The sequence below is a fragment of the Pseudomonas sp. SDO5532_S415 genome, from assembly GCF_054071155.1.
This window is the reverse complement of the sequence record NZ_JBSVWS010000005.1, coordinates 57,672-99,941: the sequence shown is the minus strand read 5'-3', so window position 1 is coordinate 99,941 and position 42,270 is coordinate 57,672. Positions and strand designations below refer to the sequence as shown.

The window sequence follows — 42,270 nt, the reverse complement described above, 5'->3', positions numbered from 1 at the left end:
ACATTTGATCCAGGCTGCCCACAAAGGGTGTGATCACTGAAAACCCACTGTGGGAGCGAGCCTGCTCGCGAAGGGGCCGGGACAGGCACAAGGGGTCTCCAGTCTGCAGAAACAACAAGACCCGCATCAATGCGGGCCTTGTGTTGAACCGGTGTGGATTTAGAAGCGGAACACTTCCATATCCGTACGAATCGGTGCAGCCATCGGAATCTTCGGCTGCTTTTCCGCTTCCGCCGCAGGCGCCACAGGCTTGGCTGCCGGCTTTTTAGGAGCTTCGGCGATGGGCGGTTGATTGGCCAGCGGCTTGAGCGCCACCGACAGCTGTTCGGCGAGTTTCTGCAACAGCACACCCTGAGCCTGAACCTGAGCGGCCGTGGTGCCGGCGTGTTGTTCCTGCAGATGAATGATGCGGTTGTCGCGCACCTGACCACGGCGGTCGATCAGGCGCCATTGCGCATCGAGGATCGCCGGTTGTTTTTCACCCGAATCCAGACGAGTGATGGTCAGCAGCACTTGAACATCCGGTGTGAAGCCAACGGTTGCCGGCGCCAACACCACGCGCTGGCTGTCCAGGTGACCGGCGACCTGACGCAGCAACAGCTGATCGATGTCCGAAGACAGGCTACCGGCCCAACGACCGTCGACCGAGGCTTGCAGGCTGCCATCTGGCTGGCGTTGCAACAGGGTTTCGCGCTGAAGGTAGTCAGCAACGGTTACCGGGCCCAACAATACTGCCATGCCCGCGCTTTGCGCAGGCTGAACCGGACTTCCGCTGTCCAGTTGATACAGCGACACCGGCTGGTGAACGCTGCAACCCGCCAGGCCAAGAACGCCAGCGAGCATCAAAATAAAAGGAAGGCGCAGAGCAGTCATCGTCCCATCCAGGTGATCGCCACAAGGCTGATCACAGTGAAAATACTCAATAAATATGAAGAACGCTCGGCCACGCCGGCGCTTGAAAGGCCATATCATCCGTGAATATGCGTTCCGACTCCAGCGCGAAAGCGTCGATCTACGCGTTAAATCGTGGACCGACGCCTCTAGGACGCTTAATTGAGGTTTTCGACGAGCAGCGCATCTACCCGCTGGAAGCCACGTGGCAACTTGTTACCACGACGCCCACGCTCACCCTTGTAGTGCTCAAGGTCGTCCGCTTTCAGTGACAAGGTACGTTTTCCGGCCTGAAGCACCAAGGTGGCGCCATCCGGTATGACGGCGATGTCCGTGACATATTCTTCGCGACTGGCCACTCGCTCACCGGAAATCCCGATGATCTTGTTGCCTTTGCCCTTACCTAATTGTGGCAGATCGCTGATCTTGAAGATCAGCAAGCGACCTTCGGTGGTCACCGAAGCCAGCCAGTTCTGTTCACGATCGGCCACCGGACGCGGCAGGATCACCTTGGCATTGTTCGGCAGGCTCAACAGCGCCTTGCCCGCCTTATTCTTGGCCTGCAGGTCTTCACCCTTGACCACGAAACCGTAACCGGCGTCGGACGCGATGACGTACAACGCATCATCTTCCGGCATCAGCACGCATTCGAAGCTCGCCCCCGGCGGTGGCGTCAGACGACCGGTCAGCGGTTCGCCCTGGCCACGGGCCGATGGCAGCGTATGCGCCGCCACCGAATAACTGCGACCGGTGGAGTCGATGAACACCGCAAACTGGTTGGAGCGCCCGGCCGCCAAGGCCTTGAAGCCATCCCCCGCCTTGTAGGAAAGCCCCGTGGCATCGATCTCATGGCCCTTGGCGGAGCGAACCCAGCCTTTTTCGGACAGCACAACGGTGACCTTCTCGTTGGGCAGCAGATCGTGCTCGGTCAGGGCCTTGGCTTCAGCGCGCTCGACGATTGGCGAGCGACGGTCGTCGCCGTAGGTTTCGGCGTCCTTGATCAACTCGGTGCGCACCAGCTTCTTCAGCTTGGATTCACTGCTGAGCAAGGCCTGTAGCTTGGCTTGTTCCTTGAGCAGTTCGTCTTGCTCGGCACGCAGCTTCATCTCTTCCAGGCGTGCCAACTGACGCAACCGAGTGTCGAGGATGTAATCGGCCTGGATTTCGCTCAGGGCGAAGCGCTCGATCAGCTTGGCCCGCGGGTGCTCCTCGGTGCGGATGATGTGAATCACTTCATCCAGGTTGAGATAGGCAATCAGCAAACCGTCCAACAGGTGCAGGCGGCGCTCAACTTTATCGAGGCGGAATTGCAGGCGGCGACGCACGGTCTGTACGCGGTATTCCAGCCACTCGACCAGCAAGGCCCGCAGGTTTTTCAGTTGCGGCTTGCCGTCCAGGCCGATGATGTTGACGTTGACCCGGTAGCTCGACTCCAGCTCCGTGCTGGCGAACAGGTGTTGCATCAGCGCATCGTGGTCAAAGTTCTTGCGTGCACCCGGAATGATCACGATCCGGCACGGGTTTTCGTGGTCCGATTCGTCACGCAGGTCCGCGATTTGCGGGGCCTTGGACGGTTTGGCCTGCATCATCGCGGCGATCTGTTCCAGCACCTTGGCGCCGGAGACCTGATGCGGCAGCGCGGTGACAATGATGTCGCCGTCTTCGATGTGATACACGGCGCGCATGCGCACCGAACCGCGACCGGTTTCGTAGATTTTCAGCAAATCGGCGCGCGGCGTGATGATTTCCGCTTCGGTCGGGTAGTCCGGCCCCTGGATGTGCTCGCAGAGCTGTTCGACCGTGGCCTTGGGCTCATCGAGCAAACGCACGCAGGCGCTGGCGACTTCGCGCAGGTTGTGCGGCGGTACGTCGGTGGCCATGCCCACGGCGATGCCGGTAGTGCCATTGAGCAGGATGTTCGGCAGGCGTGCCGGCAACACCAGCGGCTCGTCGAGCGTGCCGTCGAAATTCGGCCCCCAGTCCGCGGTGCCCTGGCCCAGCTCGCTGAGCAGCACTTCGGAGTAACGCGACAGCCGCGCCTCGGTGTATCGCATGGCAGCGAAGGACTTGGGATCGTCCGGTGCACCCCAGTTGCCCTGGCCATCCACCAGCGTGTAGCGGTAGCTGAACGGCTGGGCCATCAGCACCATGGCTTCGTAGCACGCCGAGTCGCCGTGGGGATGGAATTTACCGAGCACGTCACCGACGGTACGCGCCGATTTCTTGTGCTTGGAGTCGGCATCCAGCCCCAACTCGCTCATGGCGTAAATGATGCGCCGCTGTACGGGCTTCAGGCCGTCGCCGATATGCGGCAAGGCACGGTCCATGATCACGTACATGGAGTAGTTGAGGTAGGCATTTTCGGTGAAGTCAGCCAGCGATCGGCGTTCTACGCCATCTAAGCTGTCTGCAAGGATGTCGCTCATGCGGGCCTCATCGGTTCGTTGTCTGGCGCAGCAGCATGGTGCCACCGCGCTGGGTAAATTCAAGTTTGTTCAGCGCGCTCATACCGAGCAGCACCTGATCGCCATGCAGGCCCGGCGCCACCAGTGCGCGGACGTCCCGCAACACGATGTCGCCCAGTTGCAGGCGTTCGATACGGGTGCGATAGCCCTGGCTCAGGCCATTGGCCGTGCTCAGGGTCACACCGAAACCTTCTTCGAGCTTCAAGCGCTTGGCCAGCTCTGCCGGAATCGCTACATCGGTCGCCCCGGTGTCGAGCATGAAGTCCACCGGCTGACCGTTGATCTGGCCGCTGGCGACAAAATGCCCTTGGGCATTGCCGAGCAGTTTCACTTCGACAAAGCCGTCGCCCTGCTGCGAGCTGATCACAGCGTTGGGATTTTGCTGCCGCTGCTCCCATTGGCCAAAGAAACGCGTCGCCAGAAACAGCGCTGCGCACCAGGCCAGCACCATCAATACCCGTCCGGCACGTTTTCCTGGCGTTTGCTGACTCACGGCTTGGCGCTCCAGCCACCGTCAGGTGCGGCAAAGCGCCAGACGATCGGACGGACCTCGCCATCGGCGCGGGCTCCGGTGTTGTTGTCGATACCAATCCAGGCGCCCTCGGCGTCCACGACCAACGCTTCCGCCAGGCCATAGTCCTGCGGATAACGGCGATTTTCCTGCAAAGCCTCGTCGGCATACGACCAGCAGCGCTCGACCTTCGCTGTCACCGCGTCACGGCGACAAATCTCGAACACGTTGCGCTCAAGGGTAAAGAGCTTGCCGTTGAACAACGACAGATCGGCAAAATCCCGGGGCATTGCCCGGGCTCGGGGAAACTGTGCAGGTTGCATTTCTTTTCCGGCCTCGCTCAGCAGCACACAGCCGCCATCGCAGTCCCAGACGCTTTGCTTGCGCTTGATCAGCAGCAACCCGCGACTGTCACGTTCGGCGGCCAACCACAGCTGGTCACCTTCAGGATTGATCGCCAGGCCTTCGAACAGCGCATTGAAGCGCAACAGCATGCCACTGGCCCGCGCTTCGCGAACCATGAGCGGCGAAATCTTCAACCAGGACGTCGGCCCCGTTGGCGGAACTTGCAGCACGGCCCCGTGGGATTCGCTGACCACGTAACGGTTACCCGCACTGTCGCAGGTGATGCCTTCGAAATCCAGGTCACCACCGCGCACGAACGACGCCACCCAGGCACGAGAACGCAAGCCCCAGGGCAAACCGCTGTCGGGCACCGGAGGAATGCCGATGCCGACCGCTTCAGCTTGCCAGACGTTGCCACCGGTTTGGAGACGGTAGATCTGGTCATCGTCACGGTCGGACACCGTCCACAACTCGTTGCCGCACTGGGCCAGCCCGGACAGGTTGCCGCCGCGCATGCCTTCGATGGCATGCTCGGACAACAGGCGCAGTTGCGGTGTCGGCTCGGCAGACACCGTGATCGAGGTCAGCAGCAACGCACACGCCAGGGCAAAGCCCAGACGCATCAGCCCAGAACCTCGGCCAGGTTGCCCTTGGACTCCAGCCAGGTCTTGCGGTCGCCGGCGCGTTTTTTCGCCAGCAGCATGTCCATGATTTCCGAGGTCGCCTCGAAATCATCCAGCGTCAGTTGCACCAACCGCCGGGTGTTCGGGTCCATGGTGGTTTCACGCAACTGCGGCGGATTCATTTCACCCAGGCCTTTGAATCGGGTGACCTGTGGCTTGCCGCGTTTCTTCTCGGCCACCAGGCGATCGAGAATCCCGTCGCGCTCGGCTTCGTCCAGGGCGTAATAGATCTCCTTGCCCAGGTCGATGCGGTACAGCGGCGGCATTGCGACATACACGTGACCGGCATCAACCAGTGCACGGAAATGCTGGACGAACAAGGCACAGAGCAAGGTGGCAATGTGCAGACCGTCGGAGTCGGCGTCGGCAAGGATGCAGATCTTGCCGTAGCGCAGTTGGCTCATGTCCGCCGCGCCCGGATCGACGCCGATGGCCACGGCAATGTTGTGCACTTCCTGGCTGGCCAGCACTTCGCTGCCGTCGACTTCCCAGGTGTTGAGGATCTTGCCGCGCAACGGCAGGATCGCCTGGAACTCTTTATCCCGCGCTTGCTTGGCCGAACCACCGGCGGAATCACCTTCCACCAGGAACAGTTCGGAACGCATCGGGTCCTGCCCGGCGCAATCGGCGAGCTTGCCCGGCAACGCCGGCCCTTGGGTGATGCGCTTGCGCTCGACTTTCTTGCTGGCCTTCAGACGACGACCGGCGTTGTTGATCGCCAGTTCGGCCAGCAGCAGGCCGGTTTCCGGGTGGGCGTTGAGCCACAGGCTGAAGGCGTCCTTGACCACACCGGAAACGAACGCCGCCGCCTCGCGGGACGATAGACGTTCCTTGGTCTGGCCGGAGAATTGCGGTTCCTGCATCTTCATCGACAGCACGAAAGCGACGCGCTCCCAGACGTCTTCCGGCGCCAGCTTCACACCGCGCGGCAACAAGCTGCGGAATTCGCAGAACTCGCGCATGGCGTCGAGCAGACCCTGACGCAGACCGTTGACATGGGTGCCGCCCTGGGCGGTCGGGATCAGGTTGACGTAGCTTTCCTGCACCGCGTCGCCACCTTCCGGCAGCCACAGCAAGGCCCAGTCCACCGCTTCCTTGTTACCGGCCAGGCTGCCGCAGAACGGTTCGTCCGGCAGGCGTTCGAACTCGCTGACTGCGTCCACCAGGTAGGAGCGCAGGCCGTCTTCGTAATGCCACTCGACCTTCTCGCCGGTGCCTTTGTCTTCGAAGCTGACCAACAGGCCAGGGCACAACACAGCCTTGGCCTTGAGCACGTGCTTGAGGCGGCTGATGGAAAACTTCGGTGAGTCGAAGTATTTCGGATCCGGGGCGAAGAACACGCTGGTGCCGGTGTTGCGCTTGCCGACGGTGCCGACGATTTCCAGTTCGCTGGCCTTGAAGCCATCGGCGAAGGTCATCTGGTACTCGTTGCCGTCACGCTTTACGCGCACCCGGACTTCGGTCGACAAGGCGTTGACCACCGAGATACCCACCCCGTGCAGACCGCCGGAGAACTGGTAGTTCTTGTTGGAAAACTTGCCGCCCGCGTGAAGTTTGGTGAGGATCAGTTCGACGCCCGACACGCCTTCTTCCGGGTGAATATCCACTGGCATGCCACGGCCGTCATCGCTGACTTCCAGCGAGTGATCGGCGTGCAGGATGACCTGTACCGATTTGGCATGTCCGGCCAGGGCTTCGTCGACACTGTTGTCGATGACTTCCTGGGCGAGGTGGTTCGGCCGGCTGGTGTCGGTGTACATGCCGGGGCGTTTACGCACCGGGTCGAGGCCCGAGAGGACTTCGATGGCGTCGGCGTTATAAGAGCTAGCGCTGGGAGTGGCCATGGGGTCTCGTCGTCCTTCAGTGAAAAGCTGTTCAGTAAAAAAGGTTCAGTACAAAAAGGGCACTGTCGCCGTGAAATCAGAGTGCGGTGAAATCAATCGCCTGATACACATCTGCGCCAATGCCGGCAAAACTCAGCATCGCCGGCAGCTGTGCGGCAAATCCCTGGAAACCATGGTCGCCGCCGGCCTGGATACGCAAGGCGCAGGCCCGGTAATACTGCTGGGCGAGGCGATAGTCCAGCGTTTCGTCCCCGGTCTGCAACCACACCTGATAGCGATGCGGATCCTGCGGCGCCGGCACTTCCAGCTCGGCCAGGGCCGTCACATGGTCGTGGGTCAGTTCCCAGGCCTCATCGGTATACAGGTTTTTCTGGGTTCCCAGAAATCCGTCGAACATCCGGTGCGGACTGACGGCAGGGTTGATCAACAAGGCTTTCAGGCCATGGCGCTCGGCCAGGTGAGTCGCATAGTAGCCGCCGAGCGAGCTGCCGACCAGCAATGGCCGACCGAGCTCGGCAATCGCCTGCTCCAGTTGGCCGATGGCCTTGCGGGGATGGTGATGCAGGGCGGGTACGCGCAGATGATCGCTCAAGCCCAGTCGCTCCATCACTTCGCTCAACTGAGTGGCCTTTTTTGAGGCAGGCGCGCTGTTGAAACCGTGGATATATAGGATCGAGCCGGACATTTGGACTCCCTGTGCGTCGGGTAAAGAAGGAGGGAGTTTACAGGGTGCCGGGGGAATCGGGGATACATGCGCAATTCGAGCCGCACCATTCGCGAGCAGGCTCGCTCCCACACAGGTTCTACGTCGTTCACAAATCCCTGTGGGAGCGAGCCTGCTCGCGAAGGCCGCGACTCGGTCTTTCAGTAGCCGTTAGAACCATAATCCACCGTGAAATCGAACCCGACGACCCGCTCCACCCCGGTTTCCAGCCGCCCGTCCGGCAACAACCGCAGCCAGCGATACCCCGGCGCCTGCTCGCCGACCTTGAAATCCTCGCTGCCCGGTTCGAACTGGATGCAGGTCGACGGCGAAGCGATCAGACGCACGTCGTTACGCAATTGATCGATTTCCTGATGCACATGCCCCCACAACACCGCGCGCACCTGTGGAAAACGATCCAGCACCGCAAACAACGCTTCGGGATTGCGCAGCCCTATCGGCTCCATCCAGGCACAACCGATCGAAACCGGATGGTGATGGAAACACACCAGATGATGTCGCTGCGGCGCTTCACTCAACGAGCGGGCCAGCAACTGCAATTGTTCGTCCTGCAAATAGCCCGGCACCGAGCCCGGCACCGCCGAATCGAGCAGCGTGACCCGCCAATTTCCGATATCCACTACCGGTTCCAGCAAAGCGCTTTGCACTGCGGCCTCAGCCATGATCCGCGGCTCGTCGTGATTACCGGGAATCCAGCGCGACGGTGCATCGAGCTGTCGGGTCAAGTCGCGAAACTGCTGATAGGACTCCAGCCTGCCGTCCTGGGACAGATCCCCGGTAGCCAGGATCAGATCGATGCGGGGTTGCTGCGCGCGCACCAGCTCGATGACCTTTTGCAGGCTATCGCGGGTGTTCATGCCCAGCAACGTACCGTCCGCCTCGGCAAACAGATGGCTGTCGGAAAGTTGCACCAGCAACGCCGGATCGGCGGTGGTCAATGTGGATACGCTCGGCAAGGCGTTCTCCCAGGGCATGATCACGGGAATGAAGGAATGGCGCAATTATGCTGGGGGAAGATCGAAAAGGGGAATCCGTGAACCTGACGCAGTTCACAAGAACGTTAACGGACGACTTCGTACTCATGCCCCAACGCCAGGCAATGGCTCAGCCACTCGCCCAGAAACATGTTCAACTGGGCCTTCTCGTCGGGCTGGTGCATCGAGGCGTTCGGGTAAGGATAGATGCCGCGAAAGCGTCGCGCGTGCTCGGCGCTGACCACTTCGGCCATGCAGGCGTCGTGGTAGACCTGAACTTCCAGCTGTGGCACAGGCAGCCATGGCAAACTGTGTTCCTGGCGAACTTGCAGGGTAGTGGTGTACGGGCAAACTTGCAGCACTTCCAGCGCCAGCACGCCGAGCATCTGGTCGCCATGGGTCACGGCAATGCGCCGCGCCGCCGGCTCGCTGCGCATGTCCGGCAGCAATCGCATCAGGCGCGCGTAGTTCGCCTCGCAGGATGCTTGCAGCCCCACCAGATCCACCCGATAGCGATCGCGCAGCTTGTTTACGACCATAACCCCCTCACTTCAACGCGATTCAAAGCCAGCCACTGCAAGGCAATGATGCTGGCCGCGTTGGCAATACGTCCGTCGCGTACGGCTTGCAGGGCATCTTCAAAGGCCCACACCGTTACGCGGATATCTTCTGCTTCTTCCTCCAGCCCATGCAGCCCGCCGACCCCGTTACTGTCGCAGCGCCCCAGGTACAAATGCACGAACTCGTTGCTGCCGCCCGGCGATGGAAAATACTTGGTCATCGGCCACAGCGCCCCGATCACAAGCCCAGCTTCCTCCTGCGCTTCGCGGTGAGCAACTTCTTCCGGTTGTTCATCCTTGTCGATCAGACCGGCGACCAGTTCGATCAGCCATGGGTTGGCGGTCTTGCCCATGGCGCCGACGCGAAACTGCTCGATCAGCACCACTTCGTCGCGCTGTGGATCGTAAGGCAGCATGCACACGGCATCGTGACGGACAAACAATTCACGATGGATTTCACGACTCATGCCGCCGGCGAACAATTCGTGACGCAAGTGCACGCGATCGAGCTTGTAGAAGCCCTCGAAGCACTTTTCGCGCCGAACGATATCGACGGCGGTCGGAATGGCGTTGGCAAAATCAGTCATGACAATCCTCTTGTTTCACATCCCACACGAGGCTCCTGCCTCGACTTCGCGCCATCCTAACGCGCCCGCGACGTTTGATGCAGCCCCTTTCCCGTCAGCGGGATAGACGGTGAGGGCGAAACCCACTCTAATTAGCTTAGTGGCGAACTGACTGCTCCGTTGAGAGTCGAAGCGGGTAACTTTTTGCCTTTCCCTGTTTTATGAAGGACACCCATGTCGCTTTTTAAAATCGCCTCCATGGCCGCTATCGCCCTCACCCTGGGTGCCTGCCAGAGCCTGTTCCAGCCCAACTATCGAGTGCCGCTGGAAACCACCCGCGATGCCAGCGAACAGCTGAAACCGGGTTGCAAGGACCAGGACTGCCCACTGGTGAATATCGACACGCTGCGATTCCCTGATGAGCCACAACTGGACGGCATCATCGAGAAACGCCTGCTGCAAATGACCCGCACCTCGCCCGACGCCCCGGTTGCGCCGACGCTGGCGGCGTATCGCGATCAGTTTTTGCGCACCGCCGGACCGCGCAACAGCAGTTATCTGCAAGCGAAAGTACGCGAGCAGCATGACGGCTTGGTGATCATCGAATTGTCCAGCTACCTGGACACCGGCGGCGCCCATGGCACGCCGGGTCGAGGTTTCATCAACTATTCACGCCAGCAGCATAAAGTGCTGACGCTGTCGGACATGCTGGTGCCGGGGCAGGAAGATGCCTTCTGGAAAGCGGCGCAGGTGGCGCACAACAGCTGGCTGATCAGCACCAAGCTCGATCAGGAACCGGAGTTCGTGAAGAGCTGGCCATTCCAGAAAACCCAGAACGTGGCGCTGACCTATGGCGGGGTGATCCTCAAGTACGAAACCAGCAGCATCGCGCCTTACGCGCTGGGCCATGTCGAGCTGAAGATCCCCTACCCTCGCCTGAACGGCATCATCAAGCCCGAGCTGTTTCCCGGCCGTAACTGAAGGCACGACCCAGCACAAGCTGCAGCAGCCCTGCCAGGATCAGCGCCGGCAGGGTTGCACCGACATCCGGATACAGATTGGCCAGCAGATGATAGGTACTGATCCCGCCCAGCCAGGCGAGCAGTGCCGGCCAGCGCAACGCGGCTGACGCCACTTGGCCACTGCGTTTGCGCAGGATGAAGTGATCCACCAGCACGACGCCGAACAGCGGCGCGAACACCGAACCGATCAACAACAGGAAGTTCTGGTACTGGGCCAAAGGCGCCAGCAAGGCGATCAAGGTGCAGACCACACCGATAGCCAGCGCCAGGTGTTCGACCTTCAAGCGCAACAGAATCCCGCTGGACACCGCAGCCGAGTGAATATCGGCAAAGGCGTTTTCCGATTCATCCAGCAGAATCAGCAGCAGCGGAATTCCCAGGCCGGCACCGGCCAACGCCAACAGCAAGGCATTGACTTCACCGCTCGGCGCAAACGCCAGGGTGTAGGCCACGCCCAGGCTCATCAGCCAGAAATTACCGATAAAGAAACCGATGGCGGTGCCACCGAAGACGTTTTTCGCCCGTTTGCCGAAACGCGAGTAGTCGGCAATCAGCGGCAGCCACGACAGCGGCATGGCAATGGCGATGTCAAAGCCCACGGCGAACGGCATCGAACCGTCACCGGCCTGCGCCCACAACGCCGCCAGGTCTGCCTTGGCGAACAGATTCCAGGTCAGCCAGATGCACGCGGCCAACAGCAGCCAGATGCCCCACTTGCGCAGGATCTGCCGCACGAAGGTCAACGGACCGCTGACGGCCAGCAAGGTCGCCAATGCACCGAAGAACAGCGTCCACAGCACCGGGCTGGACATCAGGCTGCCTTCGCTGAAGGCACGTGCGCCCAGCAGGCTGGCGGCATCGCGCATGACGATGATTTCGAATGAGCCCCAGCCGATCAGCTGCAGCAGGTTCAGCACCGCCGGCAGGCTCGCGCCCTTGGCACCCAGGCTGAGCTTGAGCGCAGCCATCGACGACAGGCCGGTGTCACTGCCGATCACGCCGACCGAGGCCAGCAGCAGAACGCCGACCAGCGTGCCGAGGAAAATCGCCAGCAACGAGCCCGACAGCCCCAGGCCAGGCGCAAGCAAGGCGCCAGTCTGCAGGACCATCAGGCCGATGCCGAGGGAGAACCACAGGGAAAACAGATCGCGCCCACCGAAGACTCGCTTGTCGATCGGCACCGCGATATCGGGGGAATAAGTGCTGGGTTGAATGCTCAAGGGGGTTGACTCATAGAGATGATAGCCACAAGCCGCAAGCTTCAAGCTGCAAGAAAAAGCAGGCGTTACGCGTGCTTCTAACTTGCAGCTTGCCGCTTGCCGCTTAAACCTTTTTGTAAAGCTGACTGCCTTCCTGCTTGAAGCGCTCGGCCTGTTCGGCCATGCCCTGGGCGACGTCCACGTCGACCGCTTCGATCCGTTGGTTGGCCGCGTATTCACGGACTTCCTGGGTGATTTTCATCGAGCAGAATTTCGGCCCGCACATGGAGCAGAAGTGCGCGACCTTGGCCGAATCCTTCGGCAGGGTTTCATCGTGATACGAACGAGCGGTGTCCGGATCAAGGCCCAGGTTGAACTGGTCTTCCCAACGGAATTCGAAACGCGCCTTGCTCAGGGCATTGTCGCGGATCTGCGCGCCCGGATGGCCCTTCGCCAGATCGGCGGCATGCGCGGCGATCTTGTAGGTGATGATCCCGGTCTTCACGTCATCCTTGTTCGGCAGACCCAGGTGCTCCTTGGGCGTTACGTAGCAGAGCATGGCGCAACCGAACCAGCCGATCATCGCCGCGCCGATGCCGGAGGTGATGTGGTCGTAGCCCGGCGCAATGTCGGTGGTCAGCGGGCCTAGGGTGTAGAACGGCGCCTCGTCGCAGCACTCGAGCTGCTTGTCCATGTTCTCTTTGATCAACTGCATCGGCACGTGGCCCGGGCCTTCGATCATGCATTGCACGTCGTGCTTCCAGGCGATCTTGGTCAGTTCACCGAGGGTTTCCAGTTCGCCGAACTGCGCTTCGTCGTTGGCGTCGGCAATCGAGCCCGGACGCAGGCCATCGCCCAGCGAGAAGCTGACGTCGTAGGCCTTCATGATTTCGCAGATGTCTTCGAAATGGGTGTAGAGGAAGTTCTCTTTGTGGTGCGCCAGGCACCACTTGGCCATGATCGAACCGCCACGGGAAACGATGCCGGTTACGCGCTTGGCAGTCATCGGCACGTAGCGCAGCAACACGCCGGCGTGGATGGTGAAGTAGTCGACGCCCTGCTCGGCCTGCTCGATCAGCGTGTCGCGGAACAGCTCCCAGGTCAGGTCTTCGGCCACGCCGCCGACTTTTTCCAGGGCCTGGTAGATCGGTACGGTGCCGATCGGCACCGGCGAGTTGCGGATGATCCACTCGCGGGTTTCGTGAATATGCTTGCCGGTAGACAGGTCCATGACCGTGTCCGAACCCCAACGGATACCCCAGGTCAGTTTCGCCACTTCTTCTTCGATGGACGAGCCCAGGGCGCTGTTGCCGATGTTGCCGTTGATCTTCACCAGGAAGTTACGGCCGATGATCATCGGTTCCAGTTCGGTGTGGTTGATGTTGGCCGGAATGATCGCGCGACCGCGGGCGATCTCGTCACGGACGAATTCGGGTGTAATGATTTTCGGCACGCTGGCGCCGAAACTGTGACCGGCGTGTTGCTGATCCAGCAGGCCGGCGGCGCGGGCCACTTCCAGCTTCATGTTTTCGCGGATGGCGACGTATTCCATCTCGGCGGTAATGATGCCTTTGCGCGCGTAATGCATCTGGCTGACGTTGGCCCCGGGCTTGGCGCGGCGCGGGTTGTTGACGTGAGCGAAACGCAGCTTGGTCAGCTCCGGATCGGCGAGGCGCTCCTGGCCGAAGTTCGAGCTCAGGCCGCTCAGGCGTTCGGTGTCGCCACGGGCTTCGATCCACGGCGAGCGCACGTCGGCCAGGCCTTTGCGCACGTCGATAATCACGTTGGGGTCGGTGTACGGGCCAGAGGTGTCGTACACCACCACCGGTGCGTTGACTTCACCGCCGAAGTCGGTCGGCGTCACGTCGAGGCTGATTTCACGCATCGGCACGCGGATGTCGGGACGGGTGCCCTGAACATAGATTTTTTGCGAGCGGGTAAACGGCTGAACCGACTGCTGATCGACCTTGGCCGAGTCACTCAGGTTGGTGGCGATTTTTGCTTTTATGGTCATCACGGGCTCTCCAGACAGCATCCAGGCAGTGGAATTTTGTCGGAGCGAACCTGTAACGAATGGACGCACGTGAGCTGGGTAACCAGCTGTGCTGTGCTCAGTGCTCGAGGGGTGTTCGATTGTCGAACAACATCCCGGACGAAGCACAAGAGGACTCGCCGGGTGACGAGAAATCTTGTTCCCTACGCAGGCGCTAACCTGATCAGGTTCAACGGGATCCGAAATTATTCGATCTCAGCCTCATAGCAAGGCACCCCGACAAGAACGTGGCCAGTCTAGACACAACTGATCAAGAACGCCAACACCGCTGCAAACACCATGATGAATGGCGCAATTACAGGATTGTTGCGAGGCGAGTGCGCTACTACACTCGCAACGGCCCAGCTGCGCATTGACGCTGCAGGTGCCGCGCCGTAGCCTTGGCGCTCAAATTATCAGTGTAATTTTCAGGGATCGCCTCATGCTGCGCAAACTCTCACTGGCCGTTGCCGTGTCTTGTGCGTCCAATGGAATGGCCTGGGCAGCAGAAGCGCCCTTATCGACCAAAACCGACCTGGTCAGCGTCTATCAGGAAGCGGTCGACAACAACGCCGACCTCGCCGCCGCCATTGCCCAATATGGCGCGCAAAAAGAAGTTGTGCCTCAGGCCCGTGCCGGGCTGCTGCCCAATCTCTCGGGTGGCGCCGATGTTTCCAGCGTTCGCACCTCGATCGATCAGCCTTCGGCCACCGCCAACCGCAATGCTCATTCCTACCAGGCCACCCTGGCGCAGCCGCTGTTCCGTGCCGACCGCTGGTTCCAGTTCCAGGCGGCCAAGGATGTGAACGAACAGGCCGCCCTGCAACTCTCGGCGACCGAGCAAAACCTGATCCTGCAAACTGCCGACAGCTACTTCAACGTGCTGCGCAGCCAGGACAACCTGGCTTCGACCAAGGCCGAAGAAGCGGCATTCAAGCGCCAGCTCGATCAATCCAACGAGCGCTTCGATGTCGGTCTCTCGGACAAGACCGACGTACTGAACTCACAAGCCAGCTATGACACCGCCCGGGCCAACCGCATCGTCGCGCAGCGCCAGGTGGATGATGCCTTCGAAGCCCTGGTCACCCTGACCAATCGACGGTACAACTCGATCCAGGGCATCAGCCACAATCTGCCGATCCTGCCGCCGGCACCGAATGACGCCAAGGCCTGGGTTGAAACAGCGGCCAGACAGAACCTTAATTTGCTGGCCAGCAACTACGCGGTCAGCGCCGCCGAACAAACCCTCAAACAGCGCAAGGCCGGTCATGCGCCGACCGTCGATGCCGTGGCCAGGTACGAGAAGGGCGACAACGATGCGCTGGGTTTCAGCAACCCTAGCGCCTTCGGCGTGCCGTACAAGGGTGACGTCGAACAATCGTCGATCGGACTGCAACTGAACATTCCGATCTACAGCGGCGGCCTGATCAATTCCCAGGTACGGCAGTCGTACGCCCAGCTGGACCAGACCGAGCAGCAACGCGAATCCCTGCGCCGGCAAATCGTGGAGAACACCCGCGACCTGCATCGTGCGGTGAACACCGATGTCGAGCAGGTGCAGGCGCGCAAACAGTCGATCATCTCCAACCAGAGTGCGGTGGAAGCGACCGAAATCGGTTATCAGGTGGGAACACGAAACATCGTCGACGTGCTGGATGCGCAGCGTTCGCTGTACAACTCCGTGCGTGACTACAACAACACCCGCTACGACTACATCCTCGACAACTTGCGCTTGAAACAACAGGCCGGCACGTTGAACCCGGGGGACTTGCAGGATCTGGCGCGCTGGCTCAAGCCTGACTACAACCCGGACAAGGACTTCCTGCCACCGGATCTGGCCAAGGCAGCAGCCGAACAACTCAAAGCCCGGCCTTAAAAGCAAACACTGTGGTGAGGGAGCTTGCTCCCGCGCCACAGTCAGTCGATCAACCGCCCTAACCCATCCAGCAACCGCTGCAACGCGCCCTGATTGGTGCGCATCACCCTCAAGCCCGCCTCCGCCATACGCTGCGCATCCCGTGGCAGCTCGAACAGACGCTGCACCGCCAGGGCCAATCCGTCGGCATCTTCCACTTCCTGCAACGCCCCGGCGCTGCGCAACTGCGCGGCGATTTCGAGGAAGTTGAACAGATGCGGACCACTGAGCACCGGTTTGGCCAGTGCCGCCGGTTCCAGCAGGTTATGCCCACCGTTGGGCACCAGGCTGCCGCCGACGAACGCGCTGTCGGCCAAGGCATAGAGAAATAGCAGTTCGCCCATGGTGTCGCCCAGCAGCACCGAAGTGTTGGCGGTGACTGGCTCGCCACTGGAGCGCCGGACCGTGGCAAACCCCTGTTGACGGCACAATTCGAACACCGGATTGAAGCGTTCTGGATGACGCGGCACCAGAATCAGCAAGGTATCGGGATGGCTCGCCAGCAACTGGCGATGGGCGGCCAACACCACTTCGTCTTCGCCGTCGTGCGTACTGGCGGCGATCCATACCGGGCGCTCCTGCGCCTGCCATTGCCCGCGCAACTCGGCGGCACGCTGCAACAGCTTCGGGTCGATGGTCAGATCGAACTTGATCGAACCGGTGACTTCGACGGTTTCAGCCCGCGCGCCCAACGCACGAAAACGTTGGGCCTCTGCTTCTGTCTGCACCGCGAACAAACTCATCTCGGCGAGCATCGGCCCGGTCAGCTTACTGAAGCGACCGTAGCCTTTGGCCGAGCGCTCGGACAATCGGGCATTGGCCAGGGCCACGGGAATTCCACGCTGGGCACATTGATGGATGTGGTTGGGCCAGAGCTCGGTTTCCATAATCACCGCCAGTTTCGGCCGCACCTGATCGAGGAAGCGTTTCGCCGCGCACGGCAAGTCATAAGGCAGGTAGCAGTGCTGGATGCGCGGTTCATTAGCGAACAACGCCTGGATACGCTCGGAGCCGGTAGGCGTCATGCAGGTCACGGTGATCGGCAGCTGTGGATAACGTTGCAGCAAGGCGCGAATCATCGGCGCGGCGGCAATGCTTTCGCCCACGGACACTGCGTGCACCCAGAGACCGCCCGGTTTCATCGTCGGTATCCCGTAGGAAAAACGCTCGCCAATGCGTTTGGCATAGGCCGGCGCCTTGCGCGCCCGCAGCCACAGCCGAATCGCCACCAATGGCAGCCCCAGGTAAAACAACGCGGTGTAGAGAGTTCTATTCATGGCGGCGGAGTTTATCGGTTTTTTCGCCGATCGCCTGCAAGTGCACGGCAAATCGTTCCGCCAGCCAGCGCGCCGCCGGGCCAAGTGGTTCATCGCGACGCCAGACCAGTTCCACCACCAAGGCTGGCGGGGTCCATTCGCTGCTCAGTTCGACCATCTGCCCGTGATAGGTCGGGTACTGCACCACATGGCGCGGCAGCCAGGCCCAACCGAGGCCGCGCACCAGCCATTCAGCCATCACGTAGAAACTGTCCGCACGCCAGACTTGCGGGCTGGCCGGTTCGCTGCCGGGGTAAACGCTGGACTGGGTCGACATCAGCAATTGACGATGTTGTGCCAGTTGCTGGCAATCGACTTGTGCCTGCCTGGCCAACGGATGATCAACACCACAGACGGTGACCATTTCCACACTGCCGAGCACGCGCCGCTCCAGTGCTTCGGGAATCTGATCATGAAAAAACAGCAAGCCCAGATCGGCGCGGCGCTCCACCAGCTTGCGTGCGACCTCGCCCTGGGCGGCGCTGGTCAATTGCACTTCAAGACTGGGAAAGCGCTCGGCCAGCGCCTCGAAGCTTTCGATGATCGGTTGATAAGGCATCGCCTCATCCTGGGCCAGACGCAGGCGGGCCTCCTGCCCGCGCATCATCGCCAATGCCCGGCCATTGAGGCGCTCGCACTGGCGCAGCACTTCCCGCGCCTCGTCCAGCAAGGCATTGCCGGCCTCGGTGAGTTTCGGCTGACGGCCGCTGCTGCGGTCGAACAGGCTCACGCCCAGGTCTTCCTCCAGCAACGCGATCGCACTGCTGACCGCCGATTGCGCCTTGCGCTGCTCCCGTGCCACGGCGGAAAACGACCGTTGCTCGGCCACGCTGACAAACAGGCGCAACTGCTCCAGATTCCATTGCATGTTCATGGATCAGCCCATCTTAATAGCAGATAGGTAATGACTTTACCGCATCTGAAGAGCCTCTAAAATGCCGACCTTAGAAAGCAGCACTTCACACGAGGATTGACCCATGACCGCTTACTACTACCTGGCCATAGCCATCTGCGCCGAAGTGATTGCCACTGTTTCAATGAAAGCGGTCAAGGGCTTCAGCACCCCGCTGCCACTGCTGTTGGTCATCGTCGGTTACGGCATTGCCTTCTGGATGCTGACCCTGGTGGTGCGCAGTGTGCCGGTGGGCGTGGCTTATGCGGTGTGGGCCGGCATGGGCATCGTGATGGTCAGCGTCGCGGCGCTGTTTATCTACGGGCAGAAGCTGGATGTGCCGGCGATGATGGGGATGGCGCTCATCGTATTGGGCGTCGTGGTCATCCAGCTCTTCTCCAAAACAGCCGGGCATTAAAACCCGAGCCACCCTCCCTTGTGGGAGCGAGCCTGCTCGCGAAAGCGGTGTGTCAGCAGTATAAATATCAACTGACACGCCCCTTCGCGAGCAGGCTCGCTCCCACAGGTGCAGCAGCCCTCCAATCTTCGAGTCTGTATACTGCGCCCTCGTCTTGAACACTGAGGTCGCTGCATGCCATCCGTTATTTCCACCGACGTTCTGATTGTCGGCGCTGGTGTCGCCGGCCTCTGGCTGAATGCGCGCCTGCGCCGCCAGGGTTTTTCGACCGTACTGGTGGAAAGCGCCAGCCTCGGCGGCGGGCAGAGCATGAAGTCCCAGGGCATCATCCATGGCGGCGCCAAATACGCCCTGCATGGCGCCCTGACCGGTGCCTCTGAAGCCATCGCCGATATGCCGCGTCGCTGGCGTGAGGCACTGGCCGGGGACGGCGAGCTGGACCTGTCCGGCGTGCGCCTGTTGTCCGAAGCCCATTACCTTTGGTCCCCCGGCACGATCGCCGGCAACCTCACCAGTTTCTTCGCCAGCAAAGCCGTGCGCGGTCGCGTCGATCAGGTCAAGGGCGACCAACTGCCACCGGCCCTGCAGGACAAGCGTTTCAAGGGCAAGGTTTATCGCCTGGCCGAACTGGTGATCGACGTGCCAAGCCTGGTCCAGCGCCTGGCCGACCTGGCGGGTGATGGCTTGCTCGCCGGTCAGAAAATCGAACCGCTGCTGGAGGGCGGCGTGCTCGTCGGCCTTAAAGTGGACGAGCGTGAGATCCGCGCGCAACGCATCGTCTTGAGCGCCGGCGCCGGGACGGCGGCACTGCTTGAGGCCTTGGGCCTGAGTCAGCCGGCCATGCAACGCAGGCCTTTGCACATGATCATCGCCAAGGGCCCGAGCCTCAAACCACTGTACGCCCACTGCCTGGGCGGCGGCACCAAACCACGCATTACCGTGACCACCCACCCGGCCGCCGACGGCCAGTGGGTCTGGTATCTGGGGGGCGATATCGCCGAAACCGACGGCGTGGCCCGTGAGCCCGCCGAACAAATCGCCACCGCCCAGAAAGAACTCGGCCAGTTGCTGCCCTGGATCGACTTGAGCACCGTGCAATGGGCTACCTTGCGCGTGGATCGTGCCGAGCCCCTGCAAACGGGGCTGACCCGCCCTGACAATGCGTTTCTGGCCGAGGAAGGTCGACTGCTGGTGGGCTGGCCGACCAAACTGGCACTGGCGCCGGACTTTGCCGATCGGGTGATCGCAAGCCTTGAGCGTGATGGCATTCGACCCGGCCCGACATCCGAATTGCCGCCCCTGCCAAAGCCGCCGATGGGTGTGCCTGCCTGGGAGCAACTGCTGCCATGAGCCAACCGACCCTGCACGACCTGCATCGCCCCCTTGGCAGCACCGGCCTGCTGGTATCACCCTTGGGCCTGGGCACGGTCAAACTCGGCCGTGATCAAGGGGTGAAGTACCCCAATGGATTCCAGATTCCTGACGATGACGAAGCGCGGATGCTGCTCAAACTCACGCGCGACCTGGGCATTAACCTGATCGACACCGCTCCGGCCTATGGTCGCAGCGAAGAACGCCTCGGCCCGCTGCTGCGGGGACAGCGCCAGGATTGGGTGATTGTCAGCAAGGTCGGCGAAGAATTCGCCGACGGTCAGTCTCGCCACGATTTCACGGCCGCGCATACCCGATTTTCAGTGGAGCGTAGCCTGCAACGCCTGGAGACAGATTTCATCGATCTGGTGCTGGTGCACTCCGATGGCAACGATCTGGCGATCCTCGACGATTGCGAAGTCTATGCCACCCTCGCCGCGCTCAAGGCCGAAGGCAAGATCCGCGGCTTCGGTTTTTCCGGTAAAACCGTCGAAGGCGGTTTGAAGGCTCTGGAGCAAGGTGATTGCGCGATGGTCACCTACAATCTGAACGAACAGACCGAAAAGCCCGTCATTGACTATGCTGCTGCTCACGGCAAGGCCATTCTGGTGAAAAAAGCCCTCGCCAGCGGTCACGTGTGCCTGAGCCCGGGGGTGGATCCGGTGCGCGCGAGTTTCGAGCTGTTGTTCGAACATCCGGGTGTTGCCAGTGCTATTGTCGGGACCATCAATCCGCTGCACCTCGCCCACAACGTCGCGACCGTTGCCCAGGTCCTACGTAGCAACTGATGCCGCCCCACGCGGCCTTAAGCAGGAGCCGACATGCCGCGTACGCTCATAAGAAAGAACCCGAGCAACTTCAAGACCCTGCCGTTATTCGTCGAAGCGACTCCCGAAGGCCTGAGTTATCAGAGCGTCGGGAGACCGCTCAATTTCTCCCAGATCCTCCAGCGTCGCCGCCCCGTAACGGTCGGGGACACCGAGCGGTTTGCCCTCGAACTGGCCAACCTCGGGGTTTCAGTGCGCCTGACGCTGCATTGGCAGAATCGCGACTACTGGGTGTTAGTGAGGCAACGTCGGCAGGACCGTGGCGACGTGGTGCTAAAGCTGATTTCCGGTTATGTACCGGCACATGAACTGAATCTGCCGCTGCACACCGCGATCCAGGAGATTGCCGAGGAATGCCTGCTGGAAACCCCGGAAGGCTGGCTCGGCGGGCGCTTCCACGATACCTGGCTACCGGCGCCCTACTCTTCAGCCCTGCATTACCGCGAAGCCATGCCGTTTCGCCTGACATCACTGTCCGGCTCGGCACGACCGGTGCGGTGCGCCAAACTGCCGCTGATCGAACGACCACGGGCCTATGTGCACCTGCCGACGGCGTCACTGCAACTTATCTATGATCTGCGCCTGGACGTACCCAAGGAAGCCAAATCCTTGAGTCTGTTCCATGTCGACGAACGTTTGGAGGGCGATCAATTGGTGGCCCGACTGGATCGCAAGCGCCCCGATCTATACCTGATGCCCTTGCAGGACGGCCACCCTCTGGCCGAGCTCTACACCTTGAAAAAGGATCAACTGCACCCGGCAAGTACGCGCGGCTTGTACCTGGCCGAAAGCTTTGCCCGACAAGAAGGCTGGCTGGTCAAGGATGAGCGGATTCGCTGGAAGGATTGGGTCAGGCAGCAGGGTTTGACCCCGCCGGGGAAGGATTCAGGTCTGGCGCTGTTACGCGGAAAGGCGAAACAGCTGCTGAAGAAGATTGTGCCGCGCAAGGCGGCACGATAAGCAGGTAGGACGCTGTTGTGGCGAGGGAGCTTGCTCCCGTGGGGCTGCGAAGCGGCCCTGAAACTTGCAACCGCGATGTGCCAGGCACACCGCATGCAATGGATCTACGACTGCTTCGCAGCCGAACGGGAGCAAGCTCCCTCGCCACATTGACCACACACTATTCGGACTTGCGGATCTTCTCGACGATCGCGGTCGTTGAGCTGTTTTCCACCAAACCCAGCACTTTCACCGTCCCGCCGTAAGCGGTCACGATGTCTGCGCCGACGACTTGATCGATCCCGTAGTCCCCGCCCTTGACCAGCACGTCCGGCTTGACCTCGCGCAGCAGGTTTTCCGGGGTGCCTTCCGGGAAGCTGATCACCCAGTCCACCGCGCCCAGACCGGCCAGCACGGCCATGCGCCGGTCGACACTGTTGATCGGCCGACCCGGCCCTTTCAGGCGGCTGACCGACGCATCGTCATTGACCGCGACGATCAGACGATCGCCTTGCGCCCGCGCCTGCTCAAGGTATGTCACGTGACCGGCGTGCAGGATGTCGAAGCAGCCGTTGGTGAAGACAATCTTCTCGTTGTGCGCACGGGCATCGTCGACAGCCAGCAGCAGTTGTTCGAGACCCAGCACGCCGCGCTCCGAACCTTCTTCACGCTGAATGGCACGACGCAACTCCGGCGCGCTGATGGCCGCCGTACCGAGTTTGCCGACCACGATGCCCGCCGCCAGGTTGGCCAGGCCGACCGCGTGAGGCAGCTCCTCGCCTGCGGCAATCGCCGCCGCCAGGGTAGAAATCACCGTGTCGCCGGCACCGGTCACGTCGAACACTTCACGGGCGCGGGCCGGCAGGTGCAGCGCCGGATGATCCGGGCGCAACAGGGTCATGCCGTGTTCGCCACGGGTCACCAGCAAGGCCCCAAGCTCCAGGTCGTGCATCAACTGCGCGCCCTTGCTCACCAATTCGTGCTCATCGGCACAACCACCGACGATGGTTTCGAATTCGCTGAGGTTCGGCGTAATCAGGCTCGCACCGCGGTAGATCGAGAAATCCTTGCCCTTGGGATCGGCCAGTACCGGAATACCTCGGGCACGGGCGGCCTGGATCAAGACCTGGTGATTTTTCAGCGCGCCTTTGCCGTAGTCGGACAGCACCAGCACCTTGATGCCTTCGAGCAACTCGTCGACTTGCGCCGCCAGTTCGAGCGCGTCGGTGGCGAACGGCTCTTCAAAGTCAATACGCAGCAGTTGCTGGTGACGACTCATGACCCGCAGCTTGACGATGGTCGGCTGGTGCGCAACGCGCTGAAAGAGCGCCCGCACACCGGCACCCTTGAGGCTATTGGCCAGACTGTCGGCGGCTTCATCGTCGCCGGTCACGCCAACCAGCGAGGCTGGGGCGCCGAGGGCGGCAATGTTCAACGCAACGTTGGCGGCACCGCCCGGGCGGTCCTCGATGTGATCGACCTTGACTACCGGTACCGGCGCCTCAGGGGAAATCCGTGAGGTACCACCATGCCAGTAACGGTCGAGCATGACATCGCCGACCACCAAGACAGGGGCTTGATCGAATCGCGGCATGGACAACTTCATGGAGCAACCCACATACAAAATGAACAGGGGCGCGATATTAACACAGGGCAGGCACCCGCTTGTGCGATGGCTGCAACGGGATAAAACAGCGTAGTTTTCCGGTCAATTTTTGAGCAGAATCTCCGTCATGCGCTGGCACGCCTGCGGCATATCCAGCGTCTGGGTATCAATCTCGCACTCCGCATGCCGCGGGGCTTCATATGGGCTATCGACGCCCGTGAAGTCCTTGATCCGTCCTTGCCGGGCCGCCAGGTACAAGCCTTTGGGGTCGCGCTGTGCGCAAACCGCGAACGGCGTGCTCACATACACTTCAATGAAATCGCCCTCGGCGAACAGCCGCCGCGCCGCCTCACGCTCGACCCGGAACGGCGAGATCGCCGCCACAATTACAATCAGGCCGGCTTCCACCATCAGTCGCGCCACCTCGGCCATACGCCGGATGTTTTCCCGACGACAGTCGGCCTCCATGCCCAGATCACGGCAAAGACCGGCTCGCAGGTTGTCGCCATCAAGCACAAAGGTGTGCAGTCCACGTTGATTGAGTTGCAGCTCCAGGGCATTGGCCAGGGTCGATTTGCCCGCCCCCGACAACCCTGTCAGCCAAAGACACCGCGGACGTTGCGACTTGAGCGCGGCACGTTCGGCGCTCGACAGCGATAGTGCATAGGGCCTGATCCCCGGATCCGGTATCGGCAGCACTTCATTCATAACCGAGCAACTCGTAATCACGCTGGTATACCCGACGAACCAGACGACGGGTTCGCGTCGAACAGAATTCCCGGGCAGGACCGGGGCTTCGATGATCCGAACCATTGATATGAGGTAACGGCGTCCCGTGCCCCAACTGTTCGCACACCAGGCGGAAGTCCCGCTCCAGGTCTTCCTGATATCCAATGAAATCCAGTGCCAGATGCCCAAGGGAATCGGTGAGGAAGTCGGTCTGCGGGGCAAAATGCACTTGCTGCCGGATCGTTTCCGGGTGCAGCCAGCGCGCAACGAAATCGTCGAAGTCGCGGTAGTGGCTGACCAGCTTTTGCGCAGCCTGGTCACGCTGGCTCAATGCATTGCCCCGCAGAAAAGCGTAGGCCGAATAAGCCCTCTCCAGCGGATCGCGAACAAAGGCAAACTTGAAGCTGCTGGCAAACTGTTCGGGAAATTGCTGCTCGTACCAGTACAACGGCAGGTGTCCGGGGCTCCAGCCATCGAACAACGCAGCACAGATACTGCTGCCAGCACATTTGGGCACGTGGATGAACAGGCAGGAACGCTGCGCGAAGGGCCGTGGGTAACGCGAACTTGCCGACATCGACTTGTTCACCACCTGACGATCCACGACCGACAGCCGGCCCAGCAAGAAATGCCGTTGCGTCTTGGGCAACAGCTTCCAGAGATATCGTTGCAACATTGCAGCACCCGCGCGAAAGGGATGACCCTTACGATTGAAGTCAAAATTCGTTCAGGAACCTTAACAAGCGCGCTGCCGGGATTTATTCAGGTTTGGTCAAGAAACGTAAGGATCTGGATACAAGTCTGCGGACGCTTTGCACGTCGGCAGTGCAACAGGGTGAGCCGGGCCCACCCTGTTGTCGGGGTCAGGCGATGTCTTCGGCCGGTGTGTCCAGGCCCATCGCGTGCAGACGCGAGTAGTAGCCATTCTGCGCCAGCAACTGCGTGTGAGTGCCGCGCTCGACGATCTGTCCCTGGTCCATCACCAGAATCAGGTCGGCCTTTTCGATAGTCGACAAACGGTGGGCAATGACCAGTGTGGTGCGACCTTTCATGACCTGATCCAGTGCAGCCTGAATGTGACGCTCGGACTCGGTATCAAGTGCCGACGTTGCCTCATCGAGGATCAACAGCGGTGCATTCTTCAACAGCGCACGGGCAATCGCCAGGCGTTGACGCTGCCCGCCGGACAGCAACACGCCATTTTCACCGACCTGGGTATCCAGGCCTTCGGGCATTTGCGAGATAAAGTCCATCGCGTAGGCATCGGTGGCGGCTTTTTCGATGTCGGCGCGGGGAGCGCCAGCCAGGTCACCGTAGGCGATGTTGTTGGCAATGGTGTCGTTGAACAGGGTCACATGCTGCGTGACCTGCGCCACATGTCGACGCAGATTGCGCAGGCGATAGTCTTCGATTTCGACGTCATCGAGCAGGATTTCGCCGATGTCGTGATGATAGAAACGCGGAATCAGGCTGGCCAGGGTCGACTTGCCGCTACCGGAGCGACCGACCAGCGCGATCATTTGCCCTGGCGCCGCCGTGAAGCTGATGTTCTTCAGCACTTCACGCTCGGTCCCTGGATAAGTGAAGCTAAGGTTGCGCACCTCCAGATGTCCTTCGACGCGATCACGCTCGACCGTGCCGTTATCGACTTCAGGTTCGACGTCCAGCTGTTCGAAAATGCTTTCGGCACCGGCAACGCCTTTCTGGATGGTCGAGCTGACTTCCGACAACTGCCGGATCGGCTTGGGCAGCAAGCCCGCGGCAGTAATGTAGGCCACCAGGTCACCGGCGGTGGCATCACCGCGCAGGAACAGCACCAGGAACATCAACACCGCCATGGCGGTATAGATCACCAGCTGCAGCATGGGCGTATAGACCGCACCGGTCTTGGTCATGCGCAATTGCTTGTCGGTATTGCCCTGGCTGGCGGCGGCGAAACGGCGCTCTTCATAGCTCTCGCCGCCGAAGCTGCGCACCACGCGATAGCCCTGGATGGTCTCGGAAGCCACATGGGTCACATCGCCCATGGCCACCTGGATCTTCTTGCTCTGCTTGCGGAATTTCTTGCTGGTACTGCTCACCATGACCGCAATAAGAGGCAGGATCGCCAGCATTACCAGGGTGAGCTTCCAGTTCATCCACAGCAGGTAGGCGAACAGGAACACCACGGTCAGGCCTTCACGAATGACCACTTTAATGGCGTCCGTGGCGGCACCGGTGACCATGGTCACGTTGAAGGTGATGCGCGAAATCAGGTGCCCGGAGTTATGGGTATCGAAATAACGGTTGGGCAGTACCAGCAACTTGTTGAACAGCTCGACGCGCAAGTCATGGACCAGCCCCAACGAGACCTTCGCCAGATAGTAGTTGCCAAGAAACGAACCGAGGCCTTGCCACGCAGCGATCAGAATGATCAGCAATGGCACGGCCATCAGCAGCTGCAGGTCTTTCAGATAGGGGACATTGGGGAAGAGCACCGCTTCAGGGTTGCTCAGGCCATCGACGAAGTATTTGAGGATGCCGGCCAGCATCGGCTGCGTCGAGGCAAAAATCACAAAGCCAACGATACTGAGCGCAAACATCCCCCAGTACGGACGCACATACGACAGCAGGCGCAGGTAAATCTTCAAGCTCGACGGCGCAGGCGAATCAGGGCTAGTCATGAGAACCCGTTGTATGAGAAAAGAGCCAGCGAGTGTAACACAGGCCATTTTAGTCGCTGAGCTGCGGTAACATGGCCGGCTATCCATGCCTCATGGCGTCGAACCCCGGAGTATTGATGCAAGCGCTTGATCACACCCGATACCTTGCCCTGCGCGAGGGAGCACAAGTCCTTGAAGCGGATGGTTCGGGGGACAAGGTCTTGCGGCTGACGGATGGCTCGATCCTCAAACTGTTTCGTCGCAAGCGCCTGCTGACTTCAGCCGCCTGGTATCCGTACGCCAAAAGGTTCGCCGACAATTGCGATGCGTTGCGTGAACGGCAGATTCCCTGCCCCTCAATCCGCCAGGTCTATCGCATCCCGAGTATCGCCCGTGATGCCGTGCATTACGATCCGCTGCCGGGGCAGACCTTGCGTCAGCTGCTGGATATCCAGGGCGATGCCGATCCGCTGCGGGGTCAGCTTGGGGTTTTCATGGCCACCTTGCATGAACGCGGGATCTATTTCCGCTCGGCGCATCTGGGCAACATCGTACTCACGCCCGAACATCAGTTGGGCCTGATCGACATTGCCGATTTGCGGGTATATCGCCGTCCACTACGCAAGACCCTGCGGCTGCGCAATTTCAAACACATGGTGCGCTACCCGCAGGATCGGCAATGGTTGCTCGACAGGCGTGGAGAAGTCTTCATGCAACACTATGGCCAGACCCAGAGCATCTGTTCCCCGGAAGAACTGAACAGCGCCCTGCAAAAATGACCTACCTTCGCCTCCGGGGAGGAGGCGAAGGTCAGGTTCATGCCAGCGCGATCCGCTGCGCCTTGAGCACTCGCCCGAGGATCATTGCCCCAGGCAGCAGCACCAGCGGCCACAACTCGTCAGGGTTGCCGATCAGCAAGCTGCCATCAAAGTTCAGCATGACCAGCGCACACGCCAGGTACATGCCCCAGGCATCACGCAGACGCCAGGCCTGCCACAGCGTGGCCGCCATCAGCCCGATAAACAACACCAGAGCCACCGCGCCGCTGTACAACCCCAGTGCCACAAAGATGTTGTGCGGGTGCTGGATCGGCATCCAGCCATCGAGCAATTGATCGGTGTGGAAATTAACGCCGCAACCCAGCATCCAGCCGCAGTTCCGCCACTCGCCCACCATGATGTGGAAGAGTTCGATGCGATATGAATCGCCACGGGTCCAGAGCGACTGGAACCAGACTTCGTCGTGCACGATCAGGAGCAGCACACCGACAACCACCAGACTGATCGCCACCATGCTGCCAACCAGTCGCGGCTGGTGGTAGAGCCCATAAAGCAACCATATGCCCAGCAGAAACGCGACCCCGACAAACGCTGTACGCGTTTGCAGCACAAAGGTCACCGCAAAGAGCGAAAAGACGATGGCCAGTGCGCTTTCGATCCAGCGACGCTCCCTGAACCAGCACGGCAATGCCAGCGCCAGTGCGCACAGCAGCCAGATACTGGCGTAGATGACGTTCTGTAAGCGTGCCGGCAGCAGCGCCACCCGGCTGCCGATTGCATATTCATTGGTGAACCAACTGTAGAGGGCGCAACAGAAGATATACAACGCCAGGATCCAGAACTGCGCACGCACAAACCCTGGACTGCGGAAAAACCTTGGATCGCTGAAGGCCCCCACGACCATGACGAACATCATCACGTAGAACACATGCTTGAAAAACTGCATCTGCCCGGCAATGGCTGCCGGCACCAGAAACCACAGGATGAACGCCAGCCAGCCCAGCGCCAGCGGTTGCCTGAACAAGCCTGCGCCTCGCTCCTTGATCAGGAACACCAGGCCCGGCACGACCATCAGGCCGTAGAACAGATTGTTGGTCCACTTCGAGGACCAGCCCACCACAAAGCTCAGCAAGAACAGGCAGAGCACTGCTCCGAAATACGACGTGACGGTGATCTTTCCTGGCTTCACGCCGCTAGATCCCATGGAGCACCCAACCTGCTACAAGACCAAAAACAAGGGCCGCGATCAGTTTGAGTCGATCGAGACGTTTACGTCGCAATTTATTCACGCGCTCCTGCGGAACCACTACGTGTTCACCGAAGCCCGTGTGCAGTACCGCATCGTTTTCCAGAATCAACGCATAGCGGTTCTGCGCGGCATACAGGCGCGACAGGTCTTTTTCTCCAGAGAACGCGGAATACGGCGCATGGGCCAGGTAGTCCGCACGACGCCGCAGGCCCGGATTGAAGGAAAAGCCCTGCCAGTCTGCCTTTTGCGAGCCCAGCACATAAAAAGGAATGCCGTGGCTGACCTTGCGTTCGTTGAGGAACACATAAGGACTGTGGACCATCAGGTCGTGATTGAAGCTGCGTAGCCACACCTGAAGCGCCTGTGGATCCTCCTCCAGCAGGCACTGGGACTCTTCGATAAACCCTTCGCGATAGAAGTCCCAGTCATCCTCGCAGTGGAAAATCCACGACGTCTGCACCTGAGCATAGGCAGCATCGATGGACTTCAACTGACCCAGGCGCGGATTGTTGATGAAAAACTGGGTATGCGCCCTCCAGTGTTCCGGAATACAAGCCTCTACGGCACGGTCGCCAGAGTCTTCGGTAATGAACACTTTACGGATGGGAGCCGTGTTGAACCGGTCAAAGGTCTCCAGGGTTCGCTTCAACAGATCGAAGCGACCGCAACTGGTGATGACGACCGAAATGTCGCTAGTCTCGCTGAACAGCATGTGTTTACACCGCACCCTTGATTGTTGAATCGCCCGGCCTCACAGCCCTAGCGACACGCGTAATTTTTCTTTCCAGCTCAGTGGAGTCCGCTCGCGCAATGGTGCACGCATCGCCTCGACAATCGCATGCCCCACCGCACGGAAGGTATAACGCTGCTCTACCAGCGCTTGTCCGGCCAATGAAATGGCCTCGGTCAGTTGCGCAGATTCGCGCAGCACGGCCAGTTTTTCCCGAAGCTCGTCGCGGGTTCGATAGAGCACAACGTTGTGCATGTCGACGAAACCCAAGGCGCGATTCTCTTCTTCCCCTTGATCGTAGGCAAACAGCACACAACCACAGGCCATGGCCTCGAAATTCTTGATCATGTACTCGCCCATACCCACATCGGCACTGACGAAGTAACGGATCCGGCTCAGCGTTTCACAGTATTCCTCGCCCGATTTGGTGCGCGTGATCAACAGGTTTTCGACTTCGGCAACGGACTCGAGCATCTCCTTGCGTCCAGCATAAGCAACGCTGTTGAGACTGCCGACGAAACCCAATTCGATATCCCGTTCGCGCTGACGGTTTTGCAGCAGTGCCTGGTCGTAGCCTTTGGGCACGAAATGCGCGTCAAAGCCCTCGTCACGCAAACGCTGGCTGACCATAAAACCCGAGCTGATCACCCGCGCCCACGGCAATTTACGGTAATGCGCACTGAATTTGCCGGTGTATTTGCACGGGATGTAATTCTGATAGGCATCGTGCTCCAGAATAACCAGATTGGGCAGCGTCTGTATGAACCGCACCTGTCTGATTTCTTTTTTGAAGCGCAGGAAAAACACGATCCGGTCATAGAGGGTCACATCGACATGCTTGCGGAAATAACCGCGCAAGTCGTCCTGCTCGGCACTGGTCAGCTCACGCTTGTCGCAGTCGCACTGCTCGGCAATACCGTCATACAGTCGATCGAGGATCGCTCGTTGCTCTTTCTGCACCAGAAACAGAACTTTCAATTGGGCTCTCTCTTGCCAGTCAACTCTTGGACCCAGAACAACTCGTGGCGTCGCACTGTTTTACGGAAAAATTCGTTTTCACCAAAAGCTGGCCAGCGTCGGCCTGCGAGACAACGTTGAATGGCCCGGCGAAGAAGGCGTTTGAGGGGCAGCCGGGGCTGAAGGTCGTGCATCATGCCCAAAGACATAGCCTTGTGCCACTGCACTTCAGTCGACAAAGAAGGTGTCCATGGCCGCAAGGGCTCGACAGCATCGAACTGCGGTGGCAGCGCGACACCCGTGCCTGCATCGCCCATTGGCCAGCGATCGTTGTCGTGCAAATGATTGGCGTAATGCAACAGGATTTCTGGCTGCCAGGCTGTGCCGAGCAGCGCTTGCATCACCGCCTGCTGTGAGCATAGATGGTCCGGATGCGGATCGAAGTGCGGATGTGGCAAAACAATGACCTGGGGCTGGATGCGCTCGATCAGCTCACGCAAATCGGCCAAAAGATTGTTCCAGGACGGCACTCCATCGACATCACTGCCCAAGGTAAATGGATTGAACTTGCGAAAGTACCGGGTATCGCCAAGCTGGGCCTCGCGGGACGCCGCGGCTTCGGCCGGCGCGCCCTGCATCGCAGGCAATTGCAGACAGAAATAACCCAGCTGGATGCAACGCTCCTGAGGAACACCGCCCCACAACGGCACACTGATACTGTCCCAGGCGCGAAGTGCCCCCTTCAACCGCGACGCCTCGACACCTTCAAGCCCCATCTGCCGATAGTGCTCGGCTTCGATCTCGCCAGCGGTCAGGGTCACGATCCAGCTTTCACTCGCGCGGCTGTACAACCCGAAGGCAGCCAGTTCCGCGTCATCGGCATGGGGTGCAATGACCATCACCCGCTGACGACTGTAATCCGGATGCTCGAATGCCCATAGCACAGGTTCGCCCAACAGCCGGCAGAAACGCCCACGCAGGCGCAACTCCCCGCGCGACAACACCTGTGCCTGACCGCTGAGGTTGAGGTAACGCAGGCCGTTCACGCCACGCTCGAAGGTTTGTCGGTCCGGGTTATCACCGCCGGACATCTCGACGACCGGATCAATGAATCGCCCCAACCACGTGCTTTTGATGCGCAACGCCAACACCAGCGTCGAGTCATCAACCAGCATGACGCCATCGTCCAGCCGCAGGCGATCGCCACTCAGATGAACCTTGGGTTGCGGCGTGTAGGGCGGGAAACTGTATTGATAATCGTCTTGGGGCGAATAGAACAGGTGGTCGGCAAACCAGGCCTCATGGGCAATCCACCCCAGAGCCGCGAGTACCAGCGGCAGCCACCAGGCCACCACTACACCACTTACAACCAACAGCCCCACTGCGATCAGCAGACCGATGCGCTTGTTGCGGCGATGACGCTTGAGCAATTGCTGCTTGCGGCTCATAGGTTGACTCACACGGTGTAGACCGGCACAGGGTTGCACCAGCGATCCTTGTATTCCCGGTCGGCGCGACCGAAGGAAAAACGCAAGGGCTTGTCCAGCGCCCGGGCATGCTCCCAGGCGCTTTGGGTGTTGAGAAAACTCAGCACGCTGCCAGGGCTGAATTCGCGGGTTTCAGGGTCGACGCCGCCATTGATGTACTCGACACTGATCCACTGTGGCGTCTCGACGCGGTACACCAGCTGGATCGCAATCGGCGCATCATTGAGGAAAATCACCGAGCCGATCAGCAACTCGCGCAACAGCTCGATAACCTCGGCCATGCGCTCGGCACCTGTCGCCGGGAAACCCCAGCGGCGCAGAAACAGGTCGCAGTAAATCGCTGCCAGCTCGGCACTGGAGAACTCCGACACAGGTCGTATCAAGCCACCCGCCTCTTCCAGCAGCCTCAGTTCGCGGCGCTGGTTGTAGCGAAACTTCTTCGACAGTTCTTCGGGTGTGCGGGCCATGGCCAGTTGTTCGGCCTGCAACTTGATGCCGGTAAAACGGCTTTCGTTCAGCGCCGACAAATAACGACCGCGATGACGCAGGGGGGCCTGTGTATTTTCAGCGGCCGGCAAGATGATCTCGGCATTGCCAAGGTCGAACAGGCCTTTCTTTCCGCTGCGCTTGAGTACGTCCTTGGACAATGCAAGGTCGCGGCCCCATGTCGGAATCGCCGCCTTGATTTCGCCATTTTGCTCCCAGGCCAGGTAACGCACCGGAATATCGGCCAACTGCGCCAGGCGCTCGACCACCATTGGATGAGTCGCGACGCTGCCACCATAACGCTGCCAGGTTTCGGCATATGTAGAGGCATCGGCTACCGACCAGCCACGTTCGCGCCAGCCTTGAAATCGGTTGAGCATCAGCCCCTCGGTGCCAGTTCGATAACGTGTGGCAAATGCCAGAAAGCATCGCGTACCGCGCGGTCGGAGAAACGTTCGCGCAAGCGGTCGAGCATCAGTTCGGCGCATTGGTGACGTTGACCTTCATCCATCGCGGCCAGATGTTGCAGCCCTTGCGCCAGGTGTTCGGCATCGCCCAGCGGGAACAGAATGCCCACGCCTTCGACCACTTCTTTCGCCCCACCACACGCGGTAGCGAGCAACGGTACGCCGGCAGCCATGGCTTCGAGCAGCACCATGCCGAACGGTTCGTGATCGGAACTCAGGGCAAACACATCGAAGGCACGGAAATAACGTCGCGCCTCGGGCACCTGGCCGAGGAACAGCACGCGGTCGCCAATCCCCAGCTCGCGGGCCTGGGCCTTGAGCTCCTCCTCCAGACGACCGCTGCCGAGGATTACCAACTGGCTGTTGGCCGGCAAGCCCGGCAGCGCCGCAGCAAAACCGTCCAGCAGCGTGGCCTGGTCCTTGTCCGGATGCAGTCGCCCGACGTTGCCGACAATCCAGGCATCCGCCGCCAGGCCGAGTACTTCCCGTGCCTCGCTCGCCGACACTTGACTGTCCTGCAAGGCCTGTACATCGATGCGGTTATAGAGGGTTCGAATCCGCGCTGCCGGCCATTTCGGCAGGCAACTGCGCATGTCATCGCGCACCGCGTCGGACACCCCAAGCAGGCTCAGACGCTTGCGGAAAATATGCGCGAACAGTTTGCGCGAGCCACGTTTGTAATCGTCAAACGCGTGATGCACGCCAATCACCGGCAACGAGGTGCCGAGCAAGGCGATATAGATCGGCTTGAAGCGATGGGCGATGCAGAAACTGAAATTGCGTGAAGCGGCGATCTTGCGCAGATCGCCAATGGCTCCCAGCTTCAAGCCACGAATGGCCCTGGAGCTGTACTCCATGAACAACACTTCATCGGAGGCGCACCCCGCGGCGACTTCGGCATCGGCGACCCCGGTCAGAAAAACCGTGGTCACGCGATAGCCAGTCCCCGCGAACAGGCTGGCGTACTGCCGGGCGCAGTCCAGAAACGGGCCGTCATAGCCGTGGCAGAACTGCAGCACATGGCGTTCAGCCGAGCGTGTCATATGCGTTCGCGCCCTCTTTGACCACCAGGATGTCTTCCATGATCAGATACTGTAGATCCGAACCGAAGAACATGTTCAAGGCGTCCGTCGGAGAGCAGATCATAGGTTCGCCACGACGGTTGAGCGAAGTGTTGAGCGACACACCGTTGCCGGTCAGGACTTCCAGCGCCTTCATCATGTCGTAGTAGCGCGGGTTGTATTCGCGCTTGAGCACCTGGGCGCGGGAAGTACCGTCTTCGTGGACGACTTCCGGTACGCGGGTTTTCCACTCCTCAGCCACTTCGAAGGTGAAGGTCATGAAGGGCGCCGGGTGATCGATCTTGATCATCTGTGGCGCGACGGTGTCGAGCATCGACGGGCAGAAAGGCCTCCAGCGCTCGCGGAACTTGATCTGGTGGTTGATGCGATCGGCCACGCCGGCCACGCTCGGGCAACCGATGATCGAACGACCACCCAATGCGCGCGGACCGAACTCCATGCGGCCCTGGAACCAGGCCACCGGATTGCCGTCGACCATGATCTTGGCGATCTGCTCCGGCATGTTGTCGAGCTTGCGCCACGCAGGCTTGTTCGCATGACGGGCGCAGGCTGCGATCACGTCTTCGTTGCTGTACGAGGGGCCGAGGTAGACGTGTTCCATCTTCTCGACCGGTACGCCACGGGCGTGGGATACATAGGCGGCGGCGCCGACTGCGGTACCGGCATCGCCGGACGCAGGCTGTACGAACAGTTCCTTGATGTCGTCGCGAGCGATGATTTTCTGGTTCAGCTTGACGTTCAACGCACAGCCGCCGGCGAAGGCCAGCTTGCCGGTTTCCTTGAGCACATCGCCCAGGTAATGGTCGATCATCTGCAACGCCAGTTTCTCGAACAGTGCTTGCATGCTCGCGGCGTAGTGGATGTAAGGCTCGTCGGCGATGTCGCCTTCGCGCTTCGGACCCAGCCATTCGATCAACTTCGGCGAGAAGTAGAAACCCTTGCCCTTTTCTTTATAGCGGCGCAGGCCGATGACGTTGGCGTAATCGGTGTTGATCACCAACTCACCATTTTCGAACGAGGCCAGGCGCGAGAAATCGTACTTGCTGGCGTCGCCGTACGGCGCCATGCCCATGACCTTGAACTCACCGTCGAGCATCTCGAAACCGAGGAACTCGGTGATCGCGCCGTAGAGGCCGCCCAGGGAGTCAGGATCGAAGAACTCCTTGATCTTGTGGATCTTGCCGTTTTCGCCGTAACCGAAGAAGGTCGTGGCGTACTCACCCTTGCCGTCGATCCCGAGGATCGCGGTTTTCTCTTTGAAACCGGAGCAGTGGTAGGCGCTGGAGGCGTGGGCCAGGTGATGCTCGACCGGCTCGATCTTGATTTTCTTTGGATCGAAGCCCAGTTGCTCGAGGCACCAGACAATCTTGTTGCGATAGCGCTTGTAGCGACGGTTGCCCATCAGGATCGCGTCGAGGGCGCGGTCCGGGGCGTACCAGTAACGCTTGGCGTAGTGCCAGCGCGCCTTGCCGAACAGGCTGATCGGAGCGAACGGGATCGCTACCACGTCAACGTCGGAAGGTTTGATACCAGCCTGTTCCAGGCAGAACTTTGCCGATTCGTAAGGCATGCGGTTCTTTGCATGTTTATCGCGTACGAAGCGCTCTTCCTCAGCCGCCGCGACCAGCTTGCCGTCGATGTACAAGGCTGCGGAAGGATCATGGCTAAGGGCGCCGGACAGGCCAAGAATCGTCAATGCCACAGGGGTCTAGCCTCTTTAGTCTGCATGCAGGCGCAGTGGCGCCTCAAAAAATGATGTGCCTTCGCAAGGAGCGCGAGGCAGCTAAAGGGCGGGATTATAGCTTAAAAGCAGCGGCAAGCCTCTAGCTGCAAACGGCAAGAAGGCGCGTGGTGCTTAAGAGGCTCCCCAGCCGCGCGCGGGCCGCCAGTAAATGAGGATGTTGCCATTCACGGTCTGCCGGTAAATCGTGTACGGCAAGACAACGGTATCCAGACCGCCAGACAAAGCCAGGTCCAGCAAAACGAGCGGTACGAGGATTCCCGTGGGATCGGGTGGCGCGTTCAGTACACAAAAATCGTAAGCCAGGCCGCTGTAGACCCGCGGGATGGACTGACAGTAGGTTTTTTGCCGGCGGAGCCCCTGGGCGGCTTCGGCATCATCCTGCAACACCGTTGCAACGGTCCCGCAACCGGTCAAGGCCAGTGAGATTGCGCCTGATGCGACTGCCATTCTGATTGTCAAAGTCTGCCCTCCGAGAACGTCAGGCAAACTAGCATCGTGGCTGCTCAGGCCACAGTTCATGGCTTCCCAAGATTGTGTAGGAAGGTTCATAAGAGCTTGTCCCCTGATCCCTGGCGACCAATCCAACCTCTTCGCGAGCAGGCTCGCTCCCACAGGAGAGCCCGGCCGCACGCGATCCCGGGTGGGAGCGAGCCTGCTCGCGAAAGCGATTCAGTCAGCGCTGGAGATGTCCTTGGGAAGACGCTGATCAATGACTTGATAAAGGGCACTGGCTTCAGGCCAGTTGCGCATGAACCGCGCCCGATCCCGCGTGTACGCCGGGGCGAAGCTGGCAAGCGAACCGTGCTGGCACATTGAATCCAGATCGATCAGCGCCCAGCGATCATCCTGCCAGAACAGGTTGTGCCCCTTGAAGTCACCATGGCTGATGCGCTCGCGTATCAGTTCGGCAAACAGATGATCCAGCGCGGCCAACTCCGTCTCGGGCGCATCGCCACTTTCTACAAAGGGGGCGAAGCGCTCGATGATGTCCGGCCCCGACAGATGCTCGGTGATCAGGTAGGCGCGGCTGCGCAGCCAGAGAAAACGCTTCTCCAGCAACGCCAGGGGCTTGGGTGTTGCAATGCCGAGGAACGCCAGGCGATTGCCCTCACGCCAGGAGTGCCAGGCGCGACTGGGGCGCCAGAAGCGCTTGAGCCAGTGGGCAAAACCCTTGATGTTGTAGCGCTTGATCACCAGCGTGCGACCATCCACTTCGACCTTGCCGACGCTCGCCGCGCCGCCGGTCTTGTACAGGTACCCCTGATCGAGCAAGGCGTCGGCCTGCGCCAGTACCGGCAGCATCGCCGCTTCTTCCTCGCGACGGATGGCCTGTAAGCCGAACGCGCTGCGCCGGACACTGAACAACGTGCACTCACGGCCAACCTTGGTCAGGAAGTCCTTGAGGCGCCAGCTACGCACTTTGTCGATCTGTTTCTGCAGCGCCTCCATGGGCAAGGCATGTTCGCCATTGCTCAGCAGGTAGTACACCAGCAACTCTTCAGTGAACGGCTCCAGCGCCTTGGGCAACTGGGCGAAAAACACCCCGAGGTTTTCCAGGACTTTCTGCCGCGACAGTGGCTGGCCGGGTGTTTCGGCGCAGATCCCGGCGCCATCGATCAAATACAGTCGACTGCCCTGGCGCAGCAGATTGTCCAGGTGCAGATCTTCCTGCCACAAGCCTTTGCGGTGCATTTGACCGATCGCGCCCAAGGCTTCGGCCAGAACCGCCGATTGCTCATCGGCCAGCGCCGGCAAGTGTTCGACCTGCTTCCAGTCATCGCCCAGGCTTGCAGCGCCTTCCAGAAACTCGAACAGCAACCAGCCACCCTCGCCGTCCTTAAGACCGTCTGCCAACAGCAGTGGCGTGGTCAGGCCTTGCGCTGCGAGCAGGCGCACGCCCTCCAGCTCTCGCTGAAAATGCCGCGCCGCTTTGCTGCCGACCAGCAATTTGGCCAGCACCGGGCGGCCCCGCCAGACACCGGCACCGACATAACGCTGCCCGGGCAGCACCCGCAACAGGCTCAGCAATTGCAAGTCAGCAGGCCCGGCGGCATCTGCCAGAGTAAGACTCAACGGCAATGACGGGCTGCGGCCAGCGTTTTTCAACTCCGACAAACGCATCAGCGCTTCTCCTTATAGCTGCGCCGCGAGGTCAAGCGAGCCAACCAGCTATCGATCAACGAACTGTCTTGCGACTGATCCAGATAGGCGGCCAGCAAAATGCGCAACTGTGCTTCGCTCCACTCCGGCGCCCGACGCAGCAGCGGCTCCAGATCCTTGACCCGGTCGCGCCGACCCAGCAGCAACGGACGGGTCTTTTCCAGGTCGATCAACTGGGCCTGATAGCCATCGCCGGTGGCGCACAGAAAAATGTGCTTGGGATAAAAACAGCCGTGCACCTGACGCTTGCCGTGCAGGCGCCGGGCCAGTTTCCCGCAGGCTTGCAGGATGGCGGTGTGTTGCGCCTCGCTCAGATCCGACCAGCGCTGCAGCAACGAATCCAGATCATCCCAACCGTCCAGGGCACGGGTCAGCAAAATCGCCCGGACTTCACCGTCGACCTTGCGCTCACCGAAGAACGCCGCCTTCAGCGCTGGAATGCCGAGCGCCTCATAGCGACTGATGTTGCGAAATTCCCGGGCGAAACTTGGCTCGCCAAAGGGCGCGTGCAAGGTGTGCATCTGATAGTTGCTCTGACGCTTGAGGTAGAAGCCGTGACCTTCCAGATCCAGCCGAAACACGCTGCTCCAGCCACCGCGCAGGGTGTTGGGTTCGTCCACGGCATCGAGCTGCCGGGTCCAGAGTGCGTCGAACGTGCCGAGGCCGTGACGCTCGAGCAGCGCACGGTCTTCAGCAGCCAGAAAGTCAGTCATTCGCGTCCCTCGAAAAATCTCACCACGTGCCGGATCCGTTTTTTGTCGGCGACTGTCAGCCGGGTACTTTGGCGGTATTGCAGGTAAAAGCGCAGGCGCTGGGTAGCCGACAATTGATACTTGGCGACCTTGTCCAGGCACGCCAGATCCTTGGTGATGCGGTACTTGAGCCAGAAGCCGCGCCAGAAATCGCCATTGGGGCAGTCGATCAGGAACAACCTGGCCTGATCGTCGATCAGCAAGTTGCGCCACTTCAAATCGTTATGGGTAAAGCGATGTTCGTGCATGGTCCGGGTGAAGTCGGCCAACTGGCGACTGACGGCATCGACCCAGGCACGGTCCGCAAGTTTCGGGTCGTGCCGTTCGGCCAGGGCCGACAAGTCTTCGGTGTTCGGCAACTCACGGGTGATCATCGCCCCGCGATCATAGGTTGCCCCTCGCCGCTCCAGTCCCCACGCCACCACTTCGGCAGTGGGAATGCCCCACTTGGCAAAGCGCTTGAGGTTTTGCCATTCCATCTTCACCCGCGGTTTGCCGATGTAGCGCCGCAAGCCTTTGCCGGCGCCCACGTAGCGTTTGACGTAGTAGTTGACGCCGTTGCGCTGAACGCGAATGACCTCGGACAGCGGGTCGTGGGTCAGGCGCTCGCCCTGTAACGCAAACACAGCGTCAAGGCTGCCGAAATCTGCGGCCAGATCGCTGTAAGCAGGTTCCAGTGTCCAACCCGCCATCAGAGCGCGTCCCCGTATCGCTGTTTGCGGTCGTAGAGCTTGTTGGCCTTGCCTTCGAGCCAAGTGAGCAGCCCGGCTTCTTCACCGAGAATCTGCCGCAGCGGCTGCTGGAAATAACCTTTGAGGAAGCGCAGTTTGTCGCGACGGGTCAAACCGATATCCAAAGCCGAAAAGTACAGCGCCGCCAGATCCTTGTTGCGCCAACGCTGGGTGATCGTCGGACGGGTCTGGGCGCGGTGCAGGTCGATCACCGAGAGCTTGAAGTCCTCCGCCGTCACCGGTTTATCGGTGTGCAGCAGGAAGTGACAGATATAGCAGTCGCGATGATTGACTCCGGCGCGGTGCATCATGCCGGTCATGCGTGCAACTTCGGCGATAAGGGCGCGCTTGAGTCTTGGCTCCGGCGGTTGCTTGACCCAGTTGATGCTGAAGTCTTCAAGACTGATAGTCGGCGCCAGCTCTTCAGTGACGATGAACGAATGCTGATCCGCCGGATTGCTGCCCTTCTCGCCGTAAGCGACGGCAGTCATGGTCGGCACGCCGACTTCCTGCAGGCGCTGGATGGCCTTCCACTCCTGGCCGGCACCGAGTACCGGCAACTTGGCGGTGAGCAGGTTCTTGAAGATCTCGCCCCAGCCGATGCCACGGTGGATCTTGACGAAGAATCCGTTGCCGTTCACTTCGGTGCGCAGGGTGCGGCGAGCTTCAAGTTCGCGGTACACCTCGCCCTTGAGCCCCTCGACTTCGGCGAACGGGTCGCGTCCGGCCCAGAGGCTCTTGAACGGTTCAGCCAGCATCAACTTCATTTAAGCGTGCTCCGCCAGAATCACATCGGCCGCGTGCTGCGGCATGCTATAGAGGTCGGCCGTTTCGGCGAAGGCCAGACCGTTGCGGCTCCAGGCCGCCCGTGCTTGAGCGTCGTTCAACATGCCGGTCAGGTACTGCGTCAGTTGTGCCTGCTCGAACGGCTCGTCCAATACCAGGCCTGCATCGGCCTCGGCAATGTAATGGGCATAACCACAGACCGCACTCACCAGCACCGGCAACCCGGCCACCAGCGCTTCAAGCAGCACGGTGCCGGTGTTTTCGTTGTACGCCGGGTGAATCAACAGATCGGCGCCCAACAGGAAACGCGGGATATCACTGCGCCCCTTGAGGAACGTCACGTTGTCACCAAGCCCCAATGTGGCGCTCTGCATCTGGAATAATTTGGGGTCGTCCTGGCCGATTACAAACAGCCGCGTACGCTTTTTCAGCTCGGCGGGCAGTGCCGCCAGCGACTTGAGGCTGCGATCGACACCCTTGGTCTTGAACCCCGAGCCGATTTGCACCAACAGCAGCTCATCGTCCTTGAGGTTGAATTCGGCGCGGAACCCGGCACGAATCTCGTCCGCATCCGCGGGCCGGCGGCGGTCCTGGGCGATGCCCGGCGGCAGCAGATGGAAGCGTTTGAGCGGGGTGCCGTAATGCTTGATGAACAGCGGTTGCTGCACTTCGGAAATCATCAACACTTCGGTCTTGGCGTCCTGGGCGAACACCGCGCGCTCGTATTCGGCGAAGTGACGGTAACGGCCCCAGCGACGGTACAGCGAGTTGCGCAGGTTCTGCGCCTTGTCTTCGAAGCAACCGTCGGCGGCGTAGTAAACGTCCAGGCCGGGCATCTTGTTGAAGCCGATCAGACGGTCCACCGGCCGTTTGGCCAGGTCAGCCTCCATCCACTCGCTGAGCTTTTCATTGCGACGGTGATTGAAGAACGCCTTGACCGGTGCCACCAGCACCTCAAACCCTGGCGGCACGTCGCCTTCCCAGATCAGCGTGTAGACGCGAATCTGGTGGCCGCGCTTCTGGCACTCCAGGGCAATGCGCATGAAATCGCGCTGCAAGCCACCAAAGGGAAAGTATTTGTACAGGACAAATGCCAATTGCATCAGCGCAGCTCCTCAGCCAGTAACAACGTGCTCAGTCTGCTGGCGACACGCTCGGGGTTCAGACGCGTGAAGCACAGTGGCCACTCGCGTTTCAGATCAAACTGACGGGCATCTTCGGCCGTCGGTTGATAGGTGCATTTCTTTTGCAGGCACGGCGCACAGGGAAAATCGCTGGCCAGGTGAATCTGCGACTTGCCGTAGGCACCGGTCAGGCCGGGGTTGGTCGGGCCGAACAGCGACAGCGTCGGCACATCCAGTGCCGCGGCCAGGTGACCGAGGCCGGTGTCCACCGCCACGCAGGCTTGAGCCCCGGCCAGCACTTTGCCGACACCCGCCAGATTCAGCTTGGGCAGCACTTCGACGTGCTTCAAGTCCTTTGCGATGCGTTCGGCGCGGGCCTTCTCGATCGCGTTGCCCCAAGGCAGTTTCACCCCGACCCCCAGGTAACCGACACGCTCGGCCAGCTCGCGCCAGTAGGCTTCCGGCCAGTGCTTGGTGTCCCAGGTGGTGCCGTGCAGGAACAGCACGTACGGATTCTTGCGTGGCAGCTCCACCAGCCGCTCGACGTTCAGGCCATAGTCGCCCAGGCCTTTGGGCAGGTCATAACCCAGGGCCACGGCGAACAGTTGACGCACCCGCTCCACCGCATGCTGCCCACGGGCCACGGCCAGGCGCCGGGAATAGAAACGCGCGGCAATCGGTTCGCGGGCGGAGTCCTTGTCGAGACCGGCAACCGGGGCCTTGACGTAGCGGGTCAGTAACGCGCTTTTGAGCAGACCCTGGGCATCGATGACCAGATCGTATTTCGTGGCGCGAAGGCTTTGCTTGAAACGCTTCCACTCGCCGCTCTTGATGGTCTGCCAGATGTTCTTGCGCCAGCGACGGATAGCCACCGGAATCACCTTGCCCACCGCCGGGTGCCAGGTGGGAATTTCGGCGAAGCCTTCTTCCACCACCCAGTCGAAGGTGATGCCGGGGATGGCCCGCGCAGCATCGGTCAGCGCCGGCAACGCATGAATCACGTCGCCCAGCGATGAAGTCTTGATCAGCAGTACCCGCAAACTATTTGACCTCGACCACAGTACCCTGCAAACGCTGCAAGGCTTCGTTCACCGCTTGCGGCATCAGCTGACGCAGGCAGTTGTAATGACCAAAACGGCACGTGCGATCGAAGCACGGGCTGCATTCGATGCCCAGGCGCACGATCTCGACATGCTCGGCCAGTGGTGGCGTGAAGCCCGGCGACGTCGAGCCGTAGATCGCCACCAGCGGACGGTTCAGCGCAG

General features: G+C 60.6%; 39 protein-coding genes and 1 riboswitch (1 of these 40 cut by a window edge). Of the genes, 7 read left to right on the top strand and 32 right to left on the bottom strand.

What is annotated here, in order from left to right:
- Window positions 1-159 precede the first annotated feature (159 nt).
- The 9 genes from ACW9HW_RS03660 to ACW9HW_RS03620 all read right to left on the bottom strand — a co-directional run bounded on the left by ACW9HW_RS03660 (window position 160) and on the right by ACW9HW_RS03620 (window position 9,584).
- Entirely contained in the window at window positions 160-873 is a 714-nt protein-coding gene (locus ACW9HW_RS03660; RefSeq protein WP_095192151.1) for a PqiC family protein, read from the bottom strand.
- Window positions 874-1,049: 176 nt separating this feature from the next.
- Window positions 1,050-3,317 carry a DNA topoisomerase IV subunit A gene (gene parC, locus ACW9HW_RS03655; protein WP_457398434.1) on the bottom strand — a complete coding sequence of 756 codons (2,268 nt, stop codon included), beginning with the start codon at window positions 3,315-3,317 and terminating at the stop codon, window positions 1,050-1,052.
- A gap of 7 nt (window positions 3,318-3,324) precedes the next feature.
- Window positions 3,325-3,849 carry a retropepsin-like aspartic protease family protein gene (locus ACW9HW_RS03650; protein ID WP_095192153.1) on the bottom strand — a complete coding sequence of 175 codons (525 nt, stop codon included), beginning with the start codon at window positions 3,847-3,849 and terminating at the stop codon, window positions 3,325-3,327.
- Window positions 3,846-4,835 (bottom strand): esterase-like activity of phytase family protein, encoded by a 990-nt coding sequence (locus ACW9HW_RS03645; protein ID WP_095192154.1) that lies wholly within the window; start codon window positions 4,833-4,835, stop codon window positions 3,846-3,848. Before ACW9HW_RS03645 ends, ACW9HW_RS03650 begins: the two co-directional genes overlap by 4 nt.
- Window positions 4,835-6,739, bottom strand: a complete 1,905-nt coding sequence (gene parE / locus ACW9HW_RS03640; RefSeq protein WP_095192155.1) for a DNA topoisomerase IV subunit B — start codon at window positions 6,737-6,739, stop codon at window positions 4,835-4,837. Before parE ends, ACW9HW_RS03645 begins: the two co-directional genes overlap by 1 nt.
- A 76-nt stretch (window positions 6,740-6,815) precedes the next feature.
- Window positions 6,816-7,424 carry a YqiA/YcfP family alpha/beta fold hydrolase gene (locus ACW9HW_RS03635; protein ID WP_095192156.1) on the bottom strand — a complete coding sequence of 203 codons (609 nt, stop codon included), beginning with the start codon at window positions 7,422-7,424 and terminating at the stop codon, window positions 6,816-6,818.
- Between the two features lie 179 nt (window positions 7,425-7,603).
- Window positions 7,604-8,419 carry a 3',5'-cyclic-AMP phosphodiesterase gene (cpdA, locus tag ACW9HW_RS03630; RefSeq protein WP_457398430.1) on the bottom strand — a complete coding sequence of 272 codons (816 nt, stop codon included), beginning with the start codon at window positions 8,417-8,419 and terminating at the stop codon, window positions 7,604-7,606.
- Between the two features lie 104 nt (window positions 8,420-8,523).
- A complete protein-coding gene (locus ACW9HW_RS03625) occupies window positions 8,524-8,976 on the bottom strand; it encodes a DUF1249 domain-containing protein (protein WP_008063540.1) in 453 nt (150 codons plus the stop codon).
- A complete protein-coding gene (locus tag ACW9HW_RS03620) occupies window positions 8,967-9,584 on the bottom strand; it encodes an NUDIX domain-containing protein (protein ID WP_095192158.1) in 618 nt (205 codons plus the stop codon). The genes ACW9HW_RS03625 and ACW9HW_RS03620 overlap by 10 nt, the downstream gene beginning before the upstream one ends.
- A 213-nt stretch (window positions 9,585-9,797) precedes the next feature.
- Here ACW9HW_RS03620 and ACW9HW_RS03615 point away from each other — a divergent pair, with 213 nt between their 5' ends.
- Window positions 9,798-10,544: an RsiV family protein gene (locus tag ACW9HW_RS03615; protein ID WP_095192159.1), complete on the top strand. Its 747-nt coding sequence runs from the start codon at window positions 9,798-9,800 to the stop codon at window positions 10,542-10,544.
- Here ACW9HW_RS03615 and cytX read toward each other — a convergent pair.
- Both cytX and thiC read right to left on the bottom strand, forming a co-directional pair.
- The gene (gene cytX, locus ACW9HW_RS03610; RefSeq protein ID WP_457398426.1) at window positions 10,513-11,805 is read right to left on the bottom strand and encodes a putative hydroxymethylpyrimidine transporter CytX; all 1,293 of its coding nucleotides are present in this window, start codon (window positions 11,803-11,805) and stop codon (window positions 10,513-10,515) included. The genes ACW9HW_RS03615 and cytX overlap by 32 nt on opposite strands.
- Window positions 11,806-11,908: 103 nt before the next feature.
- Entirely contained in the window at window positions 11,909-13,798 is a 1,890-nt protein-coding gene (gene thiC / locus ACW9HW_RS03605) for a phosphomethylpyrimidine synthase ThiC (RefSeq protein WP_457398424.1), read from the bottom strand.
- 162 nt (window positions 13,799-13,960) lie between these two features.
- A riboswitch (TPP riboswitch) is annotated at window positions 13,961-14,066 on the bottom strand.
- A 192-nt stretch (window positions 14,067-14,258) separates the two neighbouring features.
- Between thiC and ACW9HW_RS03600 the strand changes: the two genes are divergently transcribed.
- The gene (locus ACW9HW_RS03600) at window positions 14,259-15,692 is read left to right on the top strand and encodes a TolC family outer membrane protein (protein WP_095192162.1); all 1,434 of its coding nucleotides are present in this window, start codon (window positions 14,259-14,261) and stop codon (window positions 15,690-15,692) included.
- Between the two features lie 41 nt (window positions 15,693-15,733).
- Here ACW9HW_RS03600 and waaA read toward each other — a convergent pair whose 3' ends face one another.
- Together waaA and ACW9HW_RS03590 are read right to left on the bottom strand one after the other, a co-directional pair.
- Entirely contained in the window at window positions 15,734-17,008 is a 1,275-nt protein-coding gene (waaA, locus tag ACW9HW_RS03595) for a lipid IV(A) 3-deoxy-D-manno-octulosonic acid transferase (RefSeq protein WP_457398421.1), read from the bottom strand.
- Entirely contained in the window at window positions 17,001-17,921 is a 921-nt protein-coding gene (locus tag ACW9HW_RS03590) for a LysR family transcriptional regulator (protein WP_457398418.1), read from the bottom strand. The genes waaA and ACW9HW_RS03590 overlap by 8 nt, the downstream gene beginning before the upstream one ends.
- A gap of 103 nt (window positions 17,922-18,024) precedes the next feature.
- Between ACW9HW_RS03590 and ACW9HW_RS03585 the strand changes: the two genes are divergently transcribed.
- The 4 genes from ACW9HW_RS03585 (at window position 18,025) to ACW9HW_RS03570 (ending at window position 21,515) form a co-directional block, all read left to right on the top strand.
- Window positions 18,025-18,357 (top strand): DMT family transporter, encoded by a 333-nt coding sequence (locus tag ACW9HW_RS03585; RefSeq protein ID WP_095192165.1) that lies wholly within the window; start codon window positions 18,025-18,027, stop codon window positions 18,355-18,357.
- Between the two features lie 174 nt (window positions 18,358-18,531).
- Window positions 18,532-19,707, top strand: a complete 1,176-nt coding sequence (locus ACW9HW_RS03580) for an NAD(P)/FAD-dependent oxidoreductase (RefSeq protein ID WP_457398414.1) — start codon at window positions 18,532-18,534, stop codon at window positions 19,705-19,707.
- Window positions 19,704-20,516 carry an aldo/keto reductase gene (locus tag ACW9HW_RS03575; protein ID WP_095192167.1) on the top strand — a complete coding sequence of 271 codons (813 nt, stop codon included), beginning with the start codon at window positions 19,704-19,706 and terminating at the stop codon, window positions 20,514-20,516. Before ACW9HW_RS03580 ends, ACW9HW_RS03575 begins: the two co-directional genes overlap by 4 nt.
- Window positions 20,517-20,549: 33 nt before the next feature.
- On the top strand, window positions 20,550-21,515 hold the full coding sequence (locus ACW9HW_RS03570) for a metal ABC transporter ATPase (RefSeq protein ID WP_095192168.1): 966 nt from the start codon (window positions 20,550-20,552) through the stop codon (window positions 21,513-21,515).
- 160 nt (window positions 21,516-21,675) lie between these two features.
- On the opposite strand, the gene hldE is transcribed toward ACW9HW_RS03570, so the two are convergent.
- The 4 genes from hldE to msbA form a co-directional block, all read right to left on the bottom strand.
- The gene (gene hldE / locus ACW9HW_RS03565) at window positions 21,676-23,100 is read right to left on the bottom strand and encodes a bifunctional D-glycero-beta-D-manno-heptose-7-phosphate kinase/D-glycero-beta-D-manno-heptose 1-phosphate adenylyltransferase HldE (RefSeq protein WP_095192169.1); all 1,425 of its coding nucleotides are present in this window, start codon (window positions 23,098-23,100) and stop codon (window positions 21,676-21,678) included.
- A 102-nt stretch (window positions 23,101-23,202) separates the two neighbouring features.
- Complete coding sequence (gene cysC / locus ACW9HW_RS03560; RefSeq protein ID WP_457398409.1) at window positions 23,203-23,808, bottom strand: adenylyl-sulfate kinase; 606 nt, start codon at window positions 23,806-23,808, stop codon at window positions 23,203-23,205.
- Entirely contained in the window at window positions 23,801-24,505 is a 705-nt protein-coding gene (locus ACW9HW_RS03555) for a sulfotransferase family 2 domain-containing protein (protein ID WP_095192171.1), read from the bottom strand. The genes cysC and ACW9HW_RS03555 overlap by 8 nt, the downstream gene beginning before the upstream one ends.
- Window positions 24,506-24,692: 187 nt before the next feature.
- Complete coding sequence (msbA, locus tag ACW9HW_RS03550; RefSeq protein WP_218274025.1) at window positions 24,693-26,492, bottom strand: lipid A export permease/ATP-binding protein MsbA; 1,800 nt, start codon at window positions 26,490-26,492, stop codon at window positions 24,693-24,695.
- Window positions 26,493-26,608: 116 nt separating this feature from the next.
- Between msbA and ACW9HW_RS03545 the strand changes: the two genes are divergently transcribed.
- Window positions 26,609-27,250, top strand: coding sequence for a BUD32 family EKC/KEOPS complex subunit (locus ACW9HW_RS03545; RefSeq protein ID WP_095192173.1), 642 nt, complete (start codon window positions 26,609-26,611; stop codon window positions 27,248-27,250).
- 37 nt (window positions 27,251-27,287) lie between these two features.
- On the opposite strand, the gene ACW9HW_RS03540 is transcribed toward ACW9HW_RS03545, so the two are convergent.
- From ACW9HW_RS03540 to waaF, 15 genes are all read right to left on the bottom strand, one after another.
- Complete coding sequence (locus tag ACW9HW_RS03540; RefSeq protein WP_457398405.1) at window positions 27,288-28,454, bottom strand: O-antigen ligase domain-containing protein; 1,167 nt, start codon at window positions 28,452-28,454, stop codon at window positions 27,288-27,290.
- A complete protein-coding gene (locus ACW9HW_RS03535) occupies window positions 28,444-29,211 on the bottom strand; it encodes a glycosyltransferase family A protein (protein ID WP_137804190.1) in 768 nt (255 codons plus the stop codon). The genes ACW9HW_RS03540 and ACW9HW_RS03535 overlap by 11 nt, the downstream gene beginning before the upstream one ends.
- Before the next feature lie 39 nt (window positions 29,212-29,250).
- Window positions 29,251-30,207: a glycosyltransferase family protein gene (locus tag ACW9HW_RS03530; RefSeq protein WP_457398402.1), complete on the bottom strand. Its 957-nt coding sequence runs from the start codon at window positions 30,205-30,207 to the stop codon at window positions 29,251-29,253.
- Window positions 30,204-31,634, bottom strand: a complete 1,431-nt coding sequence (locus ACW9HW_RS03525) for a PIG-L deacetylase family protein (protein WP_457398399.1) — start codon at window positions 31,632-31,634, stop codon at window positions 30,204-30,206. The genes ACW9HW_RS03530 and ACW9HW_RS03525 overlap by 4 nt, the downstream gene beginning before the upstream one ends.
- Before the next feature lie 8 nt (window positions 31,635-31,642).
- Window positions 31,643-32,539, bottom strand: a complete 897-nt coding sequence (locus ACW9HW_RS03520) for an antimicrobial resistance protein Mig-14 (protein ID WP_457398396.1) — start codon at window positions 32,537-32,539, stop codon at window positions 31,643-31,645.
- Window positions 32,539-33,669, bottom strand: coding sequence for a glycosyltransferase (locus tag ACW9HW_RS03515; RefSeq protein WP_457398394.1), 1,131 nt, complete (start codon window positions 33,667-33,669; stop codon window positions 32,539-32,541). Before ACW9HW_RS03515 ends, ACW9HW_RS03520 begins: the two co-directional genes overlap by 1 nt.
- The gene (locus ACW9HW_RS03510; RefSeq protein WP_095192180.1) at window positions 33,653-35,410 is read right to left on the bottom strand and encodes a carbamoyltransferase family protein; all 1,758 of its coding nucleotides are present in this window, start codon (window positions 35,408-35,410) and stop codon (window positions 33,653-33,655) included. Before ACW9HW_RS03510 ends, ACW9HW_RS03515 begins: the two co-directional genes overlap by 17 nt.
- 153 nt (window positions 35,411-35,563) lie before the next feature.
- Complete coding sequence (locus ACW9HW_RS03505; protein WP_170948609.1) at window positions 35,564-35,911, bottom strand: YceK/YidQ family lipoprotein; 348 nt, start codon at window positions 35,909-35,911, stop codon at window positions 35,564-35,566.
- A 210-nt stretch (window positions 35,912-36,121) separates the two neighbouring features.
- Complete coding sequence (locus tag ACW9HW_RS03500) at window positions 36,122-37,573, bottom strand: lipopolysaccharide kinase InaA family protein (protein WP_457398391.1); 1,452 nt, start codon at window positions 37,571-37,573, stop codon at window positions 36,122-36,124.
- Window positions 37,573-38,325, bottom strand: a complete 753-nt coding sequence (locus ACW9HW_RS03495) for a lipopolysaccharide kinase InaA family protein (RefSeq protein WP_095192182.1) — start codon at window positions 38,323-38,325, stop codon at window positions 37,573-37,575. The genes ACW9HW_RS03500 and ACW9HW_RS03495 overlap by 1 nt, the downstream gene beginning before the upstream one ends.
- Window positions 38,322-39,056, bottom strand: coding sequence for a lipopolysaccharide kinase InaA family protein (locus ACW9HW_RS03490; RefSeq protein WP_457398387.1), 735 nt, complete (start codon window positions 39,054-39,056; stop codon window positions 38,322-38,324). Before ACW9HW_RS03490 ends, ACW9HW_RS03495 begins: the two co-directional genes overlap by 4 nt.
- A complete protein-coding gene (gene rfaP, locus ACW9HW_RS03485; RefSeq protein ID WP_457398384.1) occupies window positions 39,056-39,862 on the bottom strand; it encodes a lipopolysaccharide core heptose(I) kinase RfaP in 807 nt (268 codons plus the stop codon). Before rfaP ends, ACW9HW_RS03490 begins: the two co-directional genes overlap by 1 nt.
- Window positions 39,863-40,984 carry a glycosyltransferase family 4 protein gene (locus ACW9HW_RS03480; protein WP_457398382.1) on the bottom strand — a complete coding sequence of 374 codons (1,122 nt, stop codon included), beginning with the start codon at window positions 40,982-40,984 and terminating at the stop codon, window positions 39,863-39,865.
- On the bottom strand, window positions 40,984-42,045 hold the full coding sequence (gene waaC / locus ACW9HW_RS03475; RefSeq protein WP_137804179.1) for a lipopolysaccharide heptosyltransferase I: 1,062 nt from the start codon (window positions 42,043-42,045) through the stop codon (window positions 40,984-40,986). The genes ACW9HW_RS03480 and waaC overlap by 1 nt, the downstream gene beginning before the upstream one ends.
- A 1-nt stretch (window position 42,046) precedes the next feature.
- Window positions 42,047-42,270, bottom strand: the 3' portion of a protein-coding gene (waaF, locus tag ACW9HW_RS03470) for a lipopolysaccharide heptosyltransferase II (protein ID WP_095192187.1). It continues 811 nt past the right edge of the window; only the last 224 of its 1,035 coding nucleotides appear in the window; the start codon falls outside the window, past its right edge; the stop codon is at window positions 42,047-42,049.

Excerpts from the sequence above, each read along its gene's own strand:
- ACW9HW_RS03660 (WP_095192151.1), bottom strand. The coding sequence starts at position 873 with ATGACTGCTCTGCGCCTTCCTTTTATTTTGATGCTCGCTGGCGTTCTT.
- parC (WP_457398434.1), bottom strand. The coding sequence starts at position 3,317 with ATGAGCGACATCCTTGCAGACAGCTTAGATGGCGTAGAACGCCGATCG.
- ACW9HW_RS03645 (WP_095192154.1), bottom strand. The coding sequence starts at position 4,835 with ATGCGTCTGGGCTTTGCCCTGGCGTGTGCGTTGCTGCTGACCTCGATC.
- parE (WP_095192155.1), bottom strand. The coding sequence starts at position 6,739 with ATGGCCACTCCCAGCGCTAGCTCTTATAACGCCGACGCCATCGAAGTC.
- ACW9HW_RS03635 (WP_095192156.1), bottom strand. The coding sequence starts at position 7,424 with ATGTCCGGCTCGATCCTATATATCCACGGTTTCAACAGCGCGCCTGCC.
- ACW9HW_RS03625 (WP_008063540.1), bottom strand. The coding sequence starts at position 8,976 with ATGGTCGTAAACAAGCTGCGCGATCGCTATCGGGTGGATCTGGTGGGG.
- ACW9HW_RS03620 (WP_095192158.1), bottom strand. The coding sequence starts at position 9,584 with ATGACTGATTTTGCCAACGCCATTCCGACCGCCGTCGATATCGTTCGG.
- ACW9HW_RS03615 (WP_095192159.1), top strand. The coding sequence starts at position 9,798 with ATGTCGCTTTTTAAAATCGCCTCCATGGCCGCTATCGCCCTCACCCTG.
- thiC (WP_457398424.1), bottom strand. The coding sequence starts at position 13,798 with ATGACCATAAAAGCAAAAATCGCCACCAACCTGAGTGACTCGGCCAAG.
- ACW9HW_RS03600 (WP_095192162.1), top strand. The coding sequence starts at position 14,259 with ATGCTGCGCAAACTCTCACTGGCCGTTGCCGTGTCTTGTGCGTCCAAT.
- waaA (WP_457398421.1), bottom strand. The coding sequence starts at position 17,008 with ATGAATAGAACTCTCTACACCGCGTTGTTTTACCTGGGGCTGCCATTG.
- ACW9HW_RS03590 (WP_457398418.1), bottom strand. The coding sequence starts at position 17,921 with ATGAACATGCAATGGAATCTGGAGCAGTTGCGCCTGTTTGTCAGCGTG.
- ACW9HW_RS03585 (WP_095192165.1), top strand. The coding sequence starts at position 18,025 with ATGACCGCTTACTACTACCTGGCCATAGCCATCTGCGCCGAAGTGATT.
- ACW9HW_RS03580 (WP_457398414.1), top strand. The coding sequence starts at position 18,532 with ATGCCATCCGTTATTTCCACCGACGTTCTGATTGTCGGCGCTGGTGTC.
- ACW9HW_RS03575 (WP_095192167.1), top strand. The coding sequence starts at position 19,704 with ATGAGCCAACCGACCCTGCACGACCTGCATCGCCCCCTTGGCAGCACC.
- ACW9HW_RS03570 (WP_095192168.1), top strand. The coding sequence starts at position 20,550 with ATGCCGCGTACGCTCATAAGAAAGAACCCGAGCAACTTCAAGACCCTG.
- hldE (WP_095192169.1), bottom strand. The coding sequence starts at position 23,100 with ATGAAGTTGTCCATGCCGCGATTCGATCAAGCCCCTGTCTTGGTGGTC.
- cysC (WP_457398409.1), bottom strand. The coding sequence starts at position 23,808 with ATGAATGAAGTGCTGCCGATACCGGATCCGGGGATCAGGCCCTATGCA.
- ACW9HW_RS03555 (WP_095192171.1), bottom strand. The coding sequence starts at position 24,505 with ATGTTGCAACGATATCTCTGGAAGCTGTTGCCCAAGACGCAACGGCAT.
- msbA (WP_218274025.1), bottom strand. The coding sequence starts at position 26,492 with ATGACTAGCCCTGATTCGCCTGCGCCGTCGAGCTTGAAGATTTACCTG.
- ACW9HW_RS03545 (WP_095192173.1), top strand. The coding sequence starts at position 26,609 with ATGCAAGCGCTTGATCACACCCGATACCTTGCCCTGCGCGAGGGAGCA.
- ACW9HW_RS03540 (WP_457398405.1), bottom strand. The coding sequence starts at position 28,454 with ATGGGATCTAGCGGCGTGAAGCCAGGAAAGATCACCGTCACGTCGTAT.
- ACW9HW_RS03535 (WP_137804190.1), bottom strand. The coding sequence starts at position 29,211 with ATGCTGTTCAGCGAGACTAGCGACATTTCGGTCGTCATCACCAGTTGC.
- ACW9HW_RS03525 (WP_457398399.1), bottom strand. The coding sequence starts at position 31,634 with ATGAGCCGCAAGCAGCAATTGCTCAAGCGTCATCGCCGCAACAAGCGC.
- ACW9HW_RS03520 (WP_457398396.1), bottom strand. The coding sequence starts at position 32,539 with ATGCTCAACCGATTTCAAGGCTGGCGCGAACGTGGCTGGTCGGTAGCC.
- ACW9HW_RS03515 (WP_457398394.1), bottom strand. The coding sequence starts at position 33,669 with ATGACACGCTCGGCTGAACGCCATGTGCTGCAGTTCTGCCACGGCTAT.
- ACW9HW_RS03500 (WP_457398391.1), bottom strand. The coding sequence starts at position 37,573 with ATGCGTTTGTCGGAGTTGAAAAACGCTGGCCGCAGCCCGTCATTGCCG.
- ACW9HW_RS03495 (WP_095192182.1), bottom strand. The coding sequence starts at position 38,325 with ATGACTGACTTTCTGGCTGCTGAAGACCGTGCGCTGCTCGAGCGTCAC.
- ACW9HW_RS03490 (WP_457398387.1), bottom strand. The coding sequence starts at position 39,056 with ATGGCGGGTTGGACACTGGAACCTGCTTACAGCGATCTGGCCGCAGAT.
- rfaP (WP_457398384.1), bottom strand. The coding sequence starts at position 39,862 with ATGAAGTTGATGCTGGCTGAACCGTTCAAGAGCCTCTGGGCCGGACGC.
- ACW9HW_RS03480 (WP_457398382.1), bottom strand. The coding sequence starts at position 40,984 with ATGCAATTGGCATTTGTCCTGTACAAATACTTTCCCTTTGGTGGCTTG.